Raw genomic sequence first — 57671 nt, forward strand, 5'->3', positions numbered from 1 at the left:
ACACGCTCATGGTAGTGAAAAATATACACTAGATTATAATAATTTGACTTCTTTGGTAGTTACGCCAAATGGAGGAAATTATAGCTATGATTTACAAACAATTTCAGGTAGAAATAAAGTCATTCGTATCAATAAACCAGAAGGTACTGTCAGTAATACATATGATGGAGCAGGAAATATCGTTAGTCGTACTGATATTGATATTACAAATAGATATACCTATGACACCTCTAGAAATTTACAAAATAGCGAAGTTAAAGCTTATGGCAGACGAGAAAGTACTATTACATTAACGGAGTGGGCTGATGATTTACCTGTCAAAACTAAGGTTGTCGAAGGTAAAGCTACTAATTATGGTACTCTAGAATATATTTTGCGTACCACAACATATACCCATGATGATAAAGGCAATATACTGTCTAAAACAATAACTGATCCCCTTACCAATAAATCTCGTACCTGGACATACACGTATGACCAGTATAGCCAACGAACCAGTGAAACTGATCCACAAGGCTTAACTCAAACTTGGGTATACGATACTAATAATGGCAACTTACTAAAGTACACAGATGGGCAAGAGTTAGTAACTACATATGGCGATCATACGAGCGATGGCAAGCCACAAACGATCACTGAAGCATCTGGTCAACTCAAAACCCTCACTTATGATGACGCTGGACGTATTTTGTCTCAAACAATAACTATTGCACAACCTGAGCTGCCCGATCTGTCAGAATCTCAAAGTAGCTGGACGACGCTAACAAACAGTGTCAAAGAATTCTTTAATGCATCAGTAGTACCCGAGCCTGTTAAATATGATATTACTCAGCAGCCAAGCCAAACGGCTACTACCACCTATGAGTATGATAATGTCGGTCAATTAATTAGTGTCGTACTTCCAGATGGTGAGACGATTACCTATCAGTATGATGATGCTCATCGTATGACTGGTATGACAGATAGCTTAGGAAATCGTATCAGCTACACCTTAAATGGCGCAGGCGATATTATCGAAACCAAACGCTATGATCCACAAGGTATCCTGTCTCAGTCTGGTCAACAAAGCTTTGACGTCTTAGGCAGACTCAATAAAGAGTTGGGTAATAATGGTCAGCAAACTACTTTCAGTTATGACAAACAGGATAATTTGATTCAAACTCAAGATGCTTTAAGTCGTATTGATCGCCAAAGCTATGATCGCTTGGGGCGCGTTATACAAGATATTGATGCCGAATCTAATGAGGTCAAGTATGAGTATAATGGCTTAAGTCAACTCATTGCAGTGACCGACAGTCGCGGTAATACCACACGCTATACAGTCAATGCCTTTGGTGAGACTACCCAAATTCAAAGCCCTGATACTGGCATCACTACATTTGAGTTTAATGATGTTGGTCAGCTAATGCGACAAGTTGATGCTGCGGGCCGCGTTAAAGCTTACCAGTATGATGTAAAAGGTAGAGTTAGTAATATCACAGATAGTCAGGGCAAAGTCATTGCGACCTATAACTATGATGATGTAGGTCATTTGATTGCTGTTGCTGATCCTAACAATAGCACATCTTATACCTATGATAGTGCAGGACGTATCATTGAAAAAATTCAACATATTAAAGCACAGCCTGAGCAGCAGAATCAAACGGTACGCTACCATTATACGGCAGGTGGTAAAGTAGATGAGATGCGCTTACCCAGTGGGAAGCTGGTTATATACGACCATGATAAAGGCGTATTAAAAGGGATTCGGATTAAGCATGATGACCACACGACTCAGCTGGTTGACGATATATCTTATAGCCTTGAAGGAATTAACGGATTTAACTGGTCACAAACGAACCAGACCGTTAGTCATGTCTATGATCTCGATGGTAGGCTGACACAAATCAAAGACCCTGCAATAACACGTGGTTATCAATATGATGTGGGAAATCGTATTACCTCCATCTTAGATAATAAGGCTAATATTGATTATCGTTATACGCATGACAAGATAGATCGACTGCTACAGCAAAATCTGATACAAGCCAGTCAGCAAACTGACTTAGCCTATGTTTATGACCGTAATAGTAACCGTATTCAAAATAAGGTAAGCAAGGATACTGTTATCGATATTAATAATATAAGTTATGCACCTAATAACAACCATATCGTGGGCATGACATATGATGCTAGCGGTCGTATCGTAAATGACGGTATGAGAACCTATACTTATGATACTGCTGGGCGTATAGAGCGTATCCAAAATGGTAGTATTGGTATTTACAATGCTTATAATCCTCTCGGACAACGTATCCAAAAAAACAGTGGAAATATTAAGACGTATTTTAGTTATAACGAACAAGGACAGTTGATTGGTGAGTATGACGAGAACAATAATGCCATTCGTGAGTATATATATCTGGGCGGTCAGCCTATAGCAATGCTGTCAAATCAACAGGACGGCGAGATATTACAGATTCATACTGATCATTTAGGAACGCCAAGAGCCGTAACAAATAAAGACAATACAATACTTTGGCGCTGGGAGGGTGATGCCTTTGGTACGAGTGCGCCGAGCGTCATTACGGTCAAGATGCCACTACGTATGGCGGGTCAGTATGCAGATAATGAAACGGGATTGTTTTATAATTACTATCGTTTTTACAATCCTAAGACTGGACGCTATGTGACGAGTGATCCGATTGGTTTAGGTGACGGTATGAATACTTATGGGTATGTTGGAGCAAGTCCGCTTCATTTTACAGATTTTAAGGGCTTGGCTAGATGGAAAGGAGGCTATGTAGAAGGTTCAGTTGATATTATGCCCATTCCATTCATACCAGTAGTTGATGCAGGTGCTAGAGGTTTTAATTTTACATTACAATCAATCTGTGAAGGAGTGACAAATAAAAAATATACAATTCAAGTTTGGGCTTTATCTGGTGGAGTAAATATCGATAAAAGTATTCTAAAAAAAGTTTCTTTTGGTGCGGGGACTGCTGAATTCGATGATAACAATGGATCTCAACCTAATCCTAATGCCTTTACTGGATTTTTCGGAGCGGCTAATCTCTCTATTTTAGCTACTTGGACACCTTGGAGTTATGCAAAAATGGGTCAAGCAACAGGAAATATTAGCGGGCTAGGAGTCTCTACTGATTTGTATGCAGCCGAAGCATACGGAGGATACTCGAAGGTATGGAGCATAAAAGAAGAGAGCTGTGATTGTGAATAAGAAGTTTTTATTGATAATATCTACAATTATAGTGAATGTTTCAATATTCGTTTTCGTCGTCGTTTTCGTCGATACTACATATTGTAAACCAGCATGGTGGTTAATTATCTTGGGTTTTTCAGTACAAGGTGTTTGTGCGTTCTTATTACTAGAAGGGGGGCTTTTGCCTAAAAAAGAAACCTCTCATTTACAGCTTTCTAGAGAGGGTGCGGTCCTAATATTACTAGGAAGCTTCTTTCTAGTTTATGGCGGTAGTTTGGGAATTGACGAAACAGGTAGAATAAACGACTGCCCTAATAATTGGATTCGATATATGTATGAATGAGCTAATAAGCTAAACAAATATATATTTACTAAAAAATATTAGTATTAGAGTTATATTGCATTAGGGTCAGAATATCCTTATAAAATATCAAGTGTAACATGTCATTATATATAATAATTTTAGTTCGGATAATTGTAACTGTATAAAAAATCCCTGCACCTGCAGGGATTTTTTATATCTATCCAAACCACGGAACACGCCCCAAGTCTCCAATTTATCTTTGTCACAATAGCCTTACCAATCAATGAATAAGGCTACCATCATGAAACCAAAACTTAGTGCCTCCTCAGCGGGCATGAAAAAAGACTACCTCACTGCCAAAGAACTGGGCGCGGCAATGCTCGCCTGTAATGCAGTGCTCATCCCACAAGGCTTTGAAAATATCCGCCTACTTCTTCAAAACTTCCAGCGCCCTATCGAAATTCGCCTTGATGCCGCCGAAGTGGACTACGCAAACGGGCTACAAGCATCGGTACCAGGTACGGTAAAAACCAAGTTTGAAGGACAGTGGACGCTCATTGAAACAGAAGCGGGGGCAATCTTGGACTTTGCCGCCGCGATTAACTCTCCAGAATATAACGGCGTGATTCCTTTTGCCAAAATTTATGAAGGGCACAAGGGCAGTGACTCCGTTGGTCGCGTGCATGAAATCATGGATGCTAATCTTGCCTTTGAAAGCGGCGGTGATATTGACGCTTCATCACGCAATCAGATTTTGCAAGTACAAGCGACCTGCACCTATATGTACTTTGGTGAGTCAGGTAAGTTGGGCAGTACCGACAACACGCTGGCAAGCGCTATTGCAACGGGACTTAATTCGCTTGCTGCGCTTGCAGCGTAAAGACGATAGGCAGGCAAGTTATGGACAAAGTTATCTATGGCAGCATTCAAGAGGCGGTCACAGAAACATACGATACGCTTTTAACGACTGGTTCGTCGGTACTCGATACGGAAGTTTTGAAAGCGGTCATTAATGCTGCGAAAAAATATCACACTTGGTCGGGGCAGCTCGCTGCGACCAACGGTGACAATAAGCTCGTGATTGATGCTGATACGATGCTTGCTGTAGATGACTGGGAAATTATCGAGCCTGTGGTACTGGCACATTGCAGCTTTATTCAAGCGCGCCGCTTAGAGGCAATGCAGGAGCTGGGCGCGGGTATGAGCGCAAGTGAATGTACGCAGCTCTATAGAGAAGCGGTTGAGCTTATGAAGCGTGAGGCATTCCAGTTTCCGCCGATGAGTATTGATTTGGACAGTGATTTATCTACCCTTGATTAAAGGCGCTTATGAATATCCAACTAGAAGATGGCAGCTTTATTGGTGGGGAACGCCTAATCAGCGCACTGTATCGTACAGACCTTGTACCCGTGCCTGTCACTCTTGAGTTGGTTGTGCGCGCCGACGATGCGCTGTATACGCTACTGAGCGTCGATAAAAGCGTTGTCATGCCCAACGGTGTGCATTTGGTGGTCGTTAAATCTCAGGTCATCAATCAGCAAGGCATCAAGGCAGGGCATCGCATTGCTGCACTGCATGTGGTAGCCGTGCTGGCAGGCTGCCAAGCGCTAATCGGCGTAACCAAGCGGGCGGTGAGTTTAGAGAGCACCAGTTTTAATCAGATATATCGTGCGCTCGGTGCAAAAATCCGTATCAAAAAAGACATCAAAGTCAGCCGCTTTGTATGCTTAAAAGGACAGATTCCGACAACTTCTATCGCAGAAGCATTACAGCGTGAAGCGGCGGTTGTTTGCCATACAGATGATGGCGTGAACGTCATCGGCTTAAATGACCTATTCGTGGGCGAGGCCACACTATTTGATAAAAGCGCGGTACAGTGGATCGACAATCCTAATGCCGTGCGCCGTGGCAACATCAATTACTTATCGATTGATGACAATGGCAGCGACATCATCGGTCAAGCACAGAGTGAGCGCGGGCTTGGCTACTATCCACGCGCCAATACCCGCGAGCTACAAAACTTACGCCGTATTCTTATTACCAAAGCCACCATTATCCGCCAACTTGATGAGCGTTTAAACGCGGGCAAACTGATACAAATCAATGACCAGAAACTGGTTGCGCTTACCGCCGCCCATCGCTATGACACAGGCGCGGCAGGCGGTAACAGCGTTATGGCTACTCGTGCATGGCTTGCCCAAGTGGAGAAGCATCTGTGACCTATAACTCCCCATTTTTTCATCCTGCACGCCTTATCAGTTATGACCAAGACGCCCGTACCGCACAAGTGGCGATTGACGGATTGACGGACGGGTTAAGCGACGGTATTACCGCCATGCTGGCGTACCCTATTGGGGACGATGACCTTGATACCGAACGCGAACTTATCAGCGGGGCAGATGTATGGGTGTTTTTTGAGCAAGGCAAAATCGATATGCCCGTGGTTGCCTTTTACCGCCGCCATGGACAGGGACGGGCAGTCATAGACGTGCGCCGCATACGCCAAAAAAACATTGAGCTGCTGGCGCGCGCAAATATGACGCTTAGCGCCGAAGATTTTATGCATATCAAAGCCAAAACGATAAATATTGACGCCGATACGCTGAATATCACCGCAGAAACCAACGTCAAAGGCGATATCAACCAAGTGGGCAATTACTTTATAACAGGCGACCATACGGTCAACGGCAGCCAAACTGTAAATGGCAATAGTACCTCATACGGCAACCAAATGACCTATGGACAGATAACGGTATCTGTAGACGTCATCGCGGGCGGTATATCTCAAGTGGGGCATACACACGGCGGTACTGAACCAGGCAGCGGCTCTACCAGCACTCCAAATAAATACAGGTGATATATGTTTAACGTTGAAAGATACTTAGCAGGGATGCTGATTGATAACCGCCAAGCGCGTCAGGCGCAAAACCAAGCAGCATCAGGCATCCAAAACATCGACCAAAGCTATGAAGCCATCAATCAGATGGAATTGGGCTCGCCCACGTCCAGCAAAAACCCTGAACGAACACGCCAGCAAATCTATGGCATGTGGGAGCTTATGCAAAAAGACCCGCAAGTATCAGAGGCGCTAAGTCTGCACGTTACCGCGGCACTTGGCGGGCATGAGAGCACTGGTGATATGATTTTTATCTCACCACATGACCGCATCAAAAAAGGCGGTCGACGGGCAAAAAAGCTGCGCGCTCAAGTAGAAAAAGAAGCGAAAGTCATCGCGCCCATCTTAAACCGTGTAGCCGTGCAATTGGCAACCCAAGCGGTCGGCTACGGGGACAGTTATGCGCGTATCCATTTTGATAATAAAGGCGTTAATAATCTGATGAGCAACCAGTTTACGATGCCATGGGCAATTATGCCTTTTGAAAAAGCGAGCAAGACTATTGGTTACCATGTGTTAGAAGCTGAAAAACAACAGCGTGGTATTACTAAGCTCAATGCACAGCAAATGTTACGGTTTAAAATGCCCCGCATTGACCATGTGCGCCAGCCGTTTTTGCCGATCTGGCAAGACACCAAGATGATGCAGTACGACAATCCTAGAGATATGCCTATCTTACCTGCTGAGGTGGGCGGCTCATTTTTATACAAGGTAGAAGAGGCTTGGCAGGACGTAACGATTGCGCGGGCGGCGCTTAATAATCAGCAAATTTCCGATAGCGTAAAGCAAGCGTTTGTCACGGTGAATATGGAAGGCATGCCGCGCTCACAACAAGAAAAGTATTTTGCGCGTATTGTTAAACTCCTCAACAACTACCGCCAGAATGTGCGTGACGCATTCGATGGCAAAGAGTCGCTGTGGGGTACAAAGTTTCACATGCTGCCGCAATATGGAGAAAAGCAAATATTGCAGTCAGTCGGTGATATCTCGCAGCGTATGACGCCGCTGACGGATACCCCCCTCATGCTGTCATTACGCCGCTTGGCGGGTGGCTTGGGCATGGACTTGTCGCTTATTGGCTGGGCAGACATGCTGGCGGGTGGCTTGGGCGATGGCGCGGCATTTCATACATCCGCACAGATGATGCGCCGTTCGCATCTTATCCGTAGTGCCTTGGTAGATGGCTACAACCATGTGATGAGTGTGCATTGGGGACTACGTTACGGGGAATACTTTGAAGATGGCAATTACCCTTGGCAGATCAATTTTTATAGCGACCAGTCGGCGGCAGCTACGCAAGCACTCACCAACCGTCAAAATCGCGCCAATACCACGCTATTACAAACCCAAGTGTTTGTGGCTATCAGAGAGCTTGGGCTGGACCTCCACGGCGCACAAATGATGCTTGAGGATGAATTGGGCTATGACAGCGAAAAGGCGGAGAGAATCGCCATGTATCTTTGCGTGCAGCCACAGCAGGCTGGCGGGCAGATGATGGGCGAGGGTGAGGGTCTGCCCGAAGACATGGATTTTGATTATGAATAGAATGATGCAGTTAAAAAAACTGTACGGTGAGGCTAAGGCGTATGGCGTACTGATGCAGTGCAGTTATGAGGTGCGCTTAGAGGATGTTTTCGGTATAGGCTCAGATATACCTTGGTTTAAGGACAAGGCGCTGCGCTACTTGGTAACGGATACTGATCTGTCATACGGTAGTCTTGAGAATGAGACGTTTCAGGCTGGCGCGTATCAAGCATCGTATATCACTGGCGCAAGCGAAGATACGATTGATTTGACGTTCATTGAAACGGTTAAGGGTGCTATTTTTAATTCATACCGCCGCTGTTATGAGCGCGCGGTACCAGGAGACGGTACGGTCAATGAGCCAAAAAAATACACGTTTAAGCTGACGGTCAATCTGCTAAACCATAATGATATTGATGCTAAACCCGTATTTGGGCGGTCGTGGCTGGTATCGGTCAAGGAGGGTAAGACAGACTTGAGTAGCGCGGGACGCAGTGAGATTGTCAAAGTACCGATCACTTTTCAGAAGATAAGACCATTGATGTTTGAGAGGTAATAAGATAGTGGTATAGTGAAGTTCTGTTTACTCTTAATAGCTACCTCAGGAATTTTTATGAACTATGTATGTTCAGAGTGTGTGAATATAGAATCTATAAAAAATGAAAATCTTTTTACATTATATGAGAAACGATGTTGTTATTGTAAAGAGATAAAAAATAGTGTGGCTGATAAGGGTGAAATTATTTCTTTGCTATCTCTTAGATTTAAAGATTCTATCATTCCTTTTTCTGAATGTAGTGAGCATGAGCAAGGGATGTTTTTCTACGCTCATGATGATAAGTTAGATCCAAAAGAATTTTTTGAACTATTAGATTTCGTAGAGTTCGGATCGGAAGATTTTAAAGGTGATTTATCAGACAAAGTTCAAGATATTTTAGGTGAGCAGAGTGAAGAGCTATTTGTCTATAATGATGGGAACCTAGATCATAATAATGACTATGAGGATAGATGGTCTGATTTTATAAAATCTATACATTATAATCATAGATTTTTTAATAAAAACGTAAAAGAATTCTTAGATTCTTTATTCTCTTTAATTCATGAAAATAGAGTAGTAAGGGAGGATGTCATTTATGAGCTGAATCCAAATATTTCTATATTTCGTGCAAGGATTGCAAATACAGTAAAAGAAAGAACCGATATATATAGTGATCCTGCGAACCAACTTGGTCCAGTTCCAGCGATCTTAGCTGGTGAGCAGCGAATGACGCCTACAGGAATTTCCGCATTCTACGCCTCAGAAAATCGAGAAACATGCTTTAGTGAAGTACGTGCGACTACAGGAGATGTGGTCATGTCTGCTGAATTTAGAGCCAAAAAGATACTAAGACTTTTAGATTTGAGTAAGTTAAAAGAGATAAGCAAAATGGCGATATGCCCTTTTGATAAAGACTTTGTCGATAAGTCCCATAAATCCTGCTTCATTGCAAGGTTAGTATTTTTACTTTCCAAACCCGCTTCCCAAAGAAAGAATTCTGTATATCTTGAGACCCAAGTTATATTTGAATATTTTCGTACATACTTTAGCGAAAATATACATGGAATTGCATTCAAATCTATACAGAGCGGTATGAAAGGTATGAACTTTGCTTTGTTTCCAGAGTATTCTAAGGTGAGTGCTTTCTTATACAATGATAACAATACTGTTAGTTGCGAAGAATCTATAAATAAAGAGTATAGATTTTATTTTTATAATGTGAAGACGAAAAATTTGGAAGATGTTTTGGTGAAAAAAGAAGAGGCTCTAGAGTTTGTTGATAGATCTATAGTCTTGCATCATGTGATTGCAGTCACAACTAAAACTCAAGAGTTTGAAATAGAAAGAAGTATAGATGAGTAAAATAAGATTAGGCATACTTCTATATAATGTAAATAAAATTTCTATTAGCTTAATTTATTAAGTAAAACCCACTTTAATCAGTGGGTCTTTTAATTTCTAAGCAGGATAACTATACCAAATACGAATCCCAAAAAGTATCTCTTGATCTTTTTTTCCTATGCGTTGAACTTGAGATTTAAATTCAAATTTAATTAACTCGTAGCTTGGTCGCTCATTAAAAAAATTGCTCATATACTCTGAGCAAGACATCCTAACCTTGTTGTTATGACTAATAAAATCACTGCTATCTTCTAGTTCGTGCAGAGGATGCCATTCGGTAAAAATGATTTTACGCTTTATATCCTTTTTAGTAGAAACCAAGCCTTCATCTGTTAGATACATCAACGCAGAATTTAAAGATAAGATGTTCTCTTCAGCGTATCTCATGACGGCGTCATAAAGGGAAGGTGTCAAGCGTATCTGACTACGCTTCCATGTATCTTGAGACTGAAGTAACTCTTCTTTCAATATAAACGACATAGTTCTTCCAAGTAAAATATTATAGTTGACACTAATTATAGTTATGAACTAACATAGTGTCAACGACATTAATTATAGTGTCGTTATCCTCATAAAAAAGCCCCATACATCCCCGTCGAAAGTTTTGTATGAGGCTACTAACTAAACCTAAGATAAGGAGCTAGTATGTCTAGTTTAACAATTTATACGCCACAAATCACTATCCTTGACTACGATATCAATATGATTGATGGTCTTTACTCACTCAACGATGTGCATAAAGAAAGTGGTGGTGAATCCAAACACCAACCTTCTTTCTTTGTCCGTAACCAAGAAGTTGTTGATTTAACAGAAGAAATTAAGCACTCTGCAAATTTGCAGAGTGCCCAAGTATTATTGAAAGTCAATGGTGGGCGTAAGCGTGGTACTTATGCTTGCAAAGAGTTGGTTTATCGCTACGCCATGTGGATTAGCCCTAAATTTGCCTTAATCGTTATACGAACTTTTGACGCATTGGTGACACGTACTGATGCCAAACAAAGAGAAGCCCTTGTGACTGCCTGTGACAAACTCGCAATTGGCAATACCTTGCGTAGTGACGTGTATAAAACAGTCGCTCAACATTTTGGTTATGAAAAGGTGACAGAGATTCCAGTACCACTACTGCCTGAAGCGGTCGCTTTTGTTTATGAAGCAATATTAGCGCGTCAAAAGCCAGTAGCAACCATGGATGATGAGACAATCGCTAATAACCGTATGTGGAAAGACATTGGTTTTGCTAAGACCGAGCAGGTATGCTGGATGACCAGTGATCTGACCAATTTACTGGCGCAGGTTAGCCAAAAGGTTAACGATATCAAAAGAGCGCACAGTACTATTTTTGACAGTTTTAATGAGCAAAGATGGTACGGCTTAACGCAGGAACAAATTGAGCAAGTGAAGAAAAACAGTCGACGCTTCCTATAGACCATCTAGTTAGCTCATTTTGAAGAACCTACTTCAATGGTGGGTTTTTTGTCTTTGCCGTTGTGAAGTCGAAATCTCGCACTTGGTTAGAGGGACGCAACCATCTGCCAAATAACTATAGTATAGCAGATTGTTCGACACTGGGAAAATTGCTATAGTTATAGGAAGTGATTTTTTAATAACATGAGGGTGTGATACGAGTTTTAGAGTCTTTTCTAAAGGTCTGTAACTACTATTTTCTTCATATCAATACTCACGCAGATTTTAGGAATAGCTATTCTATTCGTAAGTATTCAATCTATTAAAAACCATATTTATTTTATTATCGTAGTTAGTTTTTAATCATTTATTTCTAATATAAGAGTTTTAGTATGCAAGCAAGACCATTTGATAGAAGTGAGCATGTATATCATAGTGAGGAATTTGTAGAATTAGTTAAGGACGCTGTGCGGTTCTTTAATGGTACTCCTGTTCATAAAATACCTCTAACAGAAAAGTTTACTGGTACAGGGGTTTATGCGATTTATTATACAGGAAAAAATGAAATATATGCTCCTTATGCTCAAGCTAATAGACTAGAGTATAAGCATCCGATCTACGTGGGAAAAGCTGTTCCAAAAGGTTGGAGGCAGTCTCGAACATCATATGATACTAAAAAGCTCTCTACCGAGTTATATTCAAGAATACGCGAGCACTCCAGAAATATAGACAAGGTTGATAGTTTGGATATTCGTGACTTTTCATGTCGGTTTGTTATTTTTGAGGCTGAAGGGTCAGATATGATCGGGACTATAGAGGCTGCTTTGATTAAATTAAATCAACCATTATGGAACTCTGTATTAGATGGTTTTGGGAACCATACGCCTGGTAATGGAAGGTTTAATCAGGCTAAGTCAGATTGGGATGTTATCCACCCCGGTAGAGAGTGGGCTGATAAATGCTTGGGGACACCACGCAATGAAGACGATATTCTGAAAAGAGTTATAGAGCACCTGTCTGTTTTGGGGAAATAATGAAGTCTTTAGAAATATTTTCTGGTGCCGGAGGTTTGGCAAAGGGTTTAGAGGAGTCAGGATTTGAAAACTTGGCTCTAGTTGAATTTAATAAAGATGCTTGTAAGACACTTAGAGCCAATTTCAACCCAAGAACGGTACATGAAGTAGATATAAGAAGCTTTGATTTCAAGCCTTTCAAAGGAGTGGATCTAATAGCTGGTGGGCCACCGTGTCAGCCATTTTCTTTAGGTGGAAGTCATAAAGCCTTTGATGATGAAAGAGATATGTTTCCATATGCTATTAAAGCAATTGACGAACTTAGACCAAAGGCTTTTGTTTTCGAGAATGTGAAAGGCATACTTAGGCCAAGCTTCTCGGAGTATTTCAATTATATTCTTTTAAGGTTGAAATATCCTTCTGCTAAATCTCATGTTGATTCAGACTGGGGAAAACATCTTGAGGAATTAAGAGGTTTTCAAAAGAAAAATCCCATACCAGAGTATGAAGTAAGTTTTAAGCTAATAAATACTGCTAATTATGGTATACCTCAGACACGTGAGAGGGTAATAATAGTTGGCATTCGAGCTGATATTGAATGTGTTTGGGAATTTCCGAAAGAAGAGTTTAATCTCGATAGATTACTTTGGGAGCAGTTCGTATCAACGGAATACTGGAAGCGTCATAATATCGACTCACCTTTAGAGTACTCACATAGTCCTACTTTTTTGAAAAAAATAGTAAAGATACGTAGCAAATACAGTCTAATACCACCTAGTGGCAAGCCTTGGCAAACAATGAGAGATGTTTTGGGACGCTTACCTGACCCACAGGCTAAACACGATATTCAAGATCATATTTTTCGTGATGGCGCTAGAAGCTATCCCGGACATACAGGGAGTATGTTTGATCTCCCATCAAAAACTATAAAAGCAGGCGCGCACGGTGTACCGGGCGGAGAAAATATGATTCGATATGCAGATGATAGCATTAGGTATTTAACTGTGCACGAGGCAAAAATCATACAGGAATTTCCTAAAGACTTCATTTTTTCAGGTGCGTGGGGGGAAGCTATGCGCCAAATTGGAAATGCAGTTCCAGTGACTCTAGGTAGGAAAATAGGTGAGCAGCTATTTAAGACTTTAAGTTGAAAAGAAGACAGGTTGGATTAACTATCCACTACACAGTTTAGTAAGTATCCAATTAGATATTGCCTTGTATATCCTACTGGAACTGCTCAAACAGTCTGTTATAGAATAGACTTCTATAACAGACTGTTCTAAGAGGTCATTTTTTATTGTTATCTTGATCAATTAAAATTAGCGAAGAAGAAAATCCAGCGTTTCCTATAAATTATTTAAGTAGCCCGTTTTGAAGAACCCACTGCAATCGGTGGGTTTTTCGTCTTTAGTGTTATACGTGTGTGGTAAGAAAAATATAGCTTAGTAACATAAACACATCACTTATTCCATTCCCAGTAATCATCATAGTTATCTGACATATCAGTGTCTGAACTAAAAGTTGGAGAGCTTAAGTCTTGAGCTATATTTGAGGCTTTAATAGTTCCCTCAAGTAGAGATTTATTTTCCCAATATTTAATAAAAACAATATCAGTTGTTTCACACCAAATACAGAACATATATTTTTCAAATTTCTCATATAAAAAATCGTGTATCTCTTTTCTAACTTCAATAGGATTCACACAAAACCATTCAGAAGGTTTGCCACTCTTGCAGTGATCAATACGCTCGTAACTTTGATCTAGAAAACTTATAATAGCAGCTTCGATCTTATGAATTTTCTTTGCCTCAACACCTTCTTTAATTTTAAAGCCACATAGTAAAGTATAGTAAGGGTTTTGACTACTACTAGCCCGACTCGCTAACGCTTTAGTAGTAAGTCCAATTTTAGCCATATTGTCATACCTTATATCAACTCCTATGTATATCCATGACTCATTAGATTCCATCTGCCTTAAAGTTTCGCGATACTGCAATTCAAACTCATGATTATCTTCCCACCATTCTGAATTCATAATGTAAATACACCTAAATAATATAATATAGACATTAGTAGCTTAAAGAGGTTAGCTCAGAGTTTCAAACTCCACAATAGACCTTTTGTATAAACAATTGACAATTCTTATATATTCATTATAAAGCGGAGCTTTGACAGGAGAAGTAAGCAGTTTATGTTGAAGAACCCACCTTAATCAGCGGGGTTTTTTACGCCCTTAAACCACGGAACACGCCCCAGCCGCACCTAAAAGCTTTGTCACAATACCCTTATACCAACCAATTAAGGGTACTTGCCAAGATGAGCTACACCACACAACAAAGCGCGCACAGCACGCACACACTGACTGCTACAGATGGCAGTAGAAGCACGGCATACAAACGCTATGAACAAGGCATTATCAGTGGTCGCTACCGCGACGTGCTGGTTGTCCTTGCCGATAACACAGGCTTCGATGGAAATGGTTTTGATGCGTCTGCTGGCAGCCTTGATGATGACTGGTATGTGCTAAACGCCTTTGATGACCGCGATAAATACATTGATACCGTAGCTGTTGGTGGCGCGATGGATGAAGACCATGCCGTTCAGGTAGCGACCAGTTATTTTACCAATATTGGTGCCAGTTACTTTGCTGTGATTAGTAGCGCCGATACCAGCGACCAGCCTGCCACATGGTCCATTGACGCTATCACTAAACTGCTGAGTAATCCCTCTCAGGATGCCCATTATTTGCGCGTAATCACTGCTAAAGAATTGCGCGATGAAATACAGCGTGTCACCTATGACAGCGTTAAATGGCAAGGAGATTTTACACTGGCAAGCCACGGCGGCAGTATTAGTGACTTGTGCCACGATATTTTAAAAACAGACACGCACCAAGATATTTTGACGTCTTTCAATATCAACGAGGCGTTTGCGGATCTCAATATCAAACCAGTCGGCGATACCCAGTTTGATTCACTCATGGAAGTTAAAAGCCGTCTGCCTATACTTAAAGACCGCTTGTTTAAAGCCATGGCGAATGTAGCCGTTGAAGGTGTGGCAGTGTCTACGGTCAAAGAAACAAAGCCTTTTAAGCGCGCTGGCACGGTAAATATGGCATTCGTCTTTAAACTCTCGGACGGTCAGTCGTTATCGATTTGGTTCCATAGCCCCAAAGAGACGCCTTCAAATGTGCTGCCCACTGACATCATGGTCAGTTGGAAATGGATGCTAAACAAGCGTGACGTAACCGCTGTATTATCGCCGCCAAACGGTGACAACGTGCAGCTGCCTACGCTGGCAGGTCGAATCATGCGTTTGGCTGCTAAAAACAGTAAGCGCTTTAAGGCGGCGCAGGTACGCGCGCAGAAGCTCGATAAGGAACTTGAAGAGGCTCAAGCGGAAGTTGATGAAAAGCGTGAAGCACTTACCAATCTGGATAGTGAAATTGCCGAGCTACAAGACAAAATTAATGCAGCCATTAAAACACCAGTACCAGTAGATGATAAGCCAACACAGGTGCCGCAAACGGCTGCTGAAGTAGGTGCTGACGACGTTGAGGCTACCATAAATGAGCTGAGTACTGACTTGGATACTGATGACAATATCGTAACTATCACTGGCACAGAAATAGACGTCAGTGACGCTGTTGATTTTAAGACAGCCAAAAACAATGCCATGGCTTATTTTGATGACAATCTCAAAGATAAGGTCATCTTTTGTCCCGCTGTTAAAAATGATGTTATTTTGCGCAGACGCGGCGGCAAGCATATTGCAAAAGCGAACCATACGTTCCGTAGCAAGTTGCAATTGGTGGCTGCTATTCCTGAAATGATTAAAAAAGGAAAGTATGAAAGCTATACAAAAGCGGTCAAAGGAAAAGCGCCAAATATATATGGCTACTATGTTTTACATGTAACAGTGGTCATCGACGATATTGCAAAGAATGCGAGAGTGGTACTTGAAAAGAATAATGAAGGAGAAGTGTTATATGACATTGGTATAAACAAAAAAGAAGCCTTGGCAGCTCTAGGGGATGCTGTCGCAGATGAATCATCTACTCGGCGCTCCGTATCTAGCCAGTACCAAGGCTTAGATAAATCTTATCAAGATGAAAGCGATGGTGTCAAGCAATTTGACAAACTATCGTTTGTTGATACTGGCGAATATGTACTTAATTTGTTTTTTGACGAAGATATTTTAGAAAACTTAAAAGATGAAGATGCGTCTAATCAAGAATCTGTAGCGTCTCCCATCCAACCAATCACCACAGGCAAAACTAACAACGCCAAAACGGTAGGCGGTAATAAAATCGCCAGCACGTTTGCCTTGGTCGAAGCCAATAGCCTCATTGCCTCTCATAATGCCAGCGGCGCTGAAAACCCCAACTACCCGCAAGAGTTGCAGCCGCGCGACCGCAGCCGCAGCGAGTCCATCGCGTGGGTACAAAAAATGGCGAAGTCCTTAGACCCTGAATCACTTGGTCGTACACGCCGTGTAGACGCTGGCGCACCTATTGTCAGTGACGATTTGGTGGTGGAGTCGGGTAACGGTCGTACTATCGCCATAAAACTTGCTTACCAAAATGGCGACGCCGAAGAGTACCGCGAGTACCTATCTGACAACGCTGCCATGTTTGGCTTTTCTGCCGAACAAGTTGCCAAGTACAAACACCCAGTATTGGTGCGTATCCGCAAAACAGCGATTGATAGAGTAGCGTTCACCATTGAAGCCAACCAAGACGATAAGCTGAGCTTTACCGCGTCTGAGCGTGCGAAAAGCGATGCTAAGCGCATCAGTGACGACATGCTGGCGTTATTGAGCCCCAGCGAAAGCGGCGACCTATTGGCGGCAAGCAATCGTGAATTTATCAAAAAGTTTTTAGCCAGCCTCGGCGCAGAAGAAGCTGCCCAATATACCGATAATAACGGCGCGCCGACCCGTGCATTAGAAGCGCGCGTCAAAGCAGCCATTTTTAATAAAGCCTACGACGATGACCGCCTGCTAGAAATGATGGCAGACCAAGCCAGCCCTGAGCTGCAAAATACCCTCAACGCGCTTACCCAAGCCGCACCCAAGTTTGTCGAAGCGCGTGCAACAAACCTGTCGCAAGCTCAAGATGCTGCCGAAAGCCTGATTGACGGTATCGAGCAAACACTGGATGACCAAGTGCAAGCGGCAATTTCTGATGCCGCCAATATGATTATGAATGCCAAGAAAAATGACCAAGGCATAACGGAGTATGTGCGCCAGCTTGGTCTTTTTGAAGACGTTGAAGACGGCGTAGCAGAATTGGCCGTGTTTTTAGCACAAAACGCGCGTAGTGCTAAGAAAATGACGGCGCTATTTACAGCGATGGCCGACTATATCAAAAACGACAACACTGCCCGCCAAAACCTCGATATGTTCGGAGCACCTGCACCGCTGTCTATCAATGACGTGGTACGTCATGCGCTGAATGCTGTACAGCCGACCAAAACCGAAAACTTAGAAGATACGCCTATGACCACTGCACTGAACGACGACGCACCAAACGCTGCTACCCCTGTAACAGACATATCAGCCGAAGACGGTGAGCGCGGACAACTAAAAGCAAGCATTGATGCTCTTGAGCGCTTGGTAAACAGTGCCGACTACGATGTAACGGCAGGCAGTACCGATGAGCTTTTAGAGCTCAATAAACGGGCGACTGCGCTTGATGATGGCGACCTACTGAACCAGCTGGCGCGTATTAGTCAGAAAACCGTGGAGCTTACCACAGCTGCAATCATGCGACAGATGCAGCAAGGGGCGTCTTAATGAGCCAGCTATGGCAGGAAAAAGGCTTAAATGCCAATTTGATTGCCAAAATCCAGCCCGTCATCGAAGAAAACATTGAAGGCGGGCAGGGCAATCAGGTGTATACCGTCGATAGTGGCCAAGCACCAGTAACAGCGCTACTGGCAGATGGTGATTTTGTTACAGAATCGCAGTACAGCACGCCTTTTGAGGCGTCTAACCCCGAAGCGCGCCTGCCTAACCTTATGGGGGCGCTGCAATCAGGGCAGGCGAACGCCGCTTTTTATAGCTTCTTTGCGTTAAACGGTGACCCGACAGGTGCAGGACAGATTGCAGCAAACATACTGTCTGGAGTTTCAGAGGCGACGGGGCTGAGTGACACAGTGACTAAGGTACGCATGGGGCTGCAAGAGCAGATGATGGCATTAAAAGACCGTTCAAACTTCACCAAGGTCAACAGCCAACAGATATACACGTCCAGCAGCTCGGTACGAATAAGTGCGACGTTGGTTTTTCAGGCATGGAGTGACGCTAGGAAAGAAGTTGAAGACCAGGTTGAAAACCTGCAAGCGTGGGCATCTGCCACGGAGCTGTCCGCACAATCATTGATTGTTAGCGGCTTGCAAGATGGGTTTTCGCAAGCCATGTTCCCATCAGTTATCCCGCCACTGGTACAGCTGCAATATGGCGGTAAAACTTATAAGCCGATGGTGATAGAAAGCGTATCTACACCCATTGTCGCGCCGATGAATAATAACGGCGACCGTATCGCCTTATTGGTCCCCGTTGTTTTGCTATCACGCACAGCATGGGATGCCAAAAATATTAGAGAGTTGAGACAGTAATTATGAATGAATCCATGAAGACAGTGACGTTACTAAAACACACTTTGCCGCTTAATGACCTATCCATTGGACAAGCGATTGATATTGCTAAGTCCTATCCTGAATCTTATAACGAGGCGCGTATCAGTGCGCTGATTGGTCATGTTGTTCAAGACAGCAGCATTGCGCGCTCGCTTACTGCCAGTGAGCGTTATTGCTTCTTGCTGCATCATCAACATGCCACGCAAGGGCTAGACAGCGCCAATTACTTCAATATTGACGATTACCTGCTACCGACAGTACAAGCTGATGTGCCCAGTCGTATAGGTGTTACGGACAGCGCTTATGTCCAGCATCTGTACGGTGCGCACGTAGAGGTATTGGAGCAAAAATGCGAAAACGCGGCAGATTGGTTCAATGGACAAATGATTTGCCAGTTGTACGGCAATATTTCATCCATTTTTGGCGGTGATGAGCAGATGGAATGGAAACAAATTCCACCAACCGCTAGTAAAGAAGAGATTAACCAGGCGATTGAGGCCCGCCTACCAACGCTTGATGCACTATCTGCCAACGGTGCGTACAACGACCTTACTGCGGTGTTTGCTAATGCCAATACTCGCCTTGACCACTTCATCAGTCTAGGCAGTGGTCCTGACGGTTTGCTCGTTCATGAACTGACGGACGGAAACGAACAGGAGGATGTCAGCCTCACGGCGCGCCGATTTCTATGTCTTTCAGCCATCGACGGCATCGCGGGGCAACTCATCGAGACATTTCGTAAATGAGCTGATGAACGATGCTGCTGCAATCATGGAACATGGAAAAACCAGCCTGCCAGAAGCGCTTAATATGGGTATAGGTCTTCTGAGTATCTATAAAAACTCAGATGCCTTTAAAAATACCCAGCGTGCTGTAGACCGAGAAGAAAATTATCGGGTCGCCGTGCTCAATTACTTAGGTGCGCTTATCAAGGTTGCAGCAGGCAGACGCTAAACTTAATTAGTTTTATGTGCCACTTGGGAAACAAGTAAGCAGATAAGAACGGCGCAAAAGCGCTAAGGAGTAACACGGCATGAGCCACAAAGTCGCTACCGCAAAAATTGCGCTGGCAAACATTGTAGGTAACGGTGCGAATGTGGCTGCTGTCGGCGCGGGCGGAGAAGTCTTTGCCCGCGAACTTGGTCAGACACACTTGTTCTTGTACCTCAACCTGCCCATTTGGGTGTTTTTTGCATTGACTGTGGTGCTGGCGGCTGTTGGTTCGGTTGCCTCGCTGTACGTCGACGTGATGAAAGAAGCACAGCTTTCCTATAGTCAAAAATTCATGAATTTAACCATGGGTTTTTTGGCGGGCTTGGTTGGCGCTTTTGTTGTTCTGCCCGCTTTTGTGCCAAACCCAACAATGGCAGTGCTAATGCTAACAGGCTTATGCGCCAGCTTTGCAGGCGTGCTTCTGATATTCAATATTGGTGAGTTTTTACGCAGTGCGGAACTGTGGTCAGGTCTAAAAAAGGTTTTGACGGTCTTTACTTTGCAAGGCGCTAAAACCCTAGTAATGGGTCGACTCAGATTGCTTGCCGCGTGGATTTTAAAGGGGGATGACAAGTGAGCCTTTTATATACCCTGCTTGACTGGCGAACGATAAACACTATCGCCCCATTTGTCGGCATAGCCCTATGTGTGTACTTATTACTGAGTAAACACGCCTGCACTGTACAAAAATCCGTATCGACCATCTTGGCACTTGGGGTGCTGTCTTGGCTCATGCTTGTCTGGGCAGATTTTGGCAGTACCGTTTTTGAGCCGTCTTATCAAAGTACGATTGCGCGGGTCGGCATGGTCTTCATGATGTTCTTTGCGGCATTTGTTCTTCGTCGTGCAACCAAGCAAGGCCGCGCGCTAAAAATTAAAAACACCATCTTATCCGCCGAAAACAAGCAATTAAGAACACAGCTTGACATTATGCGCGGCGTTAAACCTACACAGGAGTAATATTTTATGACTGCCACAGCAGTAGTAACAGATACCGATATCTTTAGTGCCTTGCGCGGGCACGTTGAGGGCACGACAGTGCTTACTCAGTTGATTGTCGATATGACAAACAAAGCAATGGCCGCAGGAATGCGGGATGAACTTATTGAGCGCTTGGGCGTAACGCCTGTCGTATCGACAGAGACGCGACCGTATAATCTTACATTGGCTAATTTGCGTAAGGTCTATCCTAACGTCAATGCAGATGCGATTCCCATTATTCTAAAATTAGCACCTCAGTACGACATCTTAACCAAGAAACAAATGGCCGCGTTTATTGCGACTTGCATCGTTGAATCCAACGGATTTAATAGCAAGCGTGAAAGTTTTGCTTATACGGCTGCACGATTACGTCAAGTGTTTAGCTCGCGCGTGCGCTCTTTGTCAGAAGCAAAAAATCTGGTTGCTAAAGGACAGGTAGCCGTAGCAAACTTCTTGTACGGTGGTCGCTATGGCAATCGCTCTGGTACCAACGACGGTTGGGATTATCGCGGTGGCGGTATTATCCAAAATACCTTTCGCAGCAACTATTACATTCTACAAAATACGACAGGTATTGCCTTTGGCGATAACCCCAAGCTAATTGAAGACCTAGAAAACGCAGTTAAAGCAGCTATGGCCTTTTGGCAGTTAAACGGCTGTAACGCCAAGGCGGAAAAGATCAATACTTACGATGACGGATACACTTTGAATACTTTAACTTCAAAGGGTATCGAGACTAAAAACTACAAAATGAATTATGGTGCCCGTATCGTTCGTGAGACAGTCAACGGCGGTTTGAATGGCTACGACGATTTCTGCCGAACTTTAGAAAAGTGTCTGCGCTATTTATAATTTAGATTATTGAAATAACGAAAACCCGCCAATATAGGCGGGTTTTTTTATGCCCCAACCCACGGAACACAAGCCAAGCACGCGGTTTATGTCAGTAATAATAAGGCACTGACACTCAATTAATACGGATACCGCAGATGACAGATGCCACACAAACCAACAATGCCAAAATAAGCGCCCAAAATGCAGCAAACGCTCTGCAAACTCAAAAAAACCTACAGATACTGATTGCGCTTGCCAATGCAAGCACGGTGGAAGAGCAGCAATCTGCTATTAAAGCCGCCCTTGAAGTATTGCATATCACGGGAAAGTCTTTATCAAAAACAATTTTGCAGCAAGAGAATACCGATGCTAATACCGTAGGGCACAATGAACTGCACACGTCGATTGATTCACGAAGTGATAATCCGAGCGATGAGAACTATCGCTATGCTGATACAGGATATATTGCAGGATCACATAAAGAACGTGCCAGTAACCGTATTAAGGAGTTGGCCAAAGATGGTGTTACGGTAAAAGCTACTGATATTGAATGGGATGAAATAGAATCAAATCCCTTAATTGCTGAAGATGTCATTAAAAAATCCAATATCATGGGTAGTGTAGACTACCAAGCATTGAAGAATCAGGATATGGAAGCTGGTACCGCTTATCTTATTCAAAAAGTCTTAGCTTCTGTGGGACCAGAACCATACTGGGATGTGATGAGTTTCTTAAAAAATAGTGTATCGGGAAGGCGTATCATTAATGGCCGTACTGAAAACGAACTCAGGCTTACTAAGCATTTCAATGCTATTCCGATTGCTGATCAAAAAGCGCTGGCACGTAGAGCGTATGTGAACGGGATTAATGCTATAAAATCGCGCCTTGTACAAAATAAAAGTATTCTTAGCACCAAGGACTTAATTGCTGAGCTGAAAGCTATTGCTAGTGAAATGTATGGTCATAACATCAGTGCTTCAGATGAGAGTCGCTATAACCAAGCTGTTGCCAAAGTAACAGAGCAAAAAGAATTGATTGAAAACAAATCTCTTAGATTCGAGAGTGAGTATAAGGCAGCAGAAAGTTTAGCTGTAGAAGGATTGGATGTATCTAAAAACTCTGCAAGCAAGCAAGGCTTTGTGGAATATAGAAAGGGCAGCTTTATTGCTGTGCGTCGACAAAGTAACTACTATGCTCGACAAACATCAATGAAAAATTGGCTTGCAGATAAGTATCCTGATATTAAATTTAACAAAAGATTTGCAAGAGAGATAGCACCAATTGTCATTGATGATGATATCGATGAATACAAAGCACGTGTAGACGATGTTGAAAGAATAGTTTTGGCTAATAAACTAGAAACATTGCTTGATCCATTATCAAACTTAGCTTGGATATCACTAGGAGAAAGATTTTGGAATATTGTAGAGCTGCAGTCAGATGCTTTTATCAAACATGCCAATATGGCTATTAGAGGAAAATACAATGACTGGGGTTTAACTATCAAGCCAGAAGTAGGTGAGTCAGACGAAAGTAACAAGCAGAAGGGTAAGAAAAAGAAAACTTTTGAACTAATCGTTGCTGATAATATTGAGCGTACAGGTGGTAAGCCAGTTACTATTAACTCCACCAAAGAGCTAAAAGAAGCATTCGGTTTTCGAGACATACAGTCAGGAAACTGGGTTCTCAAGGATAAAACCAGTGCTAAGTTCCATGTTGAGAATTCTGCAGCGGCAATGATGGATCTATCAGACATTGTAGGTATTGACCCTAAATCTTTAGCTTTCGGGGGGAGGTTGGCATTGTCTTTAGGTGCACGAGGTACAAAAGGGGCTCTAGCACACTATGAGCCGGTACAGCGTGTCATTAATATTACTAAGATGAAAGGTGGTGGGTCATTAGGTCATGAATGGTTTCATGCTATTGATAACATATTAGGTGAGGTTCTAGCTGTAGACGGTGCGACTGGAATTGGTAAGTATCTAAGTGTTAATCCTAAGATGGTAGTGGAAAAATCAGCCAGTTTGTCAGAAGCCTTTGCTAAACTGCAAGAGACTATGACCATTGGTGATTCTAGAGCACCTGAAGCATTTAAAGTTACTCATAAAGATGTAGAGCTTGCTTTGCTTAATATTCAAGAAAATAGCACTGGCTTAGCTAAGCTAATATTTGACGCTAAAGGAGCTACAGAAGCAGTAGATATTATTGACTCAAAGTTCTATTCGCCTTATAGGTCTAAGCGTAGAAAAAATCATAATCAATGGCGCAAGGTGGCTGTTGCTTTCTTTAATCAAGATAAAGTAGGCGAGACTGTTGTCTTGAACACTGGTGAACCGGTATCAGAGTTTTATGCCAATGCTAAAAAGCTTGATGCGGGACGCTCAAAACCATATTGGTCCACAACTCATGAAATGGCCGCCCGAGCCTTCCAGGCTTACTTAGAGGATAGTCTTGAAGAGCAAGGTAGACGCAACGATTATTTAAGTTATGGTGCAGATAACGCTTTATATGGAGGCTCTCATAAGGCTTACCCTGATGGTAATGAGCGTAAGAAAATTAATATGGCTTTCAAAAATTTATTTGAGATTATCAAAAGCGAGAAAGTCTTCGAGAATGCCACTGCTGACCAGATATTGATGGACTCTATTTTTGGCACTTCTAGTGTATTCTCAGATGATGAGGATTTAGAGCTTGATACACTACTTTCTAATCTCATTCAGTAAATACGTCTTTAGAGTGAGAGAGAATTGGTTGGTGCATTATTAACTGTATACATACTAATAATGTAGGAGAACCCGCGTGAGGCGGGTTTTTTATGAGCGCGACTCTTATCTTTGGATACAGGCTTGCGGGTCGCTTAACAACGATGCTATCACAATGAGTAGTCTTTACAGGTATACAGCTTCTGAATAACGTCGTCTTGGCTCATGCCAGCTTCGTTGAAAATAAACTCTTCAATCTCGTTCATGGCAACTCGCAATCTTTTTTGACTGACTTGTATGTATTGCAAGGTTACATCATCAGAAGATGTCGAGTTACGATGATTCATTAAGCGCTTAATCACAGACATATTAGTATTCAATATATCACCGACTGTAGAGAAAGTTCGGCGTAAGTCATGTGGTGTGATATGTATGCCTGACATATCACTGATATGACCATATTGCTTGGAGATATCAGTTAAGCCCGTTTCGCATGATTTTATTCTTGACGGGAAAACCCAAGGTTGAGTGGCGCCGTAAAGGTAGCGGTGCCTCAACATAGAATGTACAACCTTACCTAAAGGCAGATGCAATGGATCACTATTTTTGGTTTCGGTAATAGTCATTGTGCCATGTTTAAGGTCAATATTATCCCATTTTAAATTATATCCTTCGCTGGCACGTATGCCAGTACATAGAAACAGCAGCATGATATCCCGTGCATTATTGCTGTGGGGCTGCATGGTATGAAAATCTTCACTACGAAAATTTATTAGTATTTTGACGTAGTTACCCATAGTATCTTCGTTTAAATGCCGCGTTCTAGGTTTAACATTATTCCATAGTCTTTTTGCCGTCAAAATATCAATAGGGCTTGGTTTTATAATTGCGGATTCGGACTGGTCTAAATAGCTTAAACGTGCAAAATTCCATACCGCGTTAAGCGCCCGCATAGTTGCATTGGCTTGTGAGGGGCTGGCGCGGGTAATTTCTAAATGCTTCTCCGTAATATGGCTTTGCATAATATCGTTCAAAGGTGTATCTAACCAATCAGACAATTTGCCTTTAATTTGACGATCGTAGGTAGCTATGGTTTTAGGTTTAAGGCTAGGTTTATGCGATACATAGTATTGGTAAGCTTCTGCAAGGGTAGGCACAGCGACAGGCTCAATACTTTCAAATGGGTTTTCGCCTTGCATCAAACTTGCGATAGCTGAAATAGCAGCCTCGCGAGCATCTTGTAAGGTAATGATGGTACAGTCGCCAATAACGCGACGATGTAGCTTTCCATTTATGCGTTTATTGATAATGTAGTTCTTGCTTGCGCTCTTGGTGCAAACCGCAAATCCTGAAACCAGCGTATCCTGATGAATAACAACTTTATCTGTGTAATCTAAGCTATCAACAATTTTTTTTGTAAGCTTTACCTTTGCCATTTGAAAGTCCGCAATCTATGTTTGTTATAGCTATGATAAAAGAGATAAGAGAAAATTAGAAGTATACCAATAGTATACTGATAGCTGATTAGTATAAGAATTAAGGGCTCTGAACAAAACCATCAGGCAATAAAAAACCCTTTAAAATCATAGATTTTAAAGGGTTTGAATATGGTGGGCCCAGTAGGACTTGAACCTACGACCAAAGGATTATGAGTCCTCTGCTCTAACCAACTGAGCTATAGGCCCTATCAATAGATGCACTATAATACCCGAATTCTTCGTATTTTCAAGTAAAAAATCGAGTTTTTCTTGCTTAGACCGACATATGACCGCCCGCCAGTGTTAGGCTGCGCCCGCCATCGACCGCAATGACTTCCCCTGTGATATAGCTTGCTCGCGCCAGATACAACACACAGTCGGCGATATCATCAGGCGTGCCAATACGCTGCATGGGGATGGAGTTTACGATAGCTGCTTGCTGGGCGTTTGATATGGCTTGGTCGCTGTGCGGGTCGGGCAGGACATTGACACCAGGCGCGATACCATTGACGCGCACGGTGGGTGCAAGCTCCAGCGCCAGAGACTGTACCATCGTTCTGTGTGCCGACTTTGCCATATTGTAGACGCTATAGCCAACAAAAGGTCTGTCGTCTGCATGGATGTCCAAGACGCTGATGATGCAGCCGTGTACTGCCTGCAAATAAGGGAGTAAGGCTTGGCTTAATAACAGTGGCGCTTTGGCATTGGTCAGCATCAGCTCGTTCCATGCGCTGTGGGTGATGGTGCCCATGGCAGTGGGATAAAAGCGCGAGGCATTGTGTACCAGCACGTCAATCTGACCAAAAGGGCTGAGCGCGTCCTGTACAAAGCCTTGTAGCGCATCACTATCCTCTATCACTGCCAAGTCCGCAATCAATACGGCAGCGCTGTCGGGGCGTGTCTGGTTCAGCGTATCAGCCAGACGGTAGGCCTCGCTTTGGCTGCTCAGTGCATGGATGATGACGCGATAGCCTGCATGATGCGCGGCGCGTACGATAGCAGCCCCAATACGCTTGGCGCTGCCTGTCACCAGCATGACAGGTCGTCTATCACAGCGCGTGCTCGTAGCTGATATGGAAGGTGTCGGTGTCATAGCTGCACTATAAGTCACAAGGAGTGTTGGGTCAAATGCGCAATGCGCGCCGCTGTCAATGCGTCGCCAATGGCAGGTCCTTTTAAGCTTTGGTCAATATCCGCCATGCCAATCGCGTGATAGCTGTCCAGCGCACGCTGCATGTGTATCGTATCGAGCGCCATTTGTAATGCGTGCTGAGTGACAATCAACTGCTCTAAGCGCTCAGGCTGTTTGTGCGCTTGGCTCGCGTGTATCAGTGCCATTTGCTCAGCGGGAGTTAAGTGTGTAATCTTGCTTAAGCTGTCAATATGCTGCACAAACAATGCGGCAAACTGCGTATGTATTTTTGGCACTTTTGCGCGGTTACCTATCGCGCGGATGGTATCGGCGGCTTGTTTGTCACTATCCGTCGTCGATGCTGCTACCTTTAATGGGGGTTGCGTTTGGCTTTGCCAAGCAGGGCAGAGGCTCATCATCAACAGTGCCCAGCGCTGCGATAAATCAAGGGAAAAGTGAGCTGCGTACTGTAGCGCCGTCATGATGGTATGGCGTAGGGCAGCATTGTCCCAAGCGGCTACCAAAGGGGAAAAGTGCGTGTGTAGCGCACCAATGTCATACAAGCTCTGCCAATACGCTTGCGGCGCGCGCTGCATCATTGCGCGGCTGGACTCTTGCCAAATGCGATCGGCGCTTAAATGCGCAAGCTCTCCTGACGCGCTGAGCGATTGCATCAAGGCGGCAGTCTCTGTGGCAATTGTAAAGCCCATGTCAAAATAACGGCTGTAAAAACGCGCCACACGCAGCACGCGTAACGGATCTTCGATAAAGGCATCGGACACATGGCGCAGCACTTTTTGCTCAATATCATTCAGCCCGCCATAATAATCGACCACATCGCCTGTCAGCGGGGTGTCATCATAGAGGCTGGTGACTTCGATTGCCATCGCATTGATTGTCAAGTCGCGGCGCATTAGGTCTTCTTTTAGGGTCACATCAGGGCTGGCGTGGACGCTAAAGCCTTGATAGCCGTATCCTTGTTTGCGCTCGGTACGGGCAAGGGCGTATTCTTGCTGCGTTTTTGGGTGCAAAAATACAGGAAAGTCCGCACCGACCTGTAAAAATCCAGCGCCAAGCATCTCATCGACACTGCTACCGACCACCACGAAGTCTTTGTCTTTGACAGGGTGCTTTAATAAAGTGTCACGCACCGCGCCACCAACCAGATATACCTGCATGTGTGCCCCTTAATCATAAAAAAAGCCAGCCAACATCCGAGGATATTGGCTGGCTCGATTATAGCAAACTTAAGCAGAATAAGAGTTTCCCTATCGCTTAAGCTCATTCATCTTTATTTACTGCGCCAAGTCTTGTGCTTCAGCAACCGCAAGAGCAGTCATGTTGACGATGCGGCGAGGGGTCGCAGCGGGCGTCAAGATGTGTACAGGCTTGCTTGCGCCCAATAGGATTGGACCGATAGAGGCGCTTTGCGTCGCTGCTTTTAGCAAGTTGAATGAGATGTTCGCTGCATCAAGCGTTGGCATGACCAATAGGTTGGCTGCACCTTTTAGCGTGCTTGATGGCATATCTTCCATACGTACGTGCTCGTCAAGCGCGGCATCACCATGCATCTCGCCGTCAAACTCAAAGTCAACACCGCGCTCAGTCAGTAGCTGATGCACTTTACGCATCTTCACCGCACTCGCGCTGTCTGAGGTGCCAAAGTTAGAGTTCGAGGTGAGGGCGACGCGTGGCGTAATACCAAAGCGGCGCAGTTGCTCAGCGGCTAATACTGTCATTTCAGTCAACTGCTCAGCAGTTGGGTCTTCATGAATGTAGGTGTTGGCAAAGAAAACGTTACGGTCTTGCATCAGTACGCCACTCATGGCATAAAAATCGCTCGCGCCTTCTTGCTTACCGATGACGTTTTGCACGTATTTTAGGTGCATGTTGTAATGACCAAAGGTGCCACAAATCATGCCATCAGCATCGCCTTTTTCGACCAGTAGTGAGCCGATAAGCGAAGTCTCACGGTATACGTCACGACGGGCAAGCTCAATGCTGACACCGCGGCGTTTGTTTTGCTCGTAGTACGTTTCCCAGTAGTCTCTGTAGCGTGGGTCGTCATCTTGGTTGACGATAGTGATGTTTTCACCATCTTTTAGACGCAGACCCAGTTTTTTGATGTGCGAGTTGATAACCGCTGGGCGACCGACCAAGATAGGTTTGGCAAGTTGCTCATCCACCACGACTTGTACAGCAAGCAATACGTTTTTGTCTTCGCCTTCACAGTAGACGATACGCTTTGGCTCAGATTTTGCTTGCGCAAAGACAGGCTTCATGACGAACGCTGAGTTATACACAAATTCAGACAGACGCTGACGGTACGCGTCGAAGTCTTCGATAGGCAAGGTCGCAACGCCAGAATCCATCGCCGCTTTGGCGACCGCTGGGGCAATCTCAAGGATTAGATTTGGCTCTAGAGGTCCAGGGATTAGGTAGTCGCGACCAAAACTCTTCATGCTGTCGATGTCTTTAGAGTTGTTGGTTGGGGTGGCCTCAACGTGTGCCATTGCCGCGATTGCGCGTACACACGCGATTTTCATCTCTTCATTGACAGCAGTTGCGCCAACGTCTAGCGCGCCGCGGAAGATGTAAGGGAAGCAAAGCGCGTTGTTCACTTGGTTTGGATAGTCAGAACGACCCGTCGCCATGATGACATCAGGACGTACTGAATGCGCCAATTCTGGCATAATCTCAGGCGTTGGGTTAGCAAGTGCAAAGATGATGGGGTCTTTTGCCATACGGCGAACCATGTCTGCAGTCAGCATGCCAGGCATAGACAGACCTAGGAACATGTCCACATCGTCAATCAGCTCATCGATAGTGGTCGCGTCGGTGTCACGCGCGTAGCGCTGTTTGGTTTCGTCTAGGTTTTCACGCTTGGTGGTAATGATACCGCGAGAGTCGGCCACATAAACGTTGTTTTTATTGATACCTAGCGCACAGATGATGTCTAGGCAAGAGATTGCTGCTGCGCCCGCACCTGAACAAATCACCTTTAGGTCTTCGATTTTTTTGCCAGTCAGCTCAAGCGCGTTAAGCATTGCGGCAGCGACGATGATAGACGTGCCGTGCTGGTCATCGTGGAAGACAGGAATGTTCATACGGTCACGCAATTCGCGCTCGATTTTGAAACATTCTGGGGCTTTGATGTCTTCTAGGTTGATACCACCGAATGTCGGCTCAAGGGCTGCAACCGCTTCGATGAATTTGTCAGGGTCATTTTGTGCCACTTCGATGTCAAAAACATCAATGCCTGCAAACTTTTTGAACAACACGCCTTTGCCTTCCATGACAGGCTTTGAGGCGAGTGGACCGATGTTACCTAGGCCCAATACGGCAGTACCATTGGTGACCACACCAACCAGATTGTTGCGCGCTGTATATTTCGCTGCCAGAGTTGGGTCTTTTTCAATCTCAAGACAAGGAACAGCGACGCCTGGTGAATAAGCCAAAGCAAGGTCGCGCTGGTTAGCGAGCTGCTTGGTCGGAGTTACTGAAATTTTACCAGGTTTCGGATAAGCATGATAATGCAGTGCAGCTTGTTCAAACTGTTCTTTGTCTGCACTCACTTTATCTGCATTCAGATTGGTATCATCATTCATAGTAATTGCCATTGTTGGAATAAATTAAAATAAGATAAACAGTAATAAAAATTAATGTCTGATAGGTATTGATAGCAGCGTGCTTGTCCATAGCGACGAGCGCACGCAAGCAGCAACCCTATACGCCATCCATGCAAAAATGCAGATTGGCAAGTGGGGTATTCTAGCATTATTGCTATTTCACTGCCTAGTCGGTGCAAATCAATAGGCAGATTATATAATAAATTTATAGTGATTATATAATGGATTGATGATAAAAACGTTATTACAAACCATCATATGTCATCAGTACTTAGGATGAGCAGCTGATAGGTGGTTGCCAAGCATCAGGGGCGGGCGGCGTGGTGTCGAGCGCTGTTGCAATCTCTTGCACCTCATAAGGGGTGGTTAGCAAGGTAAACAGCCGCGCCACCTCTTCAAACTGACCTTGTTCAGCTGCCGTAATTGCCCGCTGCGCCATCGCATTACGCAAGACATAGACAGGATTGTTCGCACGCATTGTGTTAATCACTTCGCTTGTATCTTCAGGCAACAGTGCGATATAGCGCGCGCGCCAGTCTTGCCATGTGCTCAGACCTTCAGGGGTCAGCTCATTGATAAAGGCGGTCAATAGCGTCTGCTCGTACGGATGCTGCGCTGTGTCCACCACCGCGAGTAGTGCGCGAAAGCTGTTGGTATAGTCCAAGCGCTGCGACTCAACCAAGGTCAAAAAGTCAAAGGCGATATTGAGCGAGGCTTGGTCGTGCATCAGTCCAAGCTTATGACACATACCTATCTGATAATGCTGCATGAATACAGGTTCGTAGATGCTCAAGCACTCATCAATGGTCGCGCGACTGATATTGGGCAGGCGCAAAAAGTGCGGTAGCCACTGCTGCAAGTTCCAATAGCCGATGGCGGGCTGGTTCTGATAGCTGTAGCGCCCTGTGTGGTCAGAGTGGTTATTAATCCAGCCAGGATTAAAGCGTTCCATAAAACCAAAAGGACCAAAGTCCAAAGTACTGCCTGTAATCGACAGATTGTCGGTATTCATCACCCCATGCGCAAAGCCCGTCAGCTGCCAGTCGGCAATCAGCCTTGCGGTGCGCTCGACCACCTGCTGTAAAAACGCCGCCACAGGCACAGGCGCATCACGGCACTCAGGATAATAGGTGTCCAGCATATAATCGGTAAAGCCTGCCAGCAAGTCGGGGGCAAAGCTCGCTATCCACTCGATATGACCCAAGCGAATGTGACTGTCTGCCACGCGCATGAGCGCCGCGCCCGCTTCCATACGCTCGCGGCGCACAGGCGTGTCTGATACCACAAAACCCAGTGCGGTCGATGACGGTACACCGAGCTGCGTTAATGCGTGCCCGCACAGATACTCCCGAATGGTACTGCGCAGCACCGCACGCCCATCTCCCATACGCGAGTAGGGCGTCAGACCGCTGCCTTTTAAATGCAAATCTTGACAGTCGCCATTGGTATCACGCACTTGCGCCATCAATAAGCCGCGCCCATCGCCGAGCTGTCCTGCCCAGTGCCCGAACTGATGCCCCGCGTATACCATGGCAAGCGGTGTCCACTGGGCAGGCACGTATTGACCGCCCAAAATCTCCACCCAGTGCGACATCAAGTCCTCATCTTTGTCCCAGCCCAGTCTTTTCGCCACATAAGGGTTAAAGTGTCCCGCGCGTGGATTGTCCAGTGGCACAGGGGGCTGCTTGTTGTACAAGCGGGTATCCAAATTGGCATAAGTGTGGCAATAATCCATGATGATAACCTTTAATAATATTTTGTAATAACGAAACAGGTAATAACTCAAAAAACAGCGCGCACAGCGCAAGACAGCGATAATGATAACAGCCAAAGCACCGCCGATGTAGCGCTTTGCTGTGTGCTTTACTTTGCCACTTTGCCAAAGACGGATAGCAATACACAGCCGTATTAAAAACGACAGACAAAAAAATCCCGCCATCTTTGTGAGGGCGGGATTTGTGATTCATGATGCAGTTTGTGCGATTTATGCGGCGTGTTGTTTGTGACCGATTGAGCGGAACGCAACTTTTAGGTTGTTGTTGTGCTCAATGATTTTTTCTTCAATCTTCGCGTATTCGTGCTTTAGCTTGTCATCGACTTCATGCAAGCGATCAGCGAATTCGGTCTTTTTCATCTCAACCGCTTTGGCTTTTAGCGCTTGCCACTCTTCAACCGTTTGCGTAAAGGCTTCGTACTCGTGCTTAATACGCTCTTGGAAGTTTTGTAGAGCATGCGGGATGTCGATACCACCTGCTGTAACAGTGTCTAGATGCTTGTGCGCGTTCTTAAACTGCATTTGTACTTCAGCATGCTTGATGGTTGCGTCATCAACGGTACGTAGGTCACTTGCCAGACCCAATTTTGCTAAGCCCGCAATCAACCATTTGGTTGGGTCATATTGCCACCATTTAACACCATTACGATAGTCGTACTGGAAGAAGTGGTGGAAGTTGTGATAACCCTCGCCCCAAGTAAAGAGCGCCAAGAAGAAGTTGTCACGTGCAGTGTTGGTGTCGGTATATGGACGCGTACCGAACATATGACACAATGAGTTAATAAAGAAGGTAAAGTGATGCGTCAATACCAAACGCAGCAAACCTGCCAATACTAGAGTGCCCCAAACATCACCAAGCAACCAGCCGACAGCCGCAACCACGCCAACGTTGGCCGCGATTACCCACAGACCATAGTATTTATGCTGAATCTGTAGCACTTTGTCTTTGGTCAAGTCGGGGATGTTTTTGTAGTCAAAATTGCCGCTTGGGTAGTTGCGCAGCATCCAGCCGATATGACTAAACCAAAACCCACGCTTGGCTGAATACGGGTCGTCCATGACGTCATCAACATGACGATGATGGGTACGGTGACCTGAGCACCAGTCAAAGGCTGAGCCTTGGACGGCAAGCGTTGAGCCAAGCAATAAAAAGTTCTTTACCACAGGATGCGCTTTGTACGCGCGATGCGATAGCAAACGGTGGTAGCCAGCAGTAATACTGATGCCTGTCCACGTCATAAAGAAGCCAAACGCGCCCCAAACAGGCAAGCTGACTTTATGCGTCATCAAGTACCAAGGTGTGATGACAGCAGCAGCGATAGGCGTGGCAATGAGGACTGCCGCGGGTATCAAGTTAATGGGTGCTTTTTTGAACTCAAGCTCACGGATATCTACCGTCTCGCTCATTGAGACATCGCGCTCACCTGCGTGTGCGTCATTTAAGTAACCACGCACAGCGGTTGGCTGCGCCTGAGTATTGTCCATTTGTTGGTCTAGCAGACGCTTAAGACGAGTCACCTGTGTGCTTGCAGTCTGTAAAAGCGTGTCACCAGACTTGATAGCCAAACGTAAGCCTTTAAGCGGTAAACCTATTGCTTTTTTTGCAATCATATTATTTCCCTAGCGGTGTACATTTCAGACTCTATCTTACCTGAAAACAAAAGGAAAGTGAACGGGCATGCACTATAAAAATATTGCTAAATAACAATAACTTGTATGGATTATTGATTATTTTTTGGTGAATACCCCACTAGCTATCAGGAATTAGGTAGAAATGTAAGCAGTATTTGTGTCTTGTGAAGCCTATATGCAGCGCTATCGTCGATATTACAAGACCTGCGCGGGAATATCGGTGATAATCACATCCACCTGCCACGCCACCATCTGTCTTATCACGGACAAGTCGTTGACCGTCCATGCACTGACAGGCAATCCGTAGCGGTGACACTGGCGAATCACCTCGGCGGTCAATAGCGGATAATGGATACCAAGCTGCACGCAGCCAAGCTGAAGCGCGGTGTTGGGCGCGCCAGCAAGCGCTTTAGGATGCCGCACCAATAAGCCGCGAGGAATATGGCGCAGTATGGGGTGCCGCTGAAGCTGTAGTAATAGCTCAGTGTCAAAGCAGGTCAAGGTAATGGGTAGGCTCGCGAGCGCTGTGGTGCGAAAATCGTGCTCTAAAGCATGAATGATGCGCCGATGGTTGGTGCGGCTGTGTGTCTTTATCTCAAGCTCAATATGGCTAAAGCGCGGCACAAAACGCGGCGACAGTGGGGCAGGCGCGCTCAGCAGTTCGGCAAGCTGCGCCAAGGTGATAATCGGGTGTCCTGATTGCAAATGCCGCTGCACCTCAAGCCATGTCAGCTGGTCGATACGCGCCTGCAAACCGCATAGGCGCACCAAAGTATCGTCATGAAAGACCACCAAATGCCCGTCGGCTGTCAGCTGAACATCAAACTCAATGCCCGCAAGCCCGCGTGCTTGTAGGGTATTGGCGTACTCAAAGCCAAAGCGCGTGTTTTCTAGCGCCTCAAAGCGCGCGCCGCGATGGCCGAGCAGGCGTGTGTGTTGTAAGTCAATCATCAGGCGTACCGCCTTTATCTTACCCGTGTCTTTATTCTATTATATGCCTTGTTGCTGCGACAAAGCAGCACAGATGCTATCATAGAGCACTTTGGGCACGCGGATAGGACGCATGGCAGGTGTTGCCGCATTGCTATCTTTTGATTTGACATTGTTTTGCACGCATGCGATGACCACTTTGCCTGAGCTTAATTGCGTATCGCCGTCAGGGTGGGTGCGCCAGATGCTCTGATAAAAGATGATGCTGGCAGGTTTTAGCTCAACCGTATCGACACGCACGCTGATAATTTCATCGAGCAAAATCGCGTGGCGGTAGTCCAGCTCAACCTTGGACACCACAAAATGCTGTACTTCGCCTGCGTCAGTCTTTAAAAAATAACCGTCCAAACCAAGCTGGGTAAACCAGTCGCGGCGACAGTTTTCAAAGAACACCAGATGATTGGCATGATAGACGATGCCGCCAGCGTCAGTGTGGTTGATATACACACGGTAATCGGCGGTGAATAAAGGCGGCTGCGGGGCTTTGGTGGACATAACACACTCAGTATATTTTTATGAATAGAACCGTGGATGAATAAAACAGCGAGGCGCGCTGTGTGGTAATCATTAGCAGCGGCTGGTGCAACGACGCACCATCGTACTAAGAACCATGCGAGTAATGAGGCTAAAAAAAACAGCGCCCGCGAATTATCATAGCAGCCCTTATCAGAACAAGATAGCCGTGCTATTGCCAATGCCCATGACTTGCGCGTTATCGTATCAAGCGCGCGGCTGAATAATTTTTGCAATATAAAACATTTACAATGACTTATAGGAATGGTGTATGACCCGTTTTGTCAGCTTTAATATTAATGGTATCCGTGCGCGCCAGCACCAACTGGAGGCAGTACGCGATATTATCGACCCTGATGTGATGGGGCTACAAGAAACCAAGGTACACGATGAGCAGTTTCCACTGCCCGATGTCGAAGGTCTTGGGTATCACGTGGAATACTTTGGGCAAAAAGCGCATTATGGCGTGGCGTTATTGTCCAAAACCGCGCCCATTTTTGTGCAAAAAGGCTTTCCGAACGATGAGGAAGACGCGCAAAAACGCTTTATCCACGCGCGTTACGTGTTGGGCGGACGTGAGGTTGATGTGTTAAATGGCTATTTTCCGCAAGGCGAGAGCGCCGACCATCCGACCAAGTTTCCGATGAAGCGTGCGTACTATGCTGACTTGATGGCGTATATCGACACGCTCAAGTCAGAAGGGCGCTCGCTCATCATCATGGGCGATATGAACATCTCGCCGCAAGACATTGATATCGGTATCGGTGAGGCGAATGCCAAACGCTGGCTTAAGAACAATAAATGCTCGTTCTTACCTGAGGAGCGTGCGTGGTACGATGCGCTGATGTCGCGTGAGCTGACCGACACGTACCGCCTGCATTATCCGACCAGCACCGAGCTGTTCAGCTGGTTTGATTACCGCAGTCGTGGCTTTAATGATGAGCCAAAACGCGGCTTGCGTATCGACCATATTTTATGCAGTCAAGATTTGGTCGATAATTGCGTCGATGCGGGCATCAGCTATCCACTGCGCGCGATGGAAAAGCCCTCAGACCACGCACCGATTTGGTCAGCATTTAAGCTGGACTAAGCGTTTTTATGCACTGCGATATGGCGCGTTTTGATGAAACGCGCTACAGTAGCGCACGCTAAAGACAGCTATTTTTTACGACATATTCAAACAAACCAGACAACAATAAGAGGTCATTATGGCAGTTGGTGATATTTCTGTACCCAGTACCATCCATGCGATTGAGGGCATTCGCCTAAGTGCAACAGCAGCAGGCGTGCGTTACAAGGACCGTGACGATTTGGTCGTTATCGAACTTGCTGAGGGCACGTCAGCGGCAGTCGTCACCACCACCAATGCATTTTGCGCTGCGCCTGTACGTATTTTGCGCGAGCATTTTGATGCCGCTGCGCCGCGCTATTTGGTGATTAATACGGGCAACGCCAACGCAGGCACGGGTGCAGATGGTCGAGGGCGCGCAGAGGCGGTATGTCAGGCACTGGCAGACAAGACCAAAACAGCGGTAGAAGCCGTACTGCCATTCTCGACAGGCGTTATTGGGCAGCCGCTGAACAGCGATGCCATCATCACAGGTTTGGATAAGGCGCTCGATACCTTGTCGGCAGACAGTTGGCTTGCGGCGGCAAACGGTATCCGTACCACCGACACCATTCCCAAGCTTGCCAGTGAACAAGTCGATGTGGACGGCACGCGTTATCACGTCACAGGCATCTCAAAAGGCTCAGGCATGATTCGCCCCAACATGGCGACCATGCTCGGTTATGTGGCGACCGATGCCAACATTCCAGCCGATGTCTTGCAACAAATGCTAAGCGCTGTTAACGAGCAGTCGTTTAACCGCATCACCGTCGATGGCGACACCTCGACCAATGACTGTTGCGTGCTGATGGCGACAGGCAAAGCGAGTGATGACATTATCGACAGTCCTGAGCATCCGCATTATCAAGCGCTGTTTGATGCGTTGTCACGCGTGTTTGTACGTTTGGCGCAGTTGATCGTCCGTGATGGCGAGGGCGCAACCAAGTTCATTACCGTCAAAGTCACTGGCGGCAAAACCACCGAAGAGTGCTGCGATGTGGCGTACGCGGTAGCGCACTCTCCCTTGGTGAAGACCGCATTTTTCGCGAGCGATGCCAACTGGGGACGCCTGCTTGCTGCGGTCGGTTACGCAGGCGTACCTGAGCTGGACACCGAGCAAGTCAATGTCTCACTCGATGACGTACTGATTTGCCAAAAAGGCGGTCTTGCGCCTGAATACGTTGAAGAGCAGGGCGCAGCGGTCATGAGCCGTCCTGAAATCACCGTGCATATCGACCTTGGGCGCGGCGATGCCAGCGACACCGTCTATACCTGTGACTTGTCGTACGATTATGTCAAAATCAATGCCGACTACCGCAGCTAATTGATAAAAACGCTGTACGTAGAACAGCTACGAATATAAAAAAGGCGGGGTAATACCTGTCTTTCTTTAGACATAAAAAAAGGCGGCGTAATACCTGCCTTTTTTTATGTCTAAAGAAAAGTTTTTACTGTGATTTTTATTCTCTTGTCTGTACAGCAGCGTACTGCTGATTAACATGGGTTGCAAATACTGACGTGAAGTTACAAAGCAGTCATAGAGCAATAGGTTTTAAGCCACCTATACTATATTTAGCCGCATTGGGTACAGAGACGCCTATATATGCAGCCGTTTTTTGCACCACATCACGCACAACGATAAGCAGCCGATATTAAGTATCAAGCGCTGCAACAACAATGCCCGTCAAAGAGACACCACAATGCCAGATAAGGCGGGCAATTTCTATTACGGACTGAGGACAGAATAATGAAAAAATTAGCAGTAGCCGCTTTGATGACCACGTTTGCTTTGGCAGGGTGCTCTACCATGGACATGAACAACGAGCGTACCATGGTCGTTGACGGACAGCCAATGAGCGTAAAAGTTGTTAATATTCCAAGCTTTGAAGTCGAGATTGCCCCGCGTAAAGCCGTATGTGAATACACTACAGCAATGGGCGTGAAAACTGAATCAGAATGCTTGCAGTATCGCCAAACCTATCAGAAAAACTACAACACACTAAACGGCAATATCCAAGGCTTTACTTATGAGCCAAACTACCGCTATGTGTTAGATGTTCGTCAAGAAGCGGTTATGGATGAGATGACAGGTATGGTAAAACCTGTATGGATTCTAAACGATGTGGTTTCAAAAACCGCTGAATAAGCGTTTGAACCAAACAGTGTTGATACAAAGTTTTTATGAGGAAAGCATCACTTGATTTATTTGAAGCGCATTTTATTGTACATACATAGCCTAAGCGTTTTATAACCAGTATGGTTTAATCATTAACAGTAATCGCTCATAACAACAAACTGTCAAAATGACGAAAACCGCAATAAAATCTCAGACACACTGAGTTTTATTGCGGTTTTTTTATGTTTACTGATTAAGATTGTCTGTATCACTGCCAGTGATACAGACAACGACATAGCGACAGCGATTAACACTGACTGTAGTTCACACTGACACCATGCTGTACAGTAGGAATGTGGGTATTGGCGTAGACTGCCAAGCCGCCACGGGCAGTTTCCTTGTACTTATCCGACATATCCGCGCCTGTCTGCTTCATGGTTTCAATCACTTTATCAAGTGACACAAAGTGCTGGCCATCACCGCGATAGGCGAGGCGTGCGGCGTTGATGGCCTTGATGGCTGCCATGGCGTTACGCTCGATGCAGGGCACTTGTACCAAGCCTGCCACAGGGTCACAGGTCAAGCCAAGATTGTGCTCAATGCCGATTTCTGCAGCATTCAAGCACTGTGCTGGCGTGCCGCCCATAATCTCAGCGAGCGCCGCTGCTGCCATCGCACAGGCGGAGCCAACCTCGCCCTGACAGCCGACTTCTGCGCCTGAGATGGAGGCATTTTGTTTAATCAAGCTGCCAATCGCGGCAGCCGTCAATAAAAATTTGCGCACGCCGTGGATATCATACTGCGGCAAAAAATCGCGGTAATAATGCATAACAGCAGGGATGATGCCTGCGGCGCCATTGGTCGGCGCGGTGACGATTTTGCCGCCATTGGCGTTTTCTTCATTGACCGCGAGCGCGTAGAGATCGACCCAGTCCATCGCCGCAAGCTTGTCCGTGCCTGCCTCATCCTTGGGGGGTAGGCTTGCTTCGTAGCGCAGCTGCTCGTGCAAGGCTTTGGCGCGGCGCTTAACCGACAGACCACCAGGCAAAATGCCATCTTGCATGCAGCCTGCTGAGACGCAGTCTTGCATCACCGTCCAGATACGGTCGAGGTAGGCGAACACTTCTTCTTCTGAGCGGTAGTGCAGCTCGTTTGCCAATACCACATCGCTGATGCTCAGCTGCTCAGACTCGCACATGGTCAATAAGTCTGCAGCATGGTTGAATGGGTAGGGCGGGTTGTTCACCGTTGGGCTGGCAGGGTCGCTGTCAGGGTTGGTGGCATCGTTTTGATTAATAACAAAACCGCCGCCGATAGAATAATAGGTCTGCGTGTAGACCTCGCCATTGCCGAGCGTGGCAGTGATGCTCAGCGCATTGGGGTGGTAGGGCAGTACCGTATCGGGATGCCAGTGAATGTGTGTCTTGGTATCAAAGTCAATAACATGCTCGCCTGCGAGCGCCAGACGCTGCTCATCCATAATCGGGCGCAGATAATCGGCACATTGACGCGTGTCAATATGCTCAGGCGTGTGTCCGAGCAGACCGAGCAGTATGGCGGTGTCGGTGGCATGACCTTCACCAGTCGCCGCCAGCGAGCCATACAAGTCGATATCGACCGCTGCGATATCAGCAAGCGCGTGCAAGCTGCTGTAGGTTTGTAAAAACTGCTGCGCGGCGACCATGGGGCCGACGGTGTGCGAGCTTGAGGGGCCGATGCCAATTTTGAATAAATCGAAGATGCTAATCATAATAATCCTATCAATCCGTATGATACCAACAGGTGGCTGAGCGTCTATGCTCGTGTGCTGTCGTCTTGCGTGCAGGATAAAAGATAATGTATGCGCTGTCTATAGTGTTGTCTATACATGGGCGTAAACGATAGGCGTGAATTAAGCGCTTTTTTTTGCAGGTAAATTCGGCTATGATGCACGCCAGCTTACTTTGTGTAACTTTATGTAATTTCAATCAGATGTTTGCTTTTTGCTCTGATGTGTAGCATAGATGATTACAGCCTCTCACCTTTGAATTTAGGCATGTTTGCGCTTGGCGTGCAGTCAGCTTTTCGCGTAGGACGTGTCTGAAACCACCATAGGATACGTGCGTATGACCCATCATTCTCCCAAGCCGCCAGTCACTGAGCCCATCGCGCCCAATCCTGACTTTGATAATGGGCGCTGGTTTCCGACATGGCGTCCATTCACAGGCGATATCAATCAGCATCCTGTGGGTATCAATGAATATTTGCCTGCGGGTAAAAGTGTACTGCTTGGCGTGCAGCATACCTTTGCGATGTTCGGCGCGACGGTACTTGCGCCCTTACTGATGGGTTTTGACCCGAACTTGGCGATTTTGATGTCAGGTATTTGTACGCTGCTGTTTTTTGTGATTACTGGCGGACGTATGCCAAGCTATCTGGGCTCAAGTTTTGCCTTTATCGCGCCTGTTATCGCAGTGACGGCGTATGCGGGTACGGGCGCGAATGCCAACTTGAACATTGCGCTTGGCGGTATCATGGCGTGCGGCATACTCTATGCGCTCGTGGGACTCTTGGTGATGAAGACGGGCACAGGCTGGATTGAGCGCTTGATGCCGCCAGTCGTGACAGGCGCTATCGTGATGATTATTGGTCTGAACCTTGCGCCTGTGACCATCCAAGGGGTGATGGGCAATCAGTTCGATGCGTGGATTGCGACCATGACGACCTTGCTGATTAGCTTGGTGGCGGTATTCACACGCGGTATGCTACGCCGTTTGCTGCTGCTCGTTGGTCTGGTATTGGCATATGTCATGTATTTTATCTTGACCAACCTCATGGGCTTGGGCGCGCCGATTGATTTTAGTGGCATCTCTGCGGCGTCGTGGCTGGGTTTGCCAAGCATTCATACCCCAGCGTTTGATAAACATGCCATCATTATGATTGCGCCGATTGCCTTTATTTTGGTTGCTGAGAATTTAGGACATTTTAAGGCGGTAGAGGGCATGACCCGCGCGCGCGTAACACCGTATATGGGGCGCGCGTTTTTGGCGGATGGCTTGGCGACGACATTTTCGGCAGGTTTTGGCGGTACGGGCGTCACCACCTACGCGGAGAATATCGGCGTGATGGCCGTGACCAAAGTGTACAGCACGACCATTTTTGTGATGGCAGGCATCGTGGCGATATTGCTGGGCTTATCGCCCAAATTCGGCGCGCTGATTCAGACCATTCCCAACCCGCTACTGGGCGGTGCATCTATCGTGGTGTTTGGTCTGATTGCCATCGCGGGGGTCAAAATTTGGCTTGAGAGTCATATCGACTTTAGCAAAAACAGCAATCTGATTATTGCGGCAGTGCCTGTGATTATGGGTACGGGCAATCTAAGCCTACACATCGGTGGGTTTGATTTGGGCGGTATCGGTACGGCAACGCTCGCTGCCATCGTATTAAATGCGCTGTTTTCACTACAAAAAGACGATTAAGCCGCCTTAATCTGCCTGCTCCGATGAGCGCTTGTAAAAACGCGCAAAAAATCGGTAGCGGCGCAGGGCGCGTTGTTTGGGCTTCATGGTGCCAAGATAAATGGCGGTCATGGTCATCACCGCGCCCAGCCACTGCATGCCCGTGATGGGCTTATCCAGCCATGTGTAATCAATAATCAAGGCGGCGACAGGCTCACTGAGCAGCAGCAGCCCTGTCACCGCAAGCGATAAGCGGGGGATAAAATAGGCAATGAGTCCCCACGCGATGCACTGCATGACCGCACCATAAATCAATATCCACATCACCTCCGACCACGTACTCGGCAGGATATGCCCGCCATCAATCAGCAGCATCGGCACAATCATCGCCAGCACCCCGCCAACGCTGACCAAGCCCATCAAAGCAAAAATAGGCGTCGGCTCGGCGTCGTGGGTCTTTTTAATAAACGTCATGGACGCCGCCAACATCGCGCCTGAGACAATCCCCGTCACAAAGCCCCATGCGGCATGTATGTTGTGTCCAAACTCAGGACTGCCGATAAGCACCACGCCAAGCAGCGCCAAGCACAAACCCACCAACTGTAAGACAGTCTGCCGCTCGGAAAACCAAACAAAGCCAATCAGCGCCAAAAAGAAAATCTGCAAGCTGTTTAACAAGGTTGAGATACCAGGACCGACGGCGTAGATGCTTTCATGCCACAGTGCCAAATCCAAACCCAAGAATACGCCTGCCAAGATGCCATAGCCAATCGCTGCCCGCGAACGTGGTAGCCGCTGCTTGGTGATAACCGCCAAAATAGCAAACAGCACGCCTGCCACCGCAAGCCGCCAAAAAGACATCGCCCAGCCGCCAAGATTGACATGAGCAACAATCAAACTGCCCAGCCCAAAAATAATACAGCCAAGTAACAGTCCTGAAGCATTGAGCTTAGAAGGCGTAGTGCTCATTGCATATCCTTTTGATTATAATAGACATTTATAAAAGTAAAAAAGCACAGTCGGCATCACAGCGCTATCTATGCCGATGACGCCCCTGCTGTTGGTATTGCCCGTGCATTTTGATAGCATACCACCCACATCATAGGCGTTATACGCTGGTGATGCGGCGCGGTTTGTTTGTTTTTTAATTATTGCTGTGACGTGCAGGTTTGTACGGCGCGTTTTGAGTGTTTTTCGTTTTTATTACTGATTTTGATTATTGATATAGGTATTGCCATGTTCCGTCTTGTTCGCTCTTTTACCACGTCCACTTGGGGTACTTCTGCCGCCATTTTTAGCGTGTGTGTGGCAGGGATGCTCGCTGGCACATCCGCGCAGGCAGCCAGTTGTAAACTGCCCAAAAGTTATTATAAAAACGTCTCGTGTATCCCAAACAGCGCTCTCTTTTTAGCCATCAAAGACTATGGCGAGCCAGTCGCATTGATTAACAAAAGCGGCAAGCCAGTGGTTAATTTGAGCGCTTATCAGACAGTCGCTGTCGACAAAGTTGCCTCAGGCGTGATGCCTGTCCTTAAAAATGGTCGCGTGGGTTATATCAATCTGCAAGGACGTGAGGTGATAGCGCCCATGTATGACCAGTTGGGCGGCAATCAGTGGGCGCGTGCCGCTGCCGACGGGCGCATCATTGTCAAAAAGGGTGGTCAATACGGCGTGATTGATACCAATAACCGCACTATTGTACCCTTTTCTAGCAGCATTACCAATATCAGTGACTATCGCGGCGGGGTAGCACGTATCGAGAGCCGTCAAGGCAATCGTCAAGTCGATGTCAATGGTAAAGAAATCGCGCCGCCCAGCACCAAGGCAAAGCCTGCGCCCAAAAACCCTGCCAGTGAACGTGCAGCGGCGGTCGCAGAACCTATGGAAGCGAAAGCCGCACCGCCTCGGCACGCGCCATTCACCACTTTAAACCCGCATCAACAAGATGGGCTCTGGGGTTTTGTGGATGATGATGGGATGATTATGATTACCTATTCTTTTGATGAAGTGCGCCCGTTTTCTGAAGGTCTGGCGGCGGTACGTATTGAGAATACGTGGGGCTTTTTGAACTTAGGTGGCGATGTGGTCATACCATTTGACTATGAAAACGACATGCGCTTGAGTCAGGCACAGACGGACGCGCCGCCTGCGTGGGTGTTCAAAAATGGTGTCGCGTGGGTCGGTATGTCGCAGCAAGGCGAGCGTATGTGCATCAATAAAGCCAATGTGTCGCTGCCGTGCCCGTCTTAACGTTGTAAGTATAAAAAATAAGCACAAAAAAAGAGACGTCAGCGCGTCTCTTTTTTTATTGCCGTCAGCCATAGTCTAACGGAGAGCTTCCGTTTTATACAGCAGCTGGTCTTGTATCATTCAGCTGCCTGACAGATGGTTTTTAATCAAAGTGACCAAATACGGCTGGTAGTAAGTCGGAATGTCATGCGCCATACCCTCGATAAGGTGAAAGCTGGCATTCGGAATGGTCTTAGCCACCACACGCCCTTGCGAGGCGGGCAGTAGACCATCTGCGCTACCATGGATAACGATGGTCGGCGCTTTGACTTGCTTGCTAAAGCGGGCAATAGAGCCTGACGACAAAATCGCGTTGAGCTGCTGCACGGTGCCCAGCGGATGGAAGTTACGCTGATAACGCAGTTTTGCAATTTCGCGCACCGTACGGACATTGACATGCCCAGGCGTGCCAACCGTTTTCATAAACCATACGCTGTGGCGGACAATGTCGCGCTCAGAGTGGCTCTCAGGACGGTTAATCAGCGTATACAGCTGACGTGGACGCGGCGGGCTTAAAAACGCGCGATTGGTGGTGGTGAATAACAGCGCCATACGCTGCACCAAACTTGGGTAACGCGCCGCGACTATTTGGGCAATCATACCGCCCATTGACGCGCCCATCAGATGCGTGCTGCCAAGGTTCAATGCCTTAATCAGGCGTACGGTATCTTCTGCCATGTCGGTCAGATTATAAGCGACAGGCTCAGACTTGTTGGACAAGCCTGTTTGTAAGCGCAGCATCATTTTGAGCTGACTGACACGTGGTAAGCCATCGATTTGTACCTTTGAGGACAGACCGATATCGCGGTTGTCAAAACGAATGACAAAAAAGCCTGCGTCAATCAAGCGCTTGATAAAGCCGTCTGGCCAAAAGACCATCTGCGAGCCAAGTCCCATCACCAATAATAGCGGTGGGTTGTTGGGGTTGCCCCCTGCTTCGACACACAGCTCGATATGATCGCCAATATCAATCATCGTCTGATACAAATGGTCGCTCAAATCCGACGCCCACCAGTTGTGTGCGCCGAATTTTTGCCACTCAGGCGTAGGGTAGTTGGTGACGCGCTCACAGCTGCCATCAGCATGGTCAGCGGTATCAGTGACCGCCGACGCGTCAGCGTCTGAGCGCGGCTCGGTAGGTTCGGTATGAGAATGTGAGTGCATCATAAGCGCTCCTGCTTAAAGTTCTACCATCTCAAAATCGAGTTTGCCCACGCCGCATTCAGGGCAGGTCCAGTCATCAGGGATATCGTCCCATTTTGTACCTGGTGCAATGCCTTCTTCAGGGCAGCCTAGGGCTTCATCATAAATCCAGCCACAGACGATACATTCATAACGTTTCATATTCAGTCCTATTGTCAGTACCTCTTTGTCAGCCTATGCAGGCCGCAAAAACGCACGTAGTGTAGCATATATCTTGATGCCACGTGTTTAAGTTTACACTTGTATATTGAGATGCTTTTACGCTTATCAAGAGTAGGGGGGAGAATAAACGCGCACAATTATGCTATGATAACGCCCGCCACGCGCCAGTCAGACCCATCTGTGACCAAGCTTTAGCGGGCTTGTTGGTCATCGCTGGTCTTTGATACGGGCGCAATCATTGTTGATTTGTAAGAGTAAGGGTTATTATGAGCGCACCTGCGACGCCATCTGTAAACACCAGTAAAGACCATCCACTTTGGCAACTGATTCGTACGGTGCCTGACTTTCCAAAGCCAGGTATCGACTTTTATGACATCACGCCCTTGCTGCGCAGCCATGTAGACGAGCTGATTGATGCTTTATTGGACGCGTTGCCTGAAGGCTTGATGGATGAGGTGGATTGTCTGGGTGCGGTCGAGGCGCGCGGTTTTGTGTTTGCAAGCCTGCTGGCAGGTCGCTTGGGTAAAGGTATGATTTTACTGCGTAAGCCAGGCAAACTGCCGCCTCCTGTAGCCAATAAGAGCTACGCGCTAGAGTATGGCAAAGACACCCTTGAGATGCAAAACAACCTGCCGCCTGAGCGCGTCTTACTTGTTGATGATATCCTCGCTACTGGTGGTACGCTCAATACAGCGCACACCCTATGCCATTCTGCCGAACATACCGTGGTCGGCGTGCTTGTGCTGCTTGATTTAATCGACCTACACGAGCCGCTGCCTGTACCTGTGTATAGCGTATTGCAAGCATAACGACTGCTGTGTGTTGTTGATAACGTATTGTGCATGACTTATCAATCGTAAAAACCGTTCGCTAAAAAAGCGCCCTTACCGACAGATAATGGCGCTTTTTTATGTTTAATCATAAAGGGTTTATGATGAATCAGCGGCGCATACTTGCCAGCTTTTGCGCCAGCTCTTCACGCGCACTGATAAAGCCATCGATACCTTTTGGCAATAAATCTTGGGTCATTTTGTCTTGCTGATAGGCGTTGTTAAAATCCTCATGACTCAAATGAATCTTGGTCATCGGCGGCATGGCTTTTGCCATACTTGGCGACAGCTGACGCGTTACAGGCGTATCAAGGGCGACGAGCGCATCGAGCAAATCAGGCGCGATGGTCAATAAGTCGCAGCCCGCTAATGCCAATACTTGCTCGGTTGAGCGAAAGCTTGCGCCCATCACTTGGGTCTTATAATCGTGCTGTTTGTAGTATTGATAAATCAGCTTGACCGACTCTACGCCCATGTCTTCATCAATCGGGATGTCTTGACGGTTTTGTTGGCGCTTTTGCCAATCCAAAATACGCCCAACGAACGGTGAAATCAGTGTCACGCCCGCATCCGCACAGGCAGCGGCTTGATGCTGACCAAACAGCAAGGTTAGGTTGCAATGAATGCCTTGGGTCTCAAGATAGCGCGCCGCTTCGATGCCCTGCCATGTCGCTGCAATCTTAATCAACACACGCTCGGTATCCACGCCCGCTTTTTTGTACGCTTCAATGAAGCTGAGCGCCTTTGCTATCGTAGCTTCGGTGTCATAAGACAAGCGGGCATCGACCTCGGTAGACACACGCCCATCAATCAAATCTAAAATATCACAGCCGAGCTGTACGGTCAGCGCATCAATCACCGCATCAATATCGCCATCATGGCGGCTCATGGTCTCCGCCAGCATCGACTGATTGTCTGGGTGCATCAGTGCTTTGGTAATCAGGCTTGGGTTGGTGGTCGCGTCCACAGGCGTTAAACGAGCAATGGCACGCAAGTCGCCTGTATCGGCAACGATAGTGGTCATGGTGCAAAGCTCTTGTAGTGCGCTCATTGAATGTCCTTATTATTTATTGTCAAAAATACGAAAAGCGAAAGCCGTCGGGCTTATTTGGCGCTCGCCAGCAAACCGACGCTGTTAAAACTGTATCATAGATTGTGCGATACGGGGCGTTTTTTGCCGACAGACGGGACATCCTCGCAGCGCTGGGATTTTGTGCGCTTTTGATGATTTGTCATGGGCAGTGTATCGAGATTTTGCTATAGTAGGGCGATATGCGGCGCACAGCAAGCCGTTTGGCAGTCTGATAGGGCGGCGCTACGGCTATTTCGCAGTTGCGGCTATAATTTATGTAAAAAATGTATTAGTATCCAATCTTATCATCGTGATGACGCATCACAACCCACAGCGATAACAACAGTTCTAAAAGGATAGGCGGTAATGAGCGAGCAATCAGCAAACCCACAAACGACCACGCAAAACCCAGAAGAAACCAATGCCGCCGCGACCGAGCAATCGCCTTTGACGGCGTTGCGTGAGCAGATTGACGCGCTCGATATCCAGATTCATAACATGATTAACGACCGCGCCAAATTGGCGCAAGATGTCGCGATTTATAAAAAACAAACCGTCAGTGATGCAGACGCCAAGAGCCACAAAAACCCCATCTTTTATCGCCCTGAGCGTGAAGCCCAAGTGTTAAAAGCCGTTATGGAGCGCAACACAGGACCTATCGCTGATGACAAGATGGCGCGGCTGTTCCGTGAAATTATGTCAGTGTGCCTCGATTTAGAAGCCCCGCAGCGCATCGCCTTTTTGGGACCGATTGGCACCTTTACGCACGCCGCTACGCTAAAGCACTTTGGCAAAGCCGCCGATACCATGCCGCTTGCTACCATTACCGATGTGTTCCGCGAAGTTGAAGCAGGCACGGCCGCGTATGGCGTTGTCCCTGTTGAGAACTCGTCAGAGGGCGTGGTCAACCATACCTTGGATGGTTTTTTATCATCAACGCTAAAAATCATTGGCGAAGTTGAGCTGCCGATTCACCAAAATTTCTTGGTGGCAGAGCATACCAAAGTAGACAGCCTGAGCCGCATTTATTCGCATCAGCAGTCGCTCGCGCAGTGTCGTCATTGGCTCGATGTGAACTTTCCAAACATTGAGCGCGTTGCCGTCTCTAGCAATGGCGAAGCCGCACGCCGCCTAAAAAATGAATGGCACTCAGCCGCCATCGCAGGCGATGTCGCCGCTGTAGAGTACGATTTGCACAAATTGTATGAAAACATCGAAGACAACCCCAGCAACACCACGCGCTTTTTAATCATCGGTCACGAAGCGGTCGCGCCATCAGGTCAAGACAAGACCTCTATCGTGGTCTCAGCACATGACAAAGCAGGCGCGCTGATTGAGATTCTAAAGCCTTTATCCGAGCATGGGGTGTCGATGACCAGTATCGAAACCCGCCCTGAGCGTCCAAACAAGTGGGCGTACGTGTTCTTTATTGATATGGACGGGCACATTGATGATGCCAACGTCACCGCTGCGATTGAGGCGATTCGCCCTATGGTTAAAGACGTGCGCATCTTAGGCTCATACCCGAAGGCGGTACTATAAACGGTGGCGTAACGGGTCAGTGTGGTGATAGCCGTAAAAAATAGCGACAAAATAACGATAACAACGGTATAACGACAACAGGCGATACAGATGATGCGCTGCTACAAACCGTTGCAGCCTCATCGATAATAAGGACACCCTATGCAGCCGACTTCAGCACCGAACACCAACATGGTCTCTCCAGCCTTTGACAGCATACTCGATGTCGCCCCGTATCAGACGGGAAAACCCATCGAAGAGCTGACGCGAGAGTATGAAGTTCAGGATGTGGTAAAGCTTGCGAGCAATGAAAGCCCAATGGGCTGCTCGCCTTATGTGACCTTAGCCATCACCGAACAGCTTGGGCAGTTGTCGCGCTATCCTGATAACGACGGCTATGAGCTAAAACAGGTCTTGGCTGACTTTACGCAAATGCCCATTACTGCCATCACGCTTGGTAATGGCTCTAACGATTTGCTGTCGATGTTGGCGCGCGGCTTTGTGAGTGCGCAAGATGCGGTGGTCTACAGCCAGTATGCCTTTGTCATGTATGGCATGGTCGCCAAGTTACAAGGCGCAGCAGCCATAGAAGTGCCCGCGCAGCGCTTTGGTCACGACTTGCCAGCGATGCTCGCGGCTGTCAAAGCCAATGCCAATACCAAAATGGTGTTTATTGCCAATCCCAACAACCCGACGGGCACGCTGCTCACGCACCAAGCGCTCTTTGATTTTGTCAGTGCGCTGCCAAGCTCGGTGCTGGTGGTGCTCGATGAAGCCTATATCGAGTACAGCCCTGAGAGCAATAACAGCTCGCTGCTCGATGACTTTGATAATGTGGTCATCGTGCGCACGTTTTCAAAGGCGTACGGGCTGGCAGGACTGCGCGTGGGCTATGCGCTCAGCAGTGACGCGGTCGCAACGGTATTGAACCGTGTGCGCCAGCCGTTTAATGTCAATCGTTTGGCGCTTGCTGCTGCTCGTGCCGCCTTGCTTGACCAAGACTTTATCAAACGCGCTTATCAAAACAACAAAGAGCAGATGCGCTGGCTTGAAAAGCAGTTTGACGCCTTAGGTTTGGCGTTCGTACGCTCATCGAGCAACTTTATTATGGTAGAGATTACCGATGCGCTGGCGATTTATCACGCTCTGCTTGAGCAAGGGGTGATTGTACGTCCATTGGTCAGCTATGGGTTAGCGGGCTGGCTGCGTGTTACTGTCGGTTTGCCTGAAGACAACCTGCGCTTGATTGATACTCTAAGCTATATTTTAAACAACGACTCGGTATAACGAGTCTGCCGCCCATCACCCAACCCAAGCGCGCTGCGCTAAGAGAAAAAAGTTCCGCGTTATGTACAACCCCAAGCGAAAACCAAACAAGTCCCCACTGAGCCAACAAGTCTGCGTCATTGGGCTGGGACTCATTGGTGCCAGTGTCGCACAGGCGATTAAAGACCATGGATTAAGCCCGCGTATCGTCGCGGTTGACCGCCATGCGTTGAGCCTCGCCGAAGCCATGGATGATGGACTGCTACAAGCAGGCAGCGCCGTGCTGAGCGATGTGGTCGCAGGCAGTGATATGATTGTGATTGCCGTGCCTGTGCAGACTGTGCCTGCGGTGATGAACGACATTGCAGCGGCCATGAGGGCAGGCTTGATTGCGTCTGATTGTATTATTACCGATGTGTGTAGCACCAAAGTCAATGTGATTGAGGCGGCGCAGGCGGCCTTTGGTGCATTGCCGACAGGACTGGTGCCTGCGCATCCGATTGCAGGGGCGGAGCATTCAGGCTATCACGCGCGCCGTGCGACCTTGTTTGTCAATCATAGCGTGATTGTTTGCACGCTTGAGAGCAGCGCTGCCAAAGCCATCACCACCGTTTGCCGCATTTGGGAAGCCATCGGCGCGCAGGTGATGACCATGTCCGCGACCCGTCACGATCAGATACTGGCGCACACCAGCCATCTGCCGCATCTGCTTGCTTTTAATTTGGTTGAGCAGCTCGCGGGGCATGATGACAATTTGGATATGTTTCGCTATGCTGCAGGCGGGTTTCGTGACTTTTCGCGCATTGCTGCAAGCGACCCTAAAATGTGGCATGATATTTTCTTTGCCAATGACGATGCCATTATTAAGGCATTAGACACTTATAACGATTATTTACAGCACCTGCGTACGCTCATTGTGCAAAAAGACTCAACCGCCCTGATGGGGTTACTGGGTCGGGCACAAGCGGCGCGGCGACACTTTGGTCATATGCTATCCAGCACCCCTTATACGGATACCTCTACTATGTCAGCTTCTTATACCATCACTCCCAGTACCACGGTTTCAGGCACGATTGCCATTCCTGGTGACAAATCGGTCTCACACCGCAGCATCATGCTTGGCAGTCTTGCCGAAGGCGTGACGCGGGTGACAGGATTTTTGGAAGGGGAAGATGCGCTTGCGACCTTGCAGGCGTTTCGTGATATGGGCGTGACCATTGAAGGTCCGCACGATGGCGAGCTTGTGATTCATGGTGTGGGCATGAATGGCTTAAAGCCGAGCAAAACGCCGATTTATATGGGCAACTCGGGCACCAGTATGCGCCTATTGTCTGGGATTTTAGCGGCGCAGTCGTTTGACAGCGTATTGACAGGCGATGCCAGCTTGACCAAACGCCCGATGGAGCGTGTCGCCGCGCCCCTGCGTCAAATGGGCGCGATTATCCAAAGCACAGGCGAGAAGGGCACAGCGCCTCTTAGCATCACTGGTCGCGCTACCGCAGGCGAGACGCTAAAGGGCATTGACTATGATATGCCTGTGGCATCGGCGCAGATTAAGTCGTGCTTGCTCTTAGCAGGTCTGTGGGCCGAGGGCACAACCAGCGTGACCCAGCCTGAAGTCAGCCGTGACCATACCGAGCGTATGCTACAAGCCTTTGGCTATCCTGTGACCGTCGATGGCAACCGCATCAGCGTGACAGGTGGCGGCACATTGACGGCATGCGATATCGCCGTACCTGCGGACATCTCGTCAGCGGCATTTTTTATGGTCGCAGCGGCGATTAGCCAAAACAGCGAGCTGACCTTAAAGCAAGTGGGCATCAACCCCACGCGCACGGGCATCATTGACATCTTAAAGCTGATGCAAGCGGACATTACCCTAAGCAATCAAACGCACGTCGGTGGCGAGCCAGTGGCGGACATTACCATTCGTGCCTCACAGCTCGTGGGTATTGAGATTCCTGAGCATTTGGTGCCGCTGGCGATTGATGAGTTCCCTGTACTGTTTATCGCGGCGAGCTGCGCGGTCGGACGTACCGTATTGACAGGCGCAAAAGAGCTGCGCGTCAAAGAGTCTGACCGCATCGCGGTGATGGCGACAGGTCTACAGACCTTGGGCATTGACTGCGAAGTGACCGAAGATGGCATGATTATCAACGGTAAAGGCGTGACCGATGGCAGCTATCCTGCGGTATTTGGCGGCGGACATATCGTCTCGCACCATGATCACCGCATCGCGATGAGCTTTACGGTGGCGAGCTTGCGAGCTTCAGACACCATCACGATTGAGGGGACTGAAACGGTCAATACCAGCTTCCCTGACTTTGCTGGTCTTGCCAATCAAGTGGGTATGGCCATTACGGTCACAGAATCAGAGTCGACCGAGGCATAAAGTACGGCAGCGCGTGCATGTGAATAAAGTGTCCGCGCTTGGTAAGGGATCGGTTTTAGGTGTTCGGACATATCTGTTTTAGGGCGTCTGATATCAATTGGGTCTAAGCTGCGGCGCTAGACCCATATTTTTTTTAAGTTGTATTCATGGCTACTACACACGACACGGCGAACATGCCCAAAATCGTCAAAAAAAACACGGTCGTCACTACCAGACGTGGCGTGCTGACCGCGCTGACCGCCTTTTTTATTTGGGGCGCGTTTCCTTTATATTTTAAACAGCTGGCGATGTACGATGCGGTCGAGATTATCGGGCACCGTATCGTATGGACGTTCGTGTGTTTGCTCGTGGTGTTGACCATTACCAAGCGCTGGCGCTGGATTGGCATCTTAAAGCAGCAGCCAAGATGGCTGTTGATTAGCCTGATATCGAGCTTGATTATTACCAGCAATTGGCTGACCTATGTATGGGCCGTCACCCACGATATGATTTTGGAGGCGAGTCTCGGTTACTTTATTGGTCCTTTGGTGGGGGTCGCTCTGTCGATGATATTGTTCAAAGAGCGCTTGCGTACCCTGCAATGGGTGGCGATTGGCTTTGCGCTCTTGTCGGTATTGATTCAGGTGTTGGCGCTCGGCAAGCTGCCGTGGGTGTCGCTGATTTTGGCGTTCACCTTTAGCACTTATGGCACCATTCAGCGCCAGACGCCCCTTGCAGCGCTGGATGCGATGTTCGTTGAGACAGCGATGCTGGTGCCCGTGTGTGTTTGGTGGTTTTGGCAGGCGGGGGTGGCAAGCAGTCATTTGGACTTTTGGTTCAGCCCCTCGATTTGGCTGTTGATGTTGGCAGGACCTGTGACCCTGATTCCGCTGCTTTTATTTAACAAATCAACCAAGCAAGTGGCGTACAGTATTTTGAGCTTTATGAATTACTTAACGCCGACCTTTATTTTCTTACTGGCGGTATTTTATTATCATGAGCCATTTGATACCAAGCGCTTGGCGGTGTTTGGCTTGATTTGGTTCGGTCTGCTTTTATTTAGTATCGACTTGTGGCGACACCGCCCCAAAAAGCAGGCGAAAGCCGCTGTGCTGAATACGCATAACACAGACACGTTGTAAACAAGGGATAAGACTATGTTGCACACCCAATCGGATGTGGTTTTTGTAAAAGGGCTTGAGGTCAAGGCGGTCATCGGTGTCTATGAGTGGGAGCGCGCCATCACCCAGCCATTGCGTATTGATATTGCGCTGGAGACGGATATCCGTAAGGCGGCGGCGTCTGATGATGTGGTCGATGCACTAAACTACAAAGCGGTGTGCGATGATGTGACCGACTGGTGTCAGTCGATGCAGGCGCAGCTCATCGAATACCTTGCCGAAGCCATCGCCGAAAAGCTGCTGGCAGGCTATCCGTGTACCAAGGTGACGCTGAGTATCGCCAAACCCACTGCGATAGGGGCGGCTGAGGCGGTAGGCGTACAAATCACGCGCCATGCGGTAAATCATGATGACACGTGAGGCGCAAACGCTCGATACGCTAATAACGACCACGTCTGAAGAAGTCCGTACGCTTGCGCTTGGTGAGGTGGTACTGGCACTCGGCAGCAACCATGACGCCGCAAAGCATCTGGCGCGCGTGCATGAAGCGCTGGCAACGCTCGGCGCGGCGCACTACTCTGAGGCGTACCAAAACCCTGACTTTACGGCGAGCGCTGAGCGCCCAAAACCTGACTACGTCAATCAGTGTGTGTATCTGCGCCTCGACACCCCGCAGACACTCACCGCGTTGCAGCGCAAATTTGCAGGACTGGAGTCGGCGTGCGAGCGCTGCCGCATACCAGATACAGCGCGTCATGCCGATAAGATACGTCTGGTGACGATGGACATTGATATCTTATTGATTCACGCATCAACGCCTGATGCCCGCTGGCAGCTTTTGAGTAACCGCGTGCCCCTAAAAGCGCATGAGCGTATTGGCATCGATGCCTTATTGTCTTATATGAATTTACAACGTATATAAAATATCAAAACCAAAAAAGCGTCCAGATAGGGCGCTTTTTTTATGACCTTTTTAACATCGGTCTACTAATAAGCGCGGCTTGCACAGTATCAAAAATTGCCCCCAGCGTTTAGCAAAAATATTGCGGCCAAGCTGATGCCACTGCTTGACTAATACAGGCTTTAGTCAAAGCCGCCACGGCGCACAAAACTACCGCCTATCTTATCAATAAACTACAAAAACACGTTATGAAATAACCAAGCGCTGCAAATGAGCATGGTTAAATCAGTAGTTAGACAAAAAGATGCACACAGTATTTTTAGAGTTTTTAAACCGACCGACTTTATTTTAAATAAATGTATCAATAGCGAACGCAACCATAACAAGCATCGTCATTTCTTTTATTTTTTTAACTTCATTTGCCAGCGAGAAAGCCAGCATGTCTACTTTGACCTTGACTATAAATAAGCAGCGCTACGAGCTGCCAGACCTCGACCCTCGAACGACGCTACTCGATGTGTGTCGCCATCACCTAAACCTAACGGGCGCCAAAAAAGGCTGTGACCACGGACAGTGCGGTGCGTGTACCATGCTGGTGAACGGTCGCCGCATCAATGGCTGTTTGACCCTTGCGGTCATGCATGACGGTGACGAGATTACCACCATTGAGGGCGTGGGTATGCCCGATGACCTATCGGCATTGCAAGAAGCCTTTAAAAAGCACGATGCCTTTCAGTGCGGCTATTGCACGCCAGGGCAGATTTGCTCGGCAACGGCACTGATTGATGAGGTTAAAGCCCAGTGGCCAAGCCATGTCAGTAGCGACTTGCAAGTGCCCGATGTGTTACAAATCCAAGAAATCGCTGAGCGTATGAGTGGCAATATTTGTCGCTGCTCGGCGTACCCCAACATCATCAAAGCCATCAAAGAAGTGCTGGACGCAAAGGTGGGCGTAGCAGACAGCGCGGACATGGGTACTGATGCGGCGACCAAGACGGGCGTCGTCAGTGGCATCTGGTCACCACCTGCCAGCGACGCACAGCTGCACAGCAAGCCAAAAGCAACCAGCGATAGCCTAGCCGAAACCAAAGCGCAAGTACAAGGAGCGGACGCATGAGACAGTTTGAATACCAACGCGTCAGCACGACCAGTGATGCCAGTCAAGCCGCCGCCCATCATGGCAGCGCATTTATTGCAGGCGGTACCAATCTGCTCGATTTAATGAAGCTTGAGATTGAGACGCCCATTAAGCTTGTGGACATCACGCGCCTTGAGCTACAACAAATTGAGACGCTAGAGGATGGCGGACTGCGTATCGGTACGCTGGTCACCAACAGTGACCTTGCCGCGCATCCTGCAGTGATTGCCAACTATCCTGTATTGTCGCGTGCGCTTTTGGCGGGCGCGTCAGGACAGCTGCGCAACAAGGCGACCACAGGCGGTAACCTGCTTCAGCGTACCCGCTGCTATTATTTTTATCAAACCGACAGCGCGTGCAACAAGCGCGAGCCAGATTCTGGCTGCCCTGCGATAGAGGGTGAAAACCGTGCACTTGCCATCTTAGGCACGAGCGACTCATGCATCGCGCAGCATCCCTCCGATATGGCAGTTGCCATGCGCCTGCTGGATGCGACCATCGAGACGCAAAAGGCGAATGGTGACACGCGCAGTATCACTATCAAAGACTTTTACCGACTGCCTGAAGACAGCCCGCACAAAGAAAACGTGCTGGAGCCAGGCGAGCTGATCACGCATGTGACACTGCCTGCACCACTCAAAGGCATGCACACCTATGACAAAGTGCGTGACCGTGCGTCTTATGCCTTTGCCTTGGTGTCGTGCGCGGCTGTGATTGATAAAGATGAGACAGGCAAGCTGACAACAGTACGTCTGGCGTTTGGCGGTATCGGCACCGAGCCGTGGCGCGATGAAGCGGCAGAGGCGTGCTTGGTTGGCACCATGGGCGATAAAGACGCCATCAACAAAGCCGCAGACACCTTATTAAAAGACGCCAAAGGCTCTGGACAAAATGATTTTAAAATCGTTTTGACCCGCCGCGTATTAAAACAAATCATTGAGCGTGCGTGCAGCACACAGGGAGCATAACCATGGCGCTATTTACATCAGAACCTACCAAACAAATGACCATGGACTCGGCTGTCGACTCACTGCTGGCCAACACCAAAAGCAAACTGGTCGGCAGCGATGTCAGCCGCGTAGAGGGTGCGCTCAAAGTCAGTGGTCAAGCCAGATACAGCGCTGAAGTACAGCTCGACAATCAAGCCTATGGCGTGCTGGTCGGCGCAACGATTGCCAAAGGCACGGTCACTGAGATTGACAGCAGTGCGCTGGACGATATGGACGGTATCATTAAAGTGGTGACCGATGGCGAGCGCTTTTTGCGCAATTCGCAGCAGGGCACCAAGGAAGTCGCCCCGACACAAGGGGCAAAAGAGGTCTTTTATCACGGTCAGCCGATTGCGGTCGTGATTGCCGAGAGCTTTGAAGCGGCGCGTGCTGGGGCGCATGCCTTGGTCGTTGAGTATAAAGACGACAGCGACAATGCGGTATTGGACTTTAACAATGCGCTGAACGACGCACACGACGTCAATGAAAAAGAAGGCTCGGACAAAAATAACGAACAAGGCGACCCTGATAAAGCGCTAGAAAATGCCGCCATCACCATTGACCAT

At 47.3% G+C, this 57671-nt stretch carries 49 protein-coding genes and 1 tRNA gene (2 of these 50 cut by a window edge); 34 read left to right on the forward strand and 16 right to left on the reverse strand.

All coding sequences use genetic code 11. The annotated features are described in order from the left end of the window. The 8 genes from JMW05_RS11545 to JMW05_RS11580 form a co-directional block, all read left to right on the forward strand. Positions 1–3217, forward strand: the 3' portion of a protein-coding gene (locus tag JMW05_RS11545) for an RHS repeat-associated core domain-containing protein (protein ID WP_201505394.1). It extends 1280 nt beyond the left edge of the window; the window shows 3217 of its 4497 coding nt (coding positions 1281–4497); its start codon lies off the left edge, out of view; the stop codon is at positions 3215–3217. Between the two features lie 587 nt (positions 3218–3804). Then, the gene (locus JMW05_RS11550) at positions 3805–4383 is read left to right on the forward strand and encodes a hypothetical protein (RefSeq protein WP_201505395.1); all 579 of its coding nucleotides are present in this window, start codon (positions 3805–3807) and stop codon (positions 4381–4383) included. A gap of 20 nt (positions 4384–4403) precedes the next feature. Beyond that, positions 4404–4823, forward strand: coding sequence for a hypothetical protein (locus JMW05_RS11555; RefSeq protein ID WP_201505396.1), 420 nt, complete (start codon positions 4404–4406; stop codon positions 4821–4823). 8 nt (positions 4824–4831) lie between these two features. Further along, positions 4832–5722, forward strand: coding sequence for a hypothetical protein (locus JMW05_RS11560; RefSeq protein WP_201505397.1), 891 nt, complete (start codon positions 4832–4834; stop codon positions 5720–5722). Next, positions 5719–6360: a phage baseplate assembly protein gene (locus JMW05_RS11565; protein WP_201505398.1), complete on the forward strand. Its 642-nt coding sequence runs from the start codon at positions 5719–5721 to the stop codon at positions 6358–6360. The genes JMW05_RS11560 and JMW05_RS11565 overlap by 4 nt, the downstream gene beginning before the upstream one ends. Positions 6361–6363: 3 nt before the next feature. After that, positions 6364–7944 carry a hypothetical protein gene (locus tag JMW05_RS11570; protein WP_201505399.1) on the forward strand — a complete coding sequence of 527 codons (1581 nt, stop codon included), beginning with the start codon at positions 6364–6366 and terminating at the stop codon, positions 7942–7944. Position 7945: 1 nt separating this feature from the next. Then, on the forward strand, positions 7946–8479 hold the full coding sequence (locus tag JMW05_RS11575) for a hypothetical protein (protein WP_201505400.1): 534 nt from the start codon (positions 7946–7948) through the stop codon (positions 8477–8479). 57 nt (positions 8480–8536) lie between these two features. After that, positions 8537–9823, forward strand: a complete 1287-nt coding sequence (locus tag JMW05_RS11580) for an RES family NAD+ phosphorylase (protein ID WP_201505401.1) — start codon at positions 8537–8539, stop codon at positions 9821–9823. 96 nt (positions 9824–9919) lie between these two features. On the opposite strand, the gene JMW05_RS11585 is transcribed toward JMW05_RS11580, so the two are convergent. After that, on the reverse strand, positions 9920–10249 hold the full coding sequence (locus JMW05_RS11585; protein ID WP_201505402.1) for a hypothetical protein: 330 nt from the start codon (positions 10247–10249) through the stop codon (positions 9920–9922). A gap of 258 nt (positions 10250–10507) precedes the next feature. Here JMW05_RS11585 and JMW05_RS11590 point away from each other — a divergent pair, with 258 nt between their 5' ends. The 3 genes from JMW05_RS11590 to JMW05_RS11600 all read left to right on the forward strand — a co-directional run bounded on the left by JMW05_RS11590 (position 10508) and on the right by JMW05_RS11600 (position 13430). Then, positions 10508–11287 (forward strand): KilA-N domain-containing protein, encoded by a 780-nt coding sequence (locus tag JMW05_RS11590; protein ID WP_201505403.1) that lies wholly within the window; start codon positions 10508–10510, stop codon positions 11285–11287. A 371-nt stretch (positions 11288–11658) separates the two neighbouring features. Next, on the forward strand, positions 11659–12300 hold the full coding sequence (locus JMW05_RS11595; protein ID WP_201505404.1) for an Eco29kI family restriction endonuclease: 642 nt from the start codon (positions 11659–11661) through the stop codon (positions 12298–12300). After that, positions 12300–13430 carry a DNA cytosine methyltransferase gene (locus tag JMW05_RS11600; protein WP_201505405.1) on the forward strand — a complete coding sequence of 377 codons (1131 nt, stop codon included), beginning with the start codon at positions 12300–12302 and terminating at the stop codon, positions 13428–13430. Before JMW05_RS11595 ends, JMW05_RS11600 begins: the two co-directional genes overlap by 1 nt. 308 nt (positions 13431–13738) lie before the next feature. Here JMW05_RS11600 and JMW05_RS11605 read toward each other — a convergent pair whose 3' ends face one another. Then, positions 13739–14314, reverse strand: coding sequence for a GIY-YIG nuclease family protein (locus JMW05_RS11605; RefSeq protein ID WP_201505406.1), 576 nt, complete (start codon positions 14312–14314; stop codon positions 13739–13741). Positions 14315–14595: 281 nt separating this feature from the next. Between JMW05_RS11605 and JMW05_RS11610 the strand changes: the two genes are divergently transcribed. The 8 genes from JMW05_RS11610 to JMW05_RS11645 all read left to right on the forward strand — a co-directional run bounded on the left by JMW05_RS11610 (position 14596) and on the right by JMW05_RS11645 (position 24451). After that, positions 14596–18075, forward strand: a complete 3480-nt coding sequence (locus tag JMW05_RS11610) for a defense against restriction DarA-related protein (protein ID WP_201505407.1) — start codon at positions 14596–14598, stop codon at positions 18073–18075. After that, on the forward strand, positions 18075–18899 hold the full coding sequence (locus JMW05_RS11615; protein ID WP_201505408.1) for a hypothetical protein: 825 nt from the start codon (positions 18075–18077) through the stop codon (positions 18897–18899). The genes JMW05_RS11610 and JMW05_RS11615 overlap by 1 nt, the downstream gene beginning before the upstream one ends. Before the next feature lie 2 nt (positions 18900–18901). Further along, entirely contained in the window at positions 18902–19666 is a 765-nt protein-coding gene (locus tag JMW05_RS11620) for a hypothetical protein (protein WP_201505409.1), read from the forward strand. A 4-nt stretch (positions 19667–19670) separates the two neighbouring features. Beyond that, positions 19671–19874, forward strand: coding sequence for a hypothetical protein (locus JMW05_RS11625; RefSeq protein ID WP_201505410.1), 204 nt, complete (start codon positions 19671–19673; stop codon positions 19872–19874). Positions 19875–19953: 79 nt separating this feature from the next. Next, the gene (locus tag JMW05_RS11630) at positions 19954–20490 is read left to right on the forward strand and encodes a hypothetical protein (RefSeq protein WP_201505411.1); all 537 of its coding nucleotides are present in this window, start codon (positions 19954–19956) and stop codon (positions 20488–20490) included. Positions 20491–20561: 71 nt separating this feature from the next. Beyond that, the gene (locus JMW05_RS11635; RefSeq protein ID WP_201505412.1) at positions 20562–20873 is read left to right on the forward strand and encodes a hypothetical protein; all 312 of its coding nucleotides are present in this window, start codon (positions 20562–20564) and stop codon (positions 20871–20873) included. Between the two features lie 6 nt (positions 20874–20879). After that, complete coding sequence (locus JMW05_RS11640) at positions 20880–21746, forward strand: glycoside hydrolase family 19 protein (RefSeq protein ID WP_201505413.1); 867 nt, start codon at positions 20880–20882, stop codon at positions 21744–21746. Between the two features lie 137 nt (positions 21747–21883). Beyond that, positions 21884–24451 (forward strand): LPD1 domain-containing protein, encoded by a 2568-nt coding sequence (locus tag JMW05_RS11645; RefSeq protein ID WP_201505414.1) that lies wholly within the window; start codon positions 21884–21886, stop codon positions 24449–24451. A gap of 149 nt (positions 24452–24600) precedes the next feature. On the opposite strand, the gene JMW05_RS11650 is transcribed toward JMW05_RS11645, so the two are convergent. The 9 genes from JMW05_RS11650 to JMW05_RS11690 form a co-directional block, all read right to left on the reverse strand. Next, positions 24601–25866, reverse strand: coding sequence for a tyrosine-type recombinase/integrase (locus JMW05_RS11650; RefSeq protein ID WP_201505415.1), 1266 nt, complete (start codon positions 25864–25866; stop codon positions 24601–24603). Positions 25867–26038: 172 nt separating this feature from the next. Then, a tRNA-Ile gene (locus tag JMW05_RS11655) sits at positions 26039–26115 on the reverse strand. A gap of 67 nt (positions 26116–26182) precedes the next feature. Then, positions 26183–27001, reverse strand: a complete 819-nt coding sequence (locus tag JMW05_RS11660; RefSeq protein ID WP_201505416.1) for a pteridine reductase — start codon at positions 26999–27001, stop codon at positions 26183–26185. Positions 27002–27015: 14 nt separating this feature from the next. Next, positions 27016–28218, reverse strand: a complete 1203-nt coding sequence (locus tag JMW05_RS11665; RefSeq protein ID WP_201505417.1) for a tRNA nucleotidyltransferase — start codon at positions 28216–28218, stop codon at positions 27016–27018. Positions 28219–28335: 117 nt separating this feature from the next. Further along, complete coding sequence (locus JMW05_RS11670; protein ID WP_201505418.1) at positions 28336–30648, reverse strand: NADP-dependent malic enzyme; 2313 nt, start codon at positions 30646–30648, stop codon at positions 28336–28338. 292 nt (positions 30649–30940) lie between these two features. Continuing rightward, positions 30941–32404, reverse strand: coding sequence for a protein adenylyltransferase SelO (locus tag JMW05_RS11675; protein WP_201505419.1), 1464 nt, complete (start codon positions 32402–32404; stop codon positions 30941–30943). Positions 32405–32653: 249 nt separating this feature from the next. Further along, positions 32654–33832, reverse strand: coding sequence for a fatty acid desaturase (locus JMW05_RS11680; protein ID WP_406947479.1), 1179 nt, complete (start codon positions 33830–33832; stop codon positions 32654–32656). 438 nt (positions 33833–34270) lie between these two features. After that, positions 34271–35026 (reverse strand): glycerophosphodiester phosphodiesterase, encoded by a 756-nt coding sequence (locus JMW05_RS11685; RefSeq protein ID WP_201505420.1) that lies wholly within the window; start codon positions 35024–35026, stop codon positions 34271–34273. A gap of 39 nt (positions 35027–35065) precedes the next feature. Beyond that, positions 35066–35560 carry a thioesterase family protein gene (locus JMW05_RS11690; RefSeq protein ID WP_201505421.1) on the reverse strand — a complete coding sequence of 165 codons (495 nt, stop codon included), beginning with the start codon at positions 35558–35560 and terminating at the stop codon, positions 35066–35068. A 289-nt stretch (positions 35561–35849) separates the two neighbouring features. On the opposite strand from JMW05_RS11690, the gene xthA reads away from it, so the two are divergent. The 3 genes from xthA to JMW05_RS11705 all read left to right on the forward strand — a co-directional run bounded on the left by xthA (position 35850) and on the right by JMW05_RS11705 (position 38832). After that, entirely contained in the window at positions 35850–36668 is an 819-nt protein-coding gene (gene xthA, locus JMW05_RS11695; protein ID WP_201505422.1) for an exodeoxyribonuclease III, read from the forward strand. Between the two features lie 118 nt (positions 36669–36786). Next, positions 36787–38010 (forward strand): bifunctional glutamate N-acetyltransferase/amino-acid acetyltransferase ArgJ, encoded by a 1224-nt coding sequence (gene argJ / locus JMW05_RS11700; RefSeq protein ID WP_201505423.1) that lies wholly within the window; start codon positions 36787–36789, stop codon positions 38008–38010. Between the two features lie 423 nt (positions 38011–38433). Beyond that, positions 38434–38832, forward strand: a complete 399-nt coding sequence (locus tag JMW05_RS11705) for a DUF4377 domain-containing protein (protein ID WP_201505424.1) — start codon at positions 38434–38436, stop codon at positions 38830–38832. 277 nt (positions 38833–39109) lie between these two features. Here the strand turns inward: JMW05_RS11705 and JMW05_RS11710 are convergent, their stop codons facing one another. Further along, on the reverse strand, positions 39110–40552 hold the full coding sequence (locus tag JMW05_RS11710) for an L-serine ammonia-lyase (RefSeq protein ID WP_227691524.1): 1443 nt from the start codon (positions 40550–40552) through the stop codon (positions 39110–39112). 355 nt (positions 40553–40907) lie between these two features. On the opposite strand from JMW05_RS11710, the gene JMW05_RS11715 reads away from it, so the two are divergent. Continuing rightward, complete coding sequence (locus tag JMW05_RS11715) at positions 40908–42263, forward strand: solute carrier family 23 protein (RefSeq protein ID WP_201505425.1); 1356 nt, start codon at positions 40908–40910, stop codon at positions 42261–42263. 6 nt (positions 42264–42269) lie between these two features. On the opposite strand, the gene JMW05_RS11720 is transcribed toward JMW05_RS11715, so the two are convergent. Next, a complete protein-coding gene (locus JMW05_RS11720) occupies positions 42270–43211 on the reverse strand; it encodes a DMT family transporter (RefSeq protein WP_201505426.1) in 942 nt (313 codons plus the stop codon). A 267-nt stretch (positions 43212–43478) separates the two neighbouring features. On the opposite strand from JMW05_RS11720, the gene JMW05_RS11725 reads away from it, so the two are divergent. Next, entirely contained in the window at positions 43479–44492 is a 1014-nt protein-coding gene (locus JMW05_RS11725; RefSeq protein WP_227691525.1) for a WG repeat-containing protein, read from the forward strand. A 120-nt stretch (positions 44493–44612) separates the two neighbouring features. Here JMW05_RS11725 and JMW05_RS11730 read toward each other — a convergent pair whose 3' ends face one another. Further along, complete coding sequence (locus JMW05_RS11730; protein WP_227691526.1) at positions 44613–45698, reverse strand: alpha/beta fold hydrolase; 1086 nt, start codon at positions 45696–45698, stop codon at positions 44613–44615. Positions 45699–45710: 12 nt separating this feature from the next. Next, positions 45711–45875, reverse strand: a complete 165-nt coding sequence (locus tag JMW05_RS11735; RefSeq protein ID WP_199507880.1) for a rubredoxin — start codon at positions 45873–45875, stop codon at positions 45711–45713. A gap of 287 nt (positions 45876–46162) precedes the next feature. On the opposite strand from JMW05_RS11735, the gene JMW05_RS11740 reads away from it, so the two are divergent. After that, complete coding sequence (locus JMW05_RS11740) at positions 46163–46705, forward strand: adenine phosphoribosyltransferase (protein ID WP_201505427.1); 543 nt, start codon at positions 46163–46165, stop codon at positions 46703–46705. Between the two features lie 130 nt (positions 46706–46835). Here JMW05_RS11740 and JMW05_RS11745 read toward each other — a convergent pair whose 3' ends face one another. Further along, entirely contained in the window at positions 46836–47777 is a 942-nt protein-coding gene (locus tag JMW05_RS11745; protein ID WP_201505428.1) for a transaldolase, read from the reverse strand. Between the two features lie 387 nt (positions 47778–48164). On the opposite strand from JMW05_RS11745, the gene pheA reads away from it, so the two are divergent. From pheA to JMW05_RS11790, 9 genes are all read left to right on the forward strand, one after another. Further along, on the forward strand, positions 48165–49340 hold the full coding sequence (gene pheA / locus JMW05_RS11750) for a prephenate dehydratase (protein ID WP_201505429.1): 1176 nt from the start codon (positions 48165–48167) through the stop codon (positions 49338–49340). A gap of 141 nt (positions 49341–49481) precedes the next feature. Next, on the forward strand, positions 49482–50606 hold the full coding sequence (hisC, locus tag JMW05_RS11755) for a histidinol-phosphate transaminase (protein WP_201505430.1): 1125 nt from the start codon (positions 49482–49484) through the stop codon (positions 50604–50606). A gap of 61 nt (positions 50607–50667) precedes the next feature. Then, complete coding sequence (locus tag JMW05_RS11760) at positions 50668–52977, forward strand: bifunctional prephenate dehydrogenase/3-phosphoshikimate 1-carboxyvinyltransferase (RefSeq protein ID WP_201505431.1); 2310 nt, start codon at positions 50668–50670, stop codon at positions 52975–52977. Between the two features lie 146 nt (positions 52978–53123). Next, on the forward strand, positions 53124–54098 hold the full coding sequence (gene rarD / locus JMW05_RS11765) for an EamA family transporter RarD (RefSeq protein WP_227691527.1): 975 nt from the start codon (positions 53124–53126) through the stop codon (positions 54096–54098). A gap of 15 nt (positions 54099–54113) precedes the next feature. After that, positions 54114–54497, forward strand: coding sequence for a dihydroneopterin aldolase (folB, locus tag JMW05_RS11770; protein WP_201505432.1), 384 nt, complete (start codon positions 54114–54116; stop codon positions 54495–54497). Next, entirely contained in the window at positions 54484–54999 is a 516-nt protein-coding gene (locus JMW05_RS11775; protein WP_201505433.1) for a 2-amino-4-hydroxy-6-hydroxymethyldihydropteridine diphosphokinase, read from the forward strand. The genes folB and JMW05_RS11775 overlap by 14 nt, the downstream gene beginning before the upstream one ends. 418 nt (positions 55000–55417) lie before the next feature. Continuing rightward, entirely contained in the window at positions 55418–56095 is a 678-nt protein-coding gene (locus JMW05_RS11780; RefSeq protein ID WP_201505434.1) for a 2Fe-2S iron-sulfur cluster-binding protein, read from the forward strand. Continuing rightward, positions 56092–57084, forward strand: coding sequence for an FAD binding domain-containing protein (locus JMW05_RS11785; RefSeq protein WP_201505435.1), 993 nt, complete (start codon positions 56092–56094; stop codon positions 57082–57084). The genes JMW05_RS11780 and JMW05_RS11785 overlap by 4 nt, the downstream gene beginning before the upstream one ends. 2 nt (positions 57085–57086) lie before the next feature. Beyond that, on the forward strand, positions 57087–57671 hold the beginning of the coding sequence (locus JMW05_RS11790) for a xanthine dehydrogenase family protein molybdopterin-binding subunit (RefSeq protein ID WP_201505436.1). It continues 1836 nt past the right edge of the window; only the first 585 of its 2421 coding nucleotides appear in the window; its start codon is at positions 57087–57089; the stop codon falls past the right edge of the window.

Source organism: Psychrobacter aestuarii, from assembly GCF_904846035.1.
Classification (GTDB): domain Bacteria; phylum Pseudomonadota; class Gammaproteobacteria; order Pseudomonadales; family Moraxellaceae; genus Psychrobacter; species Psychrobacter aestuarii.

Bases quoted from the DNA above. Each gene is read 5' to 3' on its own strand.
- JMW05_RS11720 (WP_201505426.1), bottom strand. From the start codon at position 43,211: ATGAGCACTACGCCTTCTAAGCTCAATGCTTCAGGACTGTTACTTGGC.
- JMW05_RS11585 (WP_201505402.1), bottom strand. From the start codon at position 10,249: ATGAGATACGCTGAAGAGAACATCTTATCTTTAAATTCTGCGTTGATG.
- JMW05_RS11605 (WP_201505406.1), bottom strand. From the start codon at position 14,314: ATGAATTCAGAATGGTGGGAAGATAATCATGAGTTTGAATTGCAGTAT.
- JMW05_RS11760 (WP_201505431.1), top strand. From the start codon at position 50,668: ATGTACAACCCCAAGCGAAAACCAAACAAGTCCCCACTGAGCCAACAA.
- JMW05_RS11650 (WP_201505415.1), bottom strand. From the start codon at position 25,866: ATGGCAAAGGTAAAGCTTACAAAAAAAATTGTTGATAGCTTAGATTAC.
- JMW05_RS11590 (WP_201505403.1), top strand. From the start codon at position 10,508: ATGTCTAGTTTAACAATTTATACGCCACAAATCACTATCCTTGACTAC.
- argJ (WP_201505423.1), top strand. From the start codon at position 36,787: ATGGCAGTTGGTGATATTTCTGTACCCAGTACCATCCATGCGATTGAG.
- JMW05_RS11660 (WP_201505416.1), bottom strand. From the start codon at position 27,001: ATGACACCGACACCTTCCATATCAGCTACGAGCACGCGCTGTGATAGA.
- folB (WP_201505432.1), top strand. From the start codon at position 54,114: ATGTTGCACACCCAATCGGATGTGGTTTTTGTAAAAGGGCTTGAGGTC.
- JMW05_RS11600 (WP_201505405.1), top strand. From the start codon at position 12,300: ATGAAGTCTTTAGAAATATTTTCTGGTGCCGGAGGTTTGGCAAAGGGT.
- JMW05_RS11735 (WP_199507880.1), bottom strand. From the start codon at position 45,875: ATGAAACGTTATGAATGTATCGTCTGTGGCTGGATTTATGATGAAGCC.
- JMW05_RS11625 (WP_201505410.1), top strand. From the start codon at position 19,671: ATGAACGATGCTGCTGCAATCATGGAACATGGAAAAACCAGCCTGCCA.
- JMW05_RS11570 (WP_201505399.1), top strand. From the start codon at position 6,364: ATGTTTAACGTTGAAAGATACTTAGCAGGGATGCTGATTGATAACCGC.
- JMW05_RS11745 (WP_201505428.1), bottom strand. From the start codon at position 47,777: ATGAGCGCACTACAAGAGCTTTGCACCATGACCACTATCGTTGCCGAT.
- JMW05_RS11690 (WP_201505421.1), bottom strand. From the start codon at position 35,560: ATGTCCACCAAAGCCCCGCAGCCGCCTTTATTCACCGCCGATTACCGT.
- JMW05_RS11675 (WP_201505419.1), bottom strand. From the start codon at position 32,404: ATGGATTATTGCCACACTTATGCCAATTTGGATACCCGCTTGTACAAC.
- JMW05_RS11610 (WP_201505407.1), top strand. From the start codon at position 14,596: ATGAGCTACACCACACAACAAAGCGCGCACAGCACGCACACACTGACT.
- JMW05_RS11645 (WP_201505414.1), top strand. From the start codon at position 21,884: ATGACAGATGCCACACAAACCAACAATGCCAAAATAAGCGCCCAAAAT.
- JMW05_RS11705 (WP_201505424.1), top strand. From the start codon at position 38,434: ATGAAAAAATTAGCAGTAGCCGCTTTGATGACCACGTTTGCTTTGGCA.
- JMW05_RS11685 (WP_201505420.1), bottom strand. From the start codon at position 35,026: ATGATTGACTTACAACACACACGCCTGCTCGGCCATCGCGGCGCGCGC.
- JMW05_RS11555 (WP_201505396.1), top strand. From the start codon at position 4,404: ATGGACAAAGTTATCTATGGCAGCATTCAAGAGGCGGTCACAGAAACA.
- JMW05_RS11740 (WP_201505427.1), top strand. From the start codon at position 46,163: ATGAGCGCACCTGCGACGCCATCTGTAAACACCAGTAAAGACCATCCA.
- JMW05_RS11730 (WP_227691526.1), bottom strand. From the start codon at position 45,698: ATGATGCACTCACATTCTCATACCGAACCTACCGAGCCGCGCTCAGAC.
- JMW05_RS11580 (WP_201505401.1), top strand. From the start codon at position 8,537: ATGAACTATGTATGTTCAGAGTGTGTGAATATAGAATCTATAAAAAAT.
- JMW05_RS11640 (WP_201505413.1), top strand. From the start codon at position 20,880: ATGACTGCCACAGCAGTAGTAACAGATACCGATATCTTTAGTGCCTTG.
- JMW05_RS11670 (WP_201505418.1), bottom strand. From the start codon at position 30,648: ATGAATGATGATACCAATCTGAATGCAGATAAAGTGAGTGCAGACAAA.
- JMW05_RS11665 (WP_201505417.1), bottom strand. From the start codon at position 28,218: ATGCAGGTATATCTGGTTGGTGGCGCGGTGCGTGACACTTTATTAAAG.
- JMW05_RS11725 (WP_227691525.1), top strand. From the start codon at position 43,479: ATGTTCCGTCTTGTTCGCTCTTTTACCACGTCCACTTGGGGTACTTCT.
- rarD (WP_227691527.1), top strand. From the start codon at position 53,124: ATGGCTACTACACACGACACGGCGAACATGCCCAAAATCGTCAAAAAA.
- JMW05_RS11630 (WP_201505411.1), top strand. From the start codon at position 19,954: ATGAGCCACAAAGTCGCTACCGCAAAAATTGCGCTGGCAAACATTGTA.
- xthA (WP_201505422.1), top strand. From the start codon at position 35,850: ATGACCCGTTTTGTCAGCTTTAATATTAATGGTATCCGTGCGCGCCAG.
- JMW05_RS11550 (WP_201505395.1), top strand. From the start codon at position 3,805: ATGAAACCAAAACTTAGTGCCTCCTCAGCGGGCATGAAAAAAGACTAC.
- hisC (WP_201505430.1), top strand. From the start codon at position 49,482: ATGCAGCCGACTTCAGCACCGAACACCAACATGGTCTCTCCAGCCTTT.
- JMW05_RS11780 (WP_201505434.1), top strand. From the start codon at position 55,418: ATGTCTACTTTGACCTTGACTATAAATAAGCAGCGCTACGAGCTGCCA.
- JMW05_RS11620 (WP_201505409.1), top strand. From the start codon at position 18,902: ATGAATGAATCCATGAAGACAGTGACGTTACTAAAACACACTTTGCCG.
- JMW05_RS11710 (WP_227691524.1), bottom strand. From the start codon at position 40,552: ATGATTAGCATCTTCGATTTATTCAAAATTGGCATCGGCCCCTCAAGC.
- JMW05_RS11595 (WP_201505404.1), top strand. From the start codon at position 11,659: ATGCAAGCAAGACCATTTGATAGAAGTGAGCATGTATATCATAGTGAG.
- pheA (WP_201505429.1), top strand. From the start codon at position 48,165: ATGAGCGAGCAATCAGCAAACCCACAAACGACCACGCAAAACCCAGAA.
- JMW05_RS11715 (WP_201505425.1), top strand. From the start codon at position 40,908: ATGACCCATCATTCTCCCAAGCCGCCAGTCACTGAGCCCATCGCGCCC.
- JMW05_RS11785 (WP_201505435.1), top strand. From the start codon at position 56,092: ATGAGACAGTTTGAATACCAACGCGTCAGCACGACCAGTGATGCCAGT.
- JMW05_RS11615 (WP_201505408.1), top strand. From the start codon at position 18,075: ATGAGCCAGCTATGGCAGGAAAAAGGCTTAAATGCCAATTTGATTGCC.
- JMW05_RS11775 (WP_201505433.1), top strand. From the start codon at position 54,484: ATGATGACACGTGAGGCGCAAACGCTCGATACGCTAATAACGACCACG.
- JMW05_RS11575 (WP_201505400.1), top strand. From the start codon at position 7,946: ATGATGCAGTTAAAAAAACTGTACGGTGAGGCTAAGGCGTATGGCGTA.
- JMW05_RS11560 (WP_201505397.1), top strand. From the start codon at position 4,832: ATGAATATCCAACTAGAAGATGGCAGCTTTATTGGTGGGGAACGCCTA.